59 protein-coding genes (2 of these 59 cut by a window edge) are annotated in these 56,525 nt (G+C 65.1%); 20 read left to right on the forward strand and 39 right to left on the reverse strand.

Annotated elements, in window-relative coordinates; translation table 11 throughout:
• From IEW81_RS03500 to IEW81_RS03510, 3 genes are all read right to left on the reverse strand, one after another.
• Nucleotides 1–1,146 carry the 5' portion of an ABC-F family ATP-binding cassette domain-containing protein gene (locus tag IEW81_RS03500; RefSeq protein WP_097060481.1) on the reverse strand. 441 nt of this gene lie to the left of the window's left edge, so only the first 1,146 of its 1,587 coding nucleotides appear in the window; it begins with the start codon at nt 1,144–1,146; its stop codon lies off the left edge, out of view.
• Between the two features lie 162 nt (nt 1,147–1,308).
• On the reverse strand, nt 1,309–1,818 hold the full coding sequence (locus tag IEW81_RS03505) for an SOUL family heme-binding protein (protein WP_097060480.1): 510 nt from the start codon (nt 1,816–1,818) through the stop codon (nt 1,309–1,311).
• A 32-nt stretch (nt 1,819–1,850) separates the two neighbouring features.
• Nucleotides 1,851–2,273: an Lrp/AsnC family transcriptional regulator gene (locus IEW81_RS03510; protein ID WP_229671220.1), complete on the reverse strand. Its 423-nt coding sequence runs from the start codon at nt 2,271–2,273 to the stop codon at nt 1,851–1,853.
• Nucleotides 2,274–2,408: 135 nt separating this feature from the next.
• Between IEW81_RS03510 and ocd the strand changes: the two genes are divergently transcribed.
• Nucleotides 2,409–3,440 (forward strand): ornithine cyclodeaminase, encoded by a 1,032-nt coding sequence (ocd, locus tag IEW81_RS03515; RefSeq protein WP_097060478.1) that lies wholly within the window; start codon nt 2,409–2,411, stop codon nt 3,438–3,440.
• A 6-nt stretch (nt 3,441–3,446) separates the two neighbouring features.
• The gene (ctlX, locus tag IEW81_RS03520; protein ID WP_097060477.1) at nt 3,447–4,376 is read left to right on the forward strand and encodes a citrulline utilization hydrolase CtlX; all 930 of its coding nucleotides are present in this window, start codon (nt 3,447–3,449) and stop codon (nt 4,374–4,376) included.
• A 29-nt stretch (nt 4,377–4,405) separates the two neighbouring features.
• Here the strand turns inward: ctlX and IEW81_RS03525 are convergent, their stop codons facing one another.
• The 7 genes from IEW81_RS03525 to IEW81_RS03555 form a co-directional block, all read right to left on the reverse strand.
• A complete protein-coding gene (locus IEW81_RS03525) occupies nt 4,406–5,353 on the reverse strand; it encodes a Ppx/GppA phosphatase family protein (RefSeq protein ID WP_097060476.1) in 948 nt (315 codons plus the stop codon).
• Between the two features lie 69 nt (nt 5,354–5,422).
• Nucleotides 5,423–6,097, reverse strand: coding sequence for an SDR family NAD(P)-dependent oxidoreductase (locus IEW81_RS03530; protein ID WP_097060475.1), 675 nt, complete (start codon nt 6,095–6,097; stop codon nt 5,423–5,425).
• Between the two features lie 149 nt (nt 6,098–6,246).
• A complete protein-coding gene (locus tag IEW81_RS03535; protein ID WP_179691823.1) occupies nt 6,247–6,402 on the reverse strand; it encodes a hypothetical protein in 156 nt (51 codons plus the stop codon).
• Between the two features lie 34 nt (nt 6,403–6,436).
• On the reverse strand, nt 6,437–6,982 hold the full coding sequence (locus tag IEW81_RS03540) for a uridine kinase family protein (protein WP_143544655.1): 546 nt from the start codon (nt 6,980–6,982) through the stop codon (nt 6,437–6,439).
• 80 nt (nt 6,983–7,062) lie between these two features.
• On the reverse strand, nt 7,063–7,320 hold the full coding sequence (locus IEW81_RS03545; RefSeq protein WP_097060473.1) for a DUF4190 domain-containing protein: 258 nt from the start codon (nt 7,318–7,320) through the stop codon (nt 7,063–7,065).
• A gap of 52 nt (nt 7,321–7,372) precedes the next feature.
• Nucleotides 7,373–8,446, reverse strand: a complete 1,074-nt coding sequence (gene ychF, locus IEW81_RS03550) for a redox-regulated ATPase YchF (RefSeq protein WP_097060472.1) — start codon at nt 8,444–8,446, stop codon at nt 7,373–7,375.
• A gap of 586 nt (nt 8,447–9,032) precedes the next feature.
• A complete protein-coding gene (locus IEW81_RS03555) occupies nt 9,033–10,031 on the reverse strand; it encodes a CPBP family intramembrane glutamic endopeptidase (RefSeq protein WP_097060471.1) in 999 nt (332 codons plus the stop codon).
• A 122-nt stretch (nt 10,032–10,153) separates the two neighbouring features.
• Here IEW81_RS03555 and IEW81_RS03560 point away from each other — a divergent pair, with 122 nt between their 5' ends.
• The gene (locus IEW81_RS03560; RefSeq protein WP_097060470.1) at nt 10,154–10,738 is read left to right on the forward strand and encodes an exonuclease domain-containing protein; all 585 of its coding nucleotides are present in this window, start codon (nt 10,154–10,156) and stop codon (nt 10,736–10,738) included.
• A gap of 96 nt (nt 10,739–10,834) precedes the next feature.
• Here IEW81_RS03560 and IEW81_RS03565 read toward each other — a convergent pair whose 3' ends face one another.
• Both IEW81_RS03565 and IEW81_RS03570 read right to left on the reverse strand, forming a co-directional pair.
• Entirely contained in the window at nt 10,835–12,322 is a 1,488-nt protein-coding gene (locus IEW81_RS03565; protein WP_097060469.1) for a CoA-acylating methylmalonate-semialdehyde dehydrogenase, read from the reverse strand.
• 62 nt (nt 12,323–12,384) lie between these two features.
• Nucleotides 12,385–13,308: a LysR family transcriptional regulator gene (locus IEW81_RS03570; protein WP_097060468.1), complete on the reverse strand. Its 924-nt coding sequence runs from the start codon at nt 13,306–13,308 to the stop codon at nt 12,385–12,387.
• Nucleotides 13,309–13,402: 94 nt separating this feature from the next.
• Here IEW81_RS03570 and IEW81_RS03575 point away from each other — a divergent pair, with 94 nt between their 5' ends.
• Complete coding sequence (locus IEW81_RS03575; protein WP_097060467.1) at nt 13,403–14,716, forward strand: DNA recombination protein RmuC; 1,314 nt, start codon at nt 13,403–13,405, stop codon at nt 14,714–14,716.
• A gap of 9 nt (nt 14,717–14,725) precedes the next feature.
• On the opposite strand, the gene glpX is transcribed toward IEW81_RS03575, so the two are convergent.
• Entirely contained in the window at nt 14,726–15,712 is a 987-nt protein-coding gene (glpX, locus tag IEW81_RS03580; RefSeq protein ID WP_097060466.1) for a class II fructose-bisphosphatase, read from the reverse strand.
• A 173-nt stretch (nt 15,713–15,885) separates the two neighbouring features.
• Here glpX and fbaA point away from each other — a divergent pair, with 173 nt between their 5' ends.
• Nucleotides 15,886–16,911, forward strand: a complete 1,026-nt coding sequence (fbaA, locus tag IEW81_RS03585; RefSeq protein ID WP_097060914.1) for a class II fructose-bisphosphate aldolase — start codon at nt 15,886–15,888, stop codon at nt 16,909–16,911.
• 145 nt (nt 16,912–17,056) lie between these two features.
• On the opposite strand, the gene IEW81_RS03590 is transcribed toward fbaA, so the two are convergent.
• Nucleotides 17,057–17,620, reverse strand: a complete 564-nt coding sequence (locus tag IEW81_RS03590; protein ID WP_097060465.1) for a DUF6264 family protein — start codon at nt 17,618–17,620, stop codon at nt 17,057–17,059.
• Entirely contained in the window at nt 17,613–18,716 is a 1,104-nt protein-coding gene (locus IEW81_RS03595; protein ID WP_097060913.1) for a 4-hydroxy-3-methylbut-2-enyl diphosphate reductase, read from the reverse strand. The genes IEW81_RS03590 and IEW81_RS03595 overlap by 8 nt, the downstream gene beginning before the upstream one ends.
• Before the next feature lie 107 nt (nt 18,717–18,823).
• Between IEW81_RS03595 and xseA the strand changes: the two genes are divergently transcribed.
• The 5 genes from xseA to IEW81_RS03620 all read left to right on the forward strand — a co-directional run bounded on the left by xseA (nt 18,824) and on the right by IEW81_RS03620 (nt 23,130).
• Complete coding sequence (gene xseA / locus IEW81_RS03600; protein ID WP_097060464.1) at nt 18,824–20,095, forward strand: exodeoxyribonuclease VII large subunit; 1,272 nt, start codon at nt 18,824–18,826, stop codon at nt 20,093–20,095.
• 9 nt (nt 20,096–20,104) lie between these two features.
• Nucleotides 20,105–20,329: an exodeoxyribonuclease VII small subunit gene (locus IEW81_RS03605; protein ID WP_097060463.1), complete on the forward strand. Its 225-nt coding sequence runs from the start codon at nt 20,105–20,107 to the stop codon at nt 20,327–20,329.
• 11 nt (nt 20,330–20,340) lie between these two features.
• Nucleotides 20,341–20,970 carry a DUF4245 domain-containing protein gene (locus tag IEW81_RS03610; protein ID WP_097060462.1) on the forward strand — a complete coding sequence of 210 codons (630 nt, stop codon included), beginning with the start codon at nt 20,341–20,343 and terminating at the stop codon, nt 20,968–20,970.
• On the forward strand, nt 20,967–21,620 hold the full coding sequence (locus tag IEW81_RS03615; RefSeq protein ID WP_373285367.1) for a carbonic anhydrase: 654 nt from the start codon (nt 20,967–20,969) through the stop codon (nt 21,618–21,620). The genes IEW81_RS03610 and IEW81_RS03615 overlap by 4 nt, the downstream gene beginning before the upstream one ends.
• A gap of 100 nt (nt 21,621–21,720) precedes the next feature.
• On the forward strand, nt 21,721–23,130 hold the full coding sequence (locus tag IEW81_RS03620; RefSeq protein WP_268236624.1) for a class II fumarate hydratase: 1,410 nt from the start codon (nt 21,721–21,723) through the stop codon (nt 23,128–23,130).
• Here the strand turns inward: IEW81_RS03620 and IEW81_RS03625 are convergent.
• The 5 genes from IEW81_RS03625 to IEW81_RS03645 form a co-directional block, all read right to left on the reverse strand.
• Nucleotides 23,127–23,669 carry a prepilin peptidase gene (locus IEW81_RS03625; RefSeq protein ID WP_097060461.1) on the reverse strand — a complete coding sequence of 181 codons (543 nt, stop codon included), beginning with the start codon at nt 23,667–23,669 and terminating at the stop codon, nt 23,127–23,129. The genes IEW81_RS03620 and IEW81_RS03625 overlap by 4 nt on opposite strands.
• Nucleotides 23,670–23,751: 82 nt before the next feature.
• Complete coding sequence (locus IEW81_RS03630) at nt 23,752–24,513, reverse strand: DUF6199 family natural product biosynthesis protein (protein ID WP_097060460.1); 762 nt, start codon at nt 24,511–24,513, stop codon at nt 23,752–23,754.
• A 70-nt stretch (nt 24,514–24,583) separates the two neighbouring features.
• Nucleotides 24,584–25,912 carry an RNA 5'-3' helicase PhoH2 gene (gene phoH2, locus IEW81_RS03635; RefSeq protein WP_229671276.1) on the reverse strand — a complete coding sequence of 443 codons (1,329 nt, stop codon included), beginning with the start codon at nt 25,910–25,912 and terminating at the stop codon, nt 24,584–24,586.
• Nucleotides 25,913–26,130: 218 nt separating this feature from the next.
• Nucleotides 26,131–27,252: an aminotransferase class V-fold PLP-dependent enzyme gene (locus IEW81_RS03640; RefSeq protein WP_097060458.1), complete on the reverse strand. Its 1,122-nt coding sequence runs from the start codon at nt 27,250–27,252 to the stop codon at nt 26,131–26,133.
• Entirely contained in the window at nt 27,249–28,034 is a 786-nt protein-coding gene (locus tag IEW81_RS03645; protein WP_229671221.1) for an isoprenyl transferase, read from the reverse strand. The genes IEW81_RS03640 and IEW81_RS03645 overlap by 4 nt, the downstream gene beginning before the upstream one ends.
• 64 nt (nt 28,035–28,098) lie before the next feature.
• Between IEW81_RS03645 and trhA the strand changes: the two genes are divergently transcribed.
• Nucleotides 28,099–28,848 (forward strand): PAQR family membrane homeostasis protein TrhA, encoded by a 750-nt coding sequence (gene trhA / locus IEW81_RS03650; protein ID WP_097060456.1) that lies wholly within the window; start codon nt 28,099–28,101, stop codon nt 28,846–28,848.
• On the opposite strand, the gene IEW81_RS03655 is transcribed toward trhA, so the two are convergent.
• On the reverse strand, nt 28,829–29,161 hold the full coding sequence (locus IEW81_RS03655; RefSeq protein ID WP_179691822.1) for a hypothetical protein: 333 nt from the start codon (nt 29,159–29,161) through the stop codon (nt 28,829–28,831). The genes trhA and IEW81_RS03655 overlap by 20 nt on opposite strands.
• Nucleotides 29,158–30,051: a mycothiol conjugate amidase Mca gene (mca, locus tag IEW81_RS03660; protein ID WP_229671222.1), complete on the reverse strand. Its 894-nt coding sequence runs from the start codon at nt 30,049–30,051 to the stop codon at nt 29,158–29,160. The genes IEW81_RS03655 and mca overlap by 4 nt, the downstream gene beginning before the upstream one ends.
• Before the next feature lie 55 nt (nt 30,052–30,106).
• Here mca and IEW81_RS03665 point away from each other — a divergent pair, with 55 nt between their 5' ends.
• Nucleotides 30,107–30,553, forward strand: a complete 447-nt coding sequence (locus tag IEW81_RS03665; protein ID WP_179691819.1) for a DUF4307 domain-containing protein — start codon at nt 30,107–30,109, stop codon at nt 30,551–30,553.
• A gap of 62 nt (nt 30,554–30,615) precedes the next feature.
• A complete protein-coding gene (greA, locus tag IEW81_RS03670; protein ID WP_229671223.1) occupies nt 30,616–31,104 on the forward strand; it encodes a transcription elongation factor GreA in 489 nt (162 codons plus the stop codon).
• Nucleotides 31,105–31,112: 8 nt separating this feature from the next.
• Here the strand turns inward: greA and ilvA are convergent, their stop codons facing one another.
• Together ilvA and IEW81_RS03680 are read right to left on the reverse strand one after the other, a co-directional pair.
• Entirely contained in the window at nt 31,113–32,348 is a 1,236-nt protein-coding gene (ilvA, locus tag IEW81_RS03675; protein WP_097060454.1) for a threonine ammonia-lyase, read from the reverse strand.
• Complete coding sequence (locus IEW81_RS03680; RefSeq protein WP_097060453.1) at nt 32,341–33,498, reverse strand: AI-2E family transporter; 1,158 nt, start codon at nt 33,496–33,498, stop codon at nt 32,341–32,343. The genes ilvA and IEW81_RS03680 overlap by 8 nt, the downstream gene beginning before the upstream one ends.
• A gap of 85 nt (nt 33,499–33,583) precedes the next feature.
• Between IEW81_RS03680 and IEW81_RS03685 the strand changes: the two genes are divergently transcribed.
• Nucleotides 33,584–33,826: a hypothetical protein gene (locus IEW81_RS03685; protein ID WP_097060452.1), complete on the forward strand. Its 243-nt coding sequence runs from the start codon at nt 33,584–33,586 to the stop codon at nt 33,824–33,826.
• 6 nt (nt 33,827–33,832) lie between these two features.
• Here IEW81_RS03685 and IEW81_RS03690 read toward each other — a convergent pair whose 3' ends face one another.
• Genes IEW81_RS03690 through IEW81_RS03705 form a run of 4 tightly spaced genes read right to left on the reverse strand, consistent with a single transcriptional unit; the run spans nt 33,833 to nt 37,775 of the window.
• A complete protein-coding gene (locus IEW81_RS03690) occupies nt 33,833–34,906 on the reverse strand; it encodes an ABC transporter ATP-binding protein (protein ID WP_179691821.1) in 1,074 nt (357 codons plus the stop codon).
• Nucleotides 34,903–35,715, reverse strand: coding sequence for an ABC transporter permease (locus tag IEW81_RS03695; RefSeq protein ID WP_097060451.1), 813 nt, complete (start codon nt 35,713–35,715; stop codon nt 34,903–34,905). Before IEW81_RS03695 ends, IEW81_RS03690 begins: the two co-directional genes overlap by 4 nt.
• Entirely contained in the window at nt 35,712–36,656 is a 945-nt protein-coding gene (locus tag IEW81_RS03700; protein ID WP_373285368.1) for an ABC transporter permease, read from the reverse strand. The genes IEW81_RS03695 and IEW81_RS03700 overlap by 4 nt, the downstream gene beginning before the upstream one ends.
• Nucleotides 36,657–36,671: 15 nt before the next feature.
• On the reverse strand, nt 36,672–37,775 hold the full coding sequence (locus tag IEW81_RS03705; RefSeq protein ID WP_179691848.1) for an ABC transporter substrate-binding protein: 1,104 nt from the start codon (nt 37,773–37,775) through the stop codon (nt 36,672–36,674).
• A 119-nt stretch (nt 37,776–37,894) separates the two neighbouring features.
• On the opposite strand from IEW81_RS03705, the gene IEW81_RS03710 reads away from it, so the two are divergent.
• The gene (locus IEW81_RS03710; RefSeq protein WP_229671224.1) at nt 37,895–39,193 is read left to right on the forward strand and encodes a winged helix-turn-helix domain-containing protein; all 1,299 of its coding nucleotides are present in this window, start codon (nt 37,895–37,897) and stop codon (nt 39,191–39,193) included.
• Nucleotides 39,194–39,217: 24 nt separating this feature from the next.
• Here the strand turns inward: IEW81_RS03710 and IEW81_RS03715 are convergent, their stop codons facing one another.
• Together IEW81_RS03715 and IEW81_RS03720 are read right to left on the reverse strand one after the other, a co-directional pair.
• Nucleotides 39,218–40,108 carry a M48 family metallopeptidase gene (locus IEW81_RS03715; protein WP_097060449.1) on the reverse strand — a complete coding sequence of 297 codons (891 nt, stop codon included), beginning with the start codon at nt 40,106–40,108 and terminating at the stop codon, nt 39,218–39,220.
• A gap of 37 nt (nt 40,109–40,145) precedes the next feature.
• Entirely contained in the window at nt 40,146–40,712 is a 567-nt protein-coding gene (locus tag IEW81_RS03720; protein ID WP_097060448.1) for a LemA family protein, read from the reverse strand.
• A gap of 76 nt (nt 40,713–40,788) precedes the next feature.
• Between IEW81_RS03720 and IEW81_RS03725 the strand changes: the two genes are divergently transcribed.
• Nucleotides 40,789–41,328, forward strand: a complete 540-nt coding sequence (locus tag IEW81_RS03725; protein ID WP_097060447.1) for an adenine phosphoribosyltransferase — start codon at nt 40,789–40,791, stop codon at nt 41,326–41,328.
• A gap of 10 nt (nt 41,329–41,338) precedes the next feature.
• On the opposite strand, the gene IEW81_RS03730 is transcribed toward IEW81_RS03725, so the two are convergent.
• The 4 genes from IEW81_RS03730 to IEW81_RS03745 form a co-directional block, all read right to left on the reverse strand.
• A complete protein-coding gene (locus IEW81_RS03730) occupies nt 41,339–42,703 on the reverse strand; it encodes a GH1 family beta-glucosidase (RefSeq protein WP_229671277.1) in 1,365 nt (454 codons plus the stop codon).
• Nucleotides 42,704–42,780: 77 nt separating this feature from the next.
• Nucleotides 42,781–44,106, reverse strand: coding sequence for a D-arabinono-1,4-lactone oxidase (locus IEW81_RS03735; protein ID WP_229671225.1), 1,326 nt, complete (start codon nt 44,104–44,106; stop codon nt 42,781–42,783).
• Nucleotides 44,103–45,323 (reverse strand): alanine racemase, encoded by a 1,221-nt coding sequence (locus tag IEW81_RS03740; RefSeq protein WP_097060445.1) that lies wholly within the window; start codon nt 45,321–45,323, stop codon nt 44,103–44,105. Before IEW81_RS03740 ends, IEW81_RS03735 begins: the two co-directional genes overlap by 4 nt.
• Complete coding sequence (locus IEW81_RS03745) at nt 45,320–45,982, reverse strand: TetR/AcrR family transcriptional regulator (protein WP_097060444.1); 663 nt, start codon at nt 45,980–45,982, stop codon at nt 45,320–45,322. Before IEW81_RS03745 ends, IEW81_RS03740 begins: the two co-directional genes overlap by 4 nt.
• Before the next feature lie 162 nt (nt 45,983–46,144).
• Between IEW81_RS03745 and IEW81_RS03750 the strand changes: the two genes are divergently transcribed.
• A complete protein-coding gene (locus IEW81_RS03750) occupies nt 46,145–48,568 on the forward strand; it encodes an Ig-like domain-containing protein (RefSeq protein ID WP_097060443.1) in 2,424 nt (807 codons plus the stop codon).
• Between the two features lie 376 nt (nt 48,569–48,944).
• On the opposite strand, the gene IEW81_RS03755 is transcribed toward IEW81_RS03750, so the two are convergent.
• On the reverse strand, nt 48,945–49,490 hold the full coding sequence (locus tag IEW81_RS03755) for a Dps family protein (RefSeq protein WP_097060442.1): 546 nt from the start codon (nt 49,488–49,490) through the stop codon (nt 48,945–48,947).
• Between the two features lie 88 nt (nt 49,491–49,578).
• Nucleotides 49,579–49,893: a DUF7882 family protein gene (locus IEW81_RS03760; protein WP_097060441.1), complete on the reverse strand. Its 315-nt coding sequence runs from the start codon at nt 49,891–49,893 to the stop codon at nt 49,579–49,581.
• Nucleotides 49,894–50,083: 190 nt separating this feature from the next.
• On the opposite strand from IEW81_RS03760, the gene IEW81_RS03765 reads away from it, so the two are divergent.
• Together IEW81_RS03765 and sufU are read left to right on the forward strand one after the other, a co-directional pair.
• Nucleotides 50,084–51,382: a SufS family cysteine desulfurase gene (locus IEW81_RS03765; RefSeq protein WP_097060440.1), complete on the forward strand. Its 1,299-nt coding sequence runs from the start codon at nt 50,084–50,086 to the stop codon at nt 51,380–51,382.
• Nucleotides 51,379–51,816 carry a Fe-S cluster assembly sulfur transfer protein SufU gene (sufU, locus tag IEW81_RS03770; protein WP_097060439.1) on the forward strand — a complete coding sequence of 146 codons (438 nt, stop codon included), beginning with the start codon at nt 51,379–51,381 and terminating at the stop codon, nt 51,814–51,816. The genes IEW81_RS03765 and sufU overlap by 4 nt, the downstream gene beginning before the upstream one ends.
• Before the next feature lie 15 nt (nt 51,817–51,831).
• On the opposite strand, the gene IEW81_RS03775 is transcribed toward sufU, so the two are convergent.
• Nucleotides 51,832–52,647 (reverse strand): COG4705 family protein, encoded by an 816-nt coding sequence (locus IEW81_RS03775; protein WP_097060438.1) that lies wholly within the window; start codon nt 52,645–52,647, stop codon nt 51,832–51,834.
• 159 nt (nt 52,648–52,806) lie between these two features.
• Here IEW81_RS03775 and IEW81_RS03780 point away from each other — a divergent pair, with 159 nt between their 5' ends.
• A complete protein-coding gene (locus IEW81_RS03780) occupies nt 52,807–53,553 on the forward strand; it encodes an ABC transporter permease (protein WP_097060437.1) in 747 nt (248 codons plus the stop codon).
• Nucleotides 53,554–53,629: 76 nt separating this feature from the next.
• On the opposite strand, the gene IEW81_RS03785 is transcribed toward IEW81_RS03780, so the two are convergent.
• Nucleotides 53,630–54,799 carry a GAF domain-containing protein gene (locus IEW81_RS03785; RefSeq protein ID WP_179691820.1) on the reverse strand — a complete coding sequence of 390 codons (1,170 nt, stop codon included), beginning with the start codon at nt 54,797–54,799 and terminating at the stop codon, nt 53,630–53,632.
• 584 nt (nt 54,800–55,383) lie between these two features.
• Nucleotides 55,384–56,525, reverse strand: partial view of an FAD-binding protein gene (locus IEW81_RS03790; protein WP_097060435.1) — the 3' portion only. 598 nt of this gene lie beyond the right edge of the window; the window shows 1,142 of its 1,740 coding nt (coding positions 599–1,740); its start codon lies beyond the right edge, outside the window; the stop codon is at nt 55,384–55,386.

Below are 56,525 nucleotides of genomic sequence, written 5' to 3' on the forward strand. Positions count from 1 at the left end.
CGTCCAGACGGTCTCCCCCGTGTCCGGCTTCTCGTCCGTGAGCACGCGCAACAGAGTGGACTTCCCGCTGCCGTTGGATCCGAGGATGACGATGCGGTCACGCCGACGGATCTCGAAACTGAGGTCGGAGAACAGCACACGGCCGTCGTATGACTTGCTGATGCGATCGACCCGGCAGAGCACATCCTTGATGTGCAGGCCTCCGTAGATCTCGGTGATGATCTGGTCGACCGGCCGAGGAGCCCGGCTCTTCTTGATGTTCGACAGCTGCTTGTCGAGCCCTCGGCTTGCTGCCTTCGCCGCCTCTCGACGGTCGGCGATGCCCTCGGCCTCGAAAGCGAGCAACTCCGACTCGTGCACGAATTGCTGTTCGAGGGTCTTCAGCCTGAATTGCTTCTGCACCACATACTCGCCGAAATTTCCGGGGTACTCGTGCAGGTGGAAGTTCTCGACCTCGATGATGCGGGTGACCACGGAATCAAGGAAGCGCCGGTCATGCGAGACGATGATGGCGGCGCCGTGGAAGCCGCGGAACCAGGCCTCCAACCACTCGACACCCGCGACATCGAGGAAGTTGGTCGGCTCATCAAGCAGCAGCACGTCGGGGTCTTCGAGCACGATCTTGGCGAGCGCCGCGCGGTTGCGCCAGCCACCCGACAGGTCGTCGATCGCGCTGGTGCGATGCGCCTCGGTGAAGCCGAGGGTGGTGAGCGCCTGGTCGATGCGACGCTTGTAGTCCCAGCCGTCGAGGCGATCCATGTCTTCGAAGAGGGCCGCCTGGCGATGGATGAGCGCGTCGAGGTTGGCGCTCGTGTCGGCCGCGATGGTCGCATCGATGCTCGCGAGCTGGGTCTCGATCGCCCTGATGTCGACGAACAGGTCGTCGAGAACCTCGAGGATGGTCGCGGAACCATTCAACTCTGAGAACTGGGAGAAATAGCCGAACTTCATGCCCGGTTCGATCGTGACGCTGCCACTCGTCGGAGCGAGCTGCTCGAGTACAAGCTTCAATAGCGACGACTTGCCCGAGCCGTTGCGACCGATCAGCCCGACACGGTCTTTCGGCTCCAGCCTGAAGAACGCCTCCCGCAGCACCTGCGTATTCTCGATCCGCAACTCGACATCGTTCAACCTGATCAGGCTCATGCTCCGGCTCTTTTCCTCAGTCGATCACTCCAGCCGTAGCCTCGATCTCCACCAATTGTCCCGGATACCCGAGCACCGTCACGCCAATGAGCGTGCTCGGCACCTCGTGCGCGCCGAATCGCCCTACCCTGCCGAGCCTGCATTCCCCGCACGGCCTCGCAGTCAGTCGGCGAGTCGCAGGAGAGCCTCGTTGCGTCGCAGGAATCCAGGCTTCCACGGAGCGTCGTATCGCGCGAAGTAGGGCACCCCGACGGGGCTGAAACCGGATGCCGCCACCGCCGCCGCGAGCCTCAGGGCGTTGTCCGCGAAGCGGGCCTCATCCGCACCACCGCTGAACCGGCGAGCCGCGACACGACCGGCAGGCGCCACCCTGGTGCGAACACCCGCTCCGGTCGGGATTGGGACCGACGCGGCATCCATGTCGTCAGGAAGCACGAAGCTCACGGTGTACCGCTCCCCGACGGGCGCCTGGATTACCGGGGCCGTCATCGCCACCTTCGTGTTGCCCGCGTTATCGCCACTGATGTAGCTGATGAGCGGCCTGAACCCCCGATTTCCGGCCTCGAAGAAGTCACCGCCCACATCGACCTCGACGAGCAGGTGCTCCGGATAGCTCCGCACCTCGAACCCGTCATGCTCGCTCTCGACGACGTACGGCTGGATCTCGGTCATGCGGCAGTGTACGTCCGCACGATGGGATGCGCCTAGATCATCACCGAGCTGAGCAGCAGGCTCGTCTCGCTGTTGACGACACCATCCAGCGACCGGATGCGCGCCAGCACTCCATCGAAATGCCCCAGTGTGTCGGTGCGAAGCTCTGCCACGAGATCCCACGCGCCGTTGGTCGTGTGCAGCGTGTGCACCTCCGGGAATCCGCGGAGCTGGCGGATCACGTCATCGGTCGTTCGACCCTCCACCTCGATGAGGGACACCGCGCGTATCGTGTCCGGGTCGTTCTCGACGCGCACCCTGGCCGAGAATCCGAGGATCGTGCCCGTGTCCAGCAGCCGGTCCAGCCGGCTGGTGACCGTGGTCCTGGTGACCCCCAGCTCCCTCGCGAGCACCGCCACCGGCTCGCGGGCGTTGGTTCTGAGTAGGCCGATGAGACGTCGATCCAGGTCATCCATGTGCATATTGTATGTTGACTATTGGCAGTTCGCGCATGGACTACTCCAGAAGATCACTCTCTGATCATTGTTGCTGCATACTGCTCATTCGTAGGCTGGCAATACGAGATTGTCGTACGAGATTAGGGAGAAATCATGGTGCGCTTCGTCGACGTAGGAAACATGAGCCGCTGGATCGCCGCCACCGGCATCGAGTCGATCATCACCGGCATGGTGGGCTACCTCGAAGAAGACTTCGCGCGCTGGCCCATCTTCGACAAGTCCGCTCGGGTCGCGAGCCACTCCCCGCTCGGCGTCATCGAGCTCATGCCCACCAGCGATGGCGAGACCTACGCGTTCAAGTACGTCAACGGGCACCCCTCCAACCCCTCGCGCGGCCACCAGACGGTGACGGCCTTCGGCGTGCTCGCCGACGTGAGCACCGGTTACCCGACCTTTTGGGCCGAGATGACCCTGCTCACAGCGCTCCGCACCGCCGCGACATCGGTCTTTGCCGCACAGCTTCTCGCCCGCCCGGAATCGACCGTCATGGCGATGATCGGCACCGGCACGCAGGCCGAATTCCAGGCCCTCGGCTTCCGCGCCGGCCTCGGCATCACGACCCTGCGCGTGTGGGACACCGACCCGGCGGCGCTCGACAAGTTCATCGAGAACGTCACCCCGCTCGGCTTCGAGATCATCAGGGCGACGGATGCCGCCGACGCCGTCCGCGGAGCCGACATCGTCACCACCTGCACGGCGGACAAGGCCAACGCGACCATCGTCACCGACGAGATGATCGAGCCCGGGATGCACCTCAACGCGATCGGCGGCGACTGCCCGGGCAAGACGGAACTGGATGCGGACATCCTGCGTCGATCGGACGTCTTCGTCGAATTCCCCGAGCAGACCCGCATCGAGGGCGAGATCCAGCAGGTCGAGGCAGACTTCCCGGTGACCGAACTCTGGCGCGTGCTGGTCGGCGAGGCCACCGGGCGCACCACCACCCAGCAGGTGACGGTCTTCGACTCCGTCGGATTCGCGATCGAAGACTTCTCCGCACTCCGGTACGCGCGCGACGCCGTCAATGGCACCGACTTCTTCACCGAGGTCGACCTGATCGCCGAGCCCGCCGACCCGAAGAACCTGTATTCGCTGGTCGCGGCAGCTGCCGCCGTCCCCGCCTGACCGCACGTGAGCGTCCAGAGCCCGTCGGCAGTCGTCCTGATCCGACCCCACCATTTCGGGCCGAACCCGGCGACCGCGCTCGACAATGCTTTCCAGTCGGTCGATCCGACACGGGATGCTGCGGCGATCGCCCGCGATGCGTACACCGAGAGCACCCTGCTGGCCGAGGCGCTGGAGCAGGCCGGCGTGCAGGTGCACCTCTTCGAAGACACGGAGAGCGTGCGGCCTGACAGCGTGTTTCCGAACAACTGGTTCTCCACGCACCCCGGAGGTCGCATCGCGGTGTATCCGATGTATTCGCCGAACCGCCGCACCGAGCGCCGAGCCGACATCATCGAGCTGCTGAAGGAGCGGTTCAGGGTGCAGGACATCATCGACTTCTCGGGGCTGGAACACGACGGCATCTTCCTCGAGGGAACCGGCGCGATGGTGCTCGATCACACGAACCGGGTCGCATACACGGCCTCGTCCCATCGCGCCGATTCGCTCGCACTCGAGCGATTCTGCGCCACCTTCGGCTACGAACCGATGATGTTCGTGGCCAGCGACCCACGCGGTACCCCGATCTATCACACCAACGTGATGATGTGCATTGCCACGGAGTTCGTGCTCGTCGGGCTATCGCTCATCGAAAATCCCCGGCGCCGCCAGGAGGTCGCCGACCGGCTGACCGAACCCGGTCGCCAGCTCATCGACCTCAGCGCAGACCAGGTAGCCGACTTCGCGGGAAACGCGATCGAACTGCGGTCGCCACAGGGCAGGATCCTGGTGATGTCGGCTCGCGCCGCCGCAACGCTCAGGGTGTCGCAGCGGAAAGTGATCGAACGCAGTTGCCGGATCGTGACTGTCGACATCCCCACGATCGAGCTCGCGGGGGGCTCCGTACGGTGCATGATTGCGGGCATCCACCTCGACCGGAGGCCTGTGCTGGTCTAGCTGGCGCGGGCCCAGGGGTGCAGCGCGAATTACGCACCAAGCGACAAGGCGACCCCATCGAGGATGTCGTGTTCACTCGTGGTGACGAACTCGAGCGGGCGCCCGGCCGCGGCGGTGGCATCCGCCACCCGCTGGAGCACCGTCGACCAGATCACTGCACCGGCACCGATGACGTCGACCCGGCCAGGGTGCATGAAGGGCAGTGCAGCACGCTCCGCACGCGGCATTCGACTGAGTAGGTCGCACGCGTCCATGACGGCGTGCAGCGGCAATCGACTGCCGCTGATGGCGATCGGGTCATAGGAGTCCAGGCCGAGGGCGAGCGCCGTGATGGTCGTGACCGTGCCCGCGACCCCGATCACCTCGGCAGCCTGCGACACATCGACGGTGCCGACGGCGATATCCAGTGCTGCGTCGACATCGCGACGGATGCTGGCGAGCTCGGACGGCAACGGCGGATCGTTGTGCACGTACCGCTCGGCGAGGCGCACGCATCCGATGTCCATCGAGTAGGCGGAGTCGGGCATGCTGCCGCCCAGCACCAGCTCAGTGGATCCGCCGCCGAGGTCGACAACGAGATGCTGCATCCCCGGCACGTTTTCGAGAGCCGTGAGTGCGCCGCGAAACGACAGCGCCGCCTCCTCTACGCCGGGGATGACCTCGGCCGGCACCCCCAGGATCGCGGCGACGGCATCGGTGAACTCGGCCCGGTTCGCGGCATCCCGGGTCGCCGAGGTCGCCACAAACCGGATGCGCTCAACGTGGTGCTCGCGGCACAGCTCGGCGTAGTCACGAACCGCCGAAAGGGTTCGCTCCAGCGCCTCCGCACCGAAGCGACCAGTGCGGTCGACACCCTCGCCCAATCGCACCAGGCGGAGCGTTCGCACGACGTCACGCAGACCGCCACGCCCGTCAGCATCGGCGATCAGCAGCCGGATCGAGTTCGTTCCGCAATCGACAGCGGCAACACGGGTCATGCGAGGCTCCCCCACTGGTTGGTGCAGCGGGACTCCACTACATCGCCGTTCAATCGTGCCGTGCGGCCGCTACTCCCGACCATCCTCGAGCGGGATGAGCATGGTGCGGAACGGGCCAGCAACGGCATGGAGCTGCCAGATGCGATCGGCGACGTCGTCGATACTGTTGGGAAGCTGAAGCTGCGGGATGCTCCCCGGGATCACGAGTTGACTCACGCGGATTCCCTCACCCTCGAGTGCGTCGTGAAGCATCTCTCCGTAGGCGCTCGCGGCCGGGAACGCGATCGATGTGCCTGCGTAACCGGCGCGTGCCTTAACCGAGCTGCCGCCATTGATCAGGATGACGCTGCCATGGCCCGCCTCGCGCATCGCCGGCAGCACCACGCGCACAGCGTGGATGAGTCCGAGAGCCGAGAACTGCAGTGCTTCCAACGCCAGCTCCGGAGTCATGTCGAGCACCGGCTTCAGGTAATCGCGCGACGGGAGCGGGCTGTACTGCAACGCGGTGACGGGCCCTAAGTGTGCCACGGCGCGCGCAAGCGCATCCTCAAGTTCCGCCGGCACCCGCACGTCCGCGGCGAAACCAACGGCGGTCACGCCGTCGGCCAAAAGCTCAGCGGCCATGGTGTCGAGCTTCGACTGGTCCCGCGAGATCAGGGCAACCGAAAATCCTTCACGCCCGAACCTGCGTGCAACTGCCGCTCCGAGTCCGGGTCCAGCTCCAATAATTGCGATGACCGACATAGCCGTCCCTTCGATCGATGATGGTGTGGTCTCTCCAGTCTGGACTGTTTCGCCGTCGGCTGAGGCACGCTCGTAGGTGCCGCGGGTCGGGAAACCCTCGCCGCCTGCACGGCCGGAAGCCTCAGTCGGCTTCAGGGTTCTGGCGGAAATTACTCGACTCGCAGAGCCTTGCCCCACTCGCCCCTGAAGTTGATCAGCCCACGGATGACGGCCCACAATGCGAAGAACGCCACCATGGCGGCGACGGCCGCAACAACGCTGAGAAATCGTGCGCCTTTCGCGACCGAATGCCCTTGCGATGGCAAGAACCAGGACGCAACCCAGCCTCGCAGCGGACCTTCATTCTTCACCCGACAGCACGAGGTCGGCTCCCTGCCGCGGCCGCTGAGCGGCCACCCAAGAGTCTTCCTGAGCCATCCACTCACGCCATTGAGCCAGAGCGTCTTCTCCGTCTCGATCGAGCCCACGTTTCAGGCGAACCTCCCGCCGGGTTTCGATCCATATGCTGACGTCGAGGTACGAACGAAACTCCTTGCGAGATGACGAGACGCCTTCGAGGATGATGGTTCCAGTCGGGCGGACCTCTTTCCACTCGCAAAGAATGCGGTGTCTCCAGTCATAGCGCTGAAACCTCGCCATTTCCCCCCTGCGAAGAGGTTTGAGCACCTCGTCGCGCAGGCGGGGCCACCACTCGAGAGGCTCATCCGCACTGGCGAAATCGTCGGTGTGAATTAGCTGAGCAGCGAGAGTCGGTGCGAGAAGCGCTGCGAATGTGGATTTGCCTGCCCCGCCGAGGCCATCGATGGCGACAATCCGCACCGGGCGCTCAGAGTTGAGTGCAATCTGCTGCACGAGTGTTACGGCCCGTGAAAGCTTCCCATCCATGCATCTCCCAAGATCTATTTTCCGGAGCGGAAGTCAGCCAGGTAGCAGCTACTCAACCGTGCTCGCGCAGGATCGACCTTCTAGCCCGACACACCGCTACGCGTCACCGCAGTCGCAAAAAGAGAGAGCCAGACGATGAGGAAGGCCAGTTGGAACAGCGTGCCCAGAATACCGATGACCACCGCAGCACGGGCGAGCCCTCGACCGGACTCTCCGCTTACCTCCATTTGTTTGCGCGCCAGCACGCCCAGCACAATGCCGACTACGGGGAGCATGAATGAGGCGATGAACCCGACGAGTGCGAGGGTGTTGGTGCGAGGCACCGGAGTCGTTGTCATACGCGATCTTGGCACCGTTGCGAGCCCGCCGGGTGCAACGCACTGAGGCGCGCTAGTTGTTGAAGCGGAACTCCACCACGTCGCCATCCTGCATGACGTAGTCCTTGCCCTCGATGCGGGCCTTGCCCTTGGCGCGGGCTTCGGCGATCGAACCGGTCTCGACGAGGTCGGCAAAACCGATGACCTCGGCCTTGATGAAGCCCTTTTCGAAGTCGGTGTGGATGACGCCCGCGGCCTGCGGAGCCTTCCAGCCCTTGCCGATCGTCCAGGCGCGCGACTCTTTCGGCCCCGCCGTCAGATACGTCTGCAGCCCGAGGGTGTCGAAGCCGATGCGCGCGAGCTGGTCGAGCCCGCTCTCCTCCTGGCCGGTCGAGGCGAGAAGTTCAGCCGCGTCCTCCGGTTCGAGGTCGATGAGCTCCGACTCGAGCTTCGCGTCGAGGAAGATGGCCTTGGCCGGAGCGACGAGGGCTGCCAGTGTGGCAAGAGCCGAGGCATCCTGCAGCACGGCCTCGTCGATGTTGAAGACGTAGATGAACGGCTTCGTGGTCAGCAGGCCGAGCTCGCGGATCGGCTCGGTGTCGATTCCGGATGACGACAGCGGATTGCCCTCGTTCAGCGCCTTTTGTGAGGCCAGGGCGGTCTCGAGAACGATCGGCTCGACGCGCTTGGTCTTCACCTCTTTCTCGTACCGGGTGACAGCCTTCTCGAGGGTCTGCAGGTCGGCGAGAATCAGCTCGGTGTTGATCGTCTCCATATCGGAGGCGGCGTCGACCTTGCCATCGACGTGGATGACGTCGGGGTCGGCGAAGCCGCGGATGACCTGCGCAATAGCGTCAGCCTCGCGGATGTTCGCCAGGAACTTGTTGCCGAGCCCCTCCCCGACGGATGCGCCCTTGACGATGCCGGCGATGTCGACGAACGAGACCGGGGCGGGCAGGATCCGCTCGCTGGAGAAGATCTCGGCGAGGACGTTGAGTCGCTTATCGGGCAGGTTCACCACGCCGACGTTCGGCTCGATGGTGGCGAACGGGTAGTTCGCCGCCAGCACCTGGTTCTTGGTGAGCGCGTTGAAGAGCGTCGACTTGCCGACGTTGGGAAGACCGACGATTGCAATAGTGAGAGCCACGAGGGTCAATGGTACCGGGCTGCGGGATGACACCCACACTGCCCAACATGCGGTCCGCCACCGATATGAGAGCCACGGAGGTGCCTGCGGAGTGTCGGCAGAGTTCAGCCTTTCGCATGAGGCTGCTGCTTGTGGCCCTGTTGCTCGCGGCTCATTCCGGGCGTGCGGTGAGCCCTTCTGCGCCGAGCCATCGTCAATGCCAACTCCCGGGCCATCGGCGAGGTTGTCCACGATTCTCTCGCGGCGCTTTCCTCCTCCCCTGCTTCCGATCATTACTCCCTCGAGTCGGATCCGGCGAACCAGCGCAGATTCCGGGCAGCAGGGGCGATGCAGACAGCGATCGGTCCATCATCACGATGATCATCACGCCGTCGGACGCGGGCACGCGGGCTGCGCGCTGCCGGCTGCTGCTGCCGCATCGATGCCGCAAACCGCTGAGTCGGTCATCCTGCGCAGTATCACCGAGGTGACGCAATGTGCGGTCACACCGGTTCGATGACCGCCGCTTGCGTCACCTCGGTGTGTGCTGCTTCGGTGCGGGCTGCCTCGGTGCGGGCTGCCTCGGTGCGGGCTGCCGCCTGCGGCGCTAGGCCTGTGGCGAGTTGGGCTGGGGATGCGCCAGCGGTGCGCGCATCCGCTGCTCGATCGCGGGGGCGGTGGTCTGCACCCGGTTGCGGCGAGCCCACAGGGTGCTGATGCCTGCCGCCGCGAGGCACAGGGCCATCGGGATGAGAATGAAGGGCCCGCCGGTGCCCGCGCTGCGGTCGATGCCCTGGTCGAGCTGGCCGAGCAGCACCGCGGGCAGGAAGAGGAGCACGTTGTTGGTAGCGTGGATCAGGATGGGCGCCTCGAGCCCGCCGGTGCCGCGAGCGGCGAGCGACATCGAGACTCCGAAAATGAAGTAGTACGCGATCAGCCAGGGGTCGCCGGCCAGGTGAGCGAGCGCGAACAGGGACGACGCGATGAGCGTAGACACGACGAACGCGGTGGCGGGATTTTGAAACCACGATCCTGCAGACCGCTGGATCAGCCCGCGAGCACCGAACTCCTCGCCTGCCGCCTGCAACGGCGTGGTGAGGATCACGATGGCGATCATGATGAGCACGGTTCCGTCGATGGCCACGAACTCGACCGGCCCGATCAGGACGCTGGCACCGATATAGAGGATCCAGACGGGGACGATGATGAGCGCGAGACGCCCCATCCACTTCCAGCGGAAACGACCGGCGACCGAAGCGAGCGTGCCCACGCGGGCCCCGAAAAAGAGTCTCTGCAGCCCCATCGCGAGCGGGATGGTCAGCGCGAGGGCGACGTTGGTCGAGAGCAGCACGCCCGGCGTGAACGGCACGAGTCCCGAATTGATCTGATGGAGGGTGATAGCGCCACGGGCGATCTCGATTCCGATGCCGAGACCACCGATGACGATCGACAGCAGCAGGAAGCCGATCACGAGAAGAAGGATCGCCACAATCCCGCGCCAGGCCCCGCGGATGCGGCTGAGGGCGTGATCGTAGGTGACGTTTTCGACGGTGGGCTGCGCCTGCGTCGGCGGTGGCATATCGATGAGATTCTGTGGATCGCTCATGCCTCTACGGTACGTGGTGGGCGCTGGGAGGGATCCCCCGCGTGCCGGAACTACCCCTCCCTCGCAGGAAAAAGCGGCGTGGGCACCACTCACGTGTCCGAGGCGCGTGCCACTATCGAGTCGTGCCCCTGGACTTCACTGCGATCGACTTCGAGACTGCAAACGGGTCGGCGGCGAGCGCCTGCTCGGTCGGCATGGCGAAGGTTCGCGACGGTCGCGTGGTCGACACGGCGTACTGGCTGATCCGGCCGCCGCTGGGCCATGACGATTTTCTCGAATGGAATGTGCGCATCCACGGCATCATGGCAGTGGATGTCGCAGACGCCCCGCTCTGGAGCGAACAGCTGCCCGGCCTGCTCGAGTTCGCCGCCGGCGACCACCTGGTCGCGCACAATGCCGGCTTCGACATGGGAGTGATCGCGGCAGCCTGCGCCGCGTCGTTCCAGCCCACCCCCACCCTCGACTACCTATGCAGCCTGCAGGTAGCCCGAAAGACCTATCACCTCGACTCATACCGGCTGCCCGCCGTGGCGATGGCCGCGGGCTTCGAAGATTTCGAGCATCACAATGCTCTGGCGGATGCGCTGGCCTGCGCCGCGATCATCGTGCACGCTGCACGGCGGCACGATGCATCCACCATCGCCGAGCTGAGCGAGTCGGCCGGTTCGCCGATCAAGCGGCTGGGCGCTGCAGCTGTCGCGCGTTGACACCGACTAACGCCGCGGGGGTTTGGCGACGCCGCGCACGTTCCAACCTGTGCGGCATTACCAAACCCCCGCGGCGTCGACCAAAATGGCCGCGCCTCAGTTCTGCGGGAATCCCAGGTTGATTCCGCCGTGGGAAGGGTCGAGCCAGCGGCTGGTGATCGCCTTCTCTCGGGTGTAGAAGTGCACGGCCTGGGAGCCGTACGCCTTGGTGTCGCCGAAGAGCGAATCCTTCCAGCCGCCGAAGGAGTAGTAGCCCACAGGTACCGGGATCGGCACGTTGATGCCGACCATGCCGACCTGCACCTCGCGCTGGAACCGGCGAGCGGCCCCTCCGTCGTTGGTGAAGATGGCGGTGCCGTTGCCGTACTGGCTCGCGTTGATGATCGCCACGCCCTCTTCGTAGGAGGCGACGCGCACGATCGACAGCACCGGGCCGAAGATCTCGTGCTTGTAGACATCGGAGTCGGTGGAGACGCCGTCGATGAGCGTCGGGCCGAGCCAGAATCCGCCATCGCCGCCATTCACCGAGACGCCGCGGCCGTCGACGACAACGGTCGCGCCATCCGCGATAGCGATGTCGATGTACGAGGCGACCTTGTCGCGGTGCTCCTTCGTGATGAGCGGGCCCATATCGCAGCCTCGCGTGCCATCACCGACCGTGAGTCCGGCGAGCCTGGAGGTGATCTTCTCGATGAGCTCATCGGCGACGGGCTCGACCGCGACGACGACCGAGATCGCCATGCAGCGCTCACCGGCCGAACCGAAGCCCGCATTGACGGCGGAATCTGCGACGAGGTCGAGGTCGGCATCCGGCAGCACGAGCATGTGGTTCTTCGCTCCACCGAGGGCCTGCACACGCTTGCCGTTCTTCGCGGCGGTCTCGTAGATGTACTTCGCGATGGGGGTCGAACCGACGAACGAGATGGCCGATACGTCCGGGTGCTCGAGCAGGGCATCCACCGACTCTTTGTCACCGTGCACGACGTTGAGCACACCATCGGGCAGGCCCGCCTCCTGCAGCAGTTTCGCCATCCAGATCGCGGCAGACGGGTCTTTCTCCGACGGCTTCAGGATGACGGCGTTGCCCGCGGCGATGGCCACGGGGAAGAACCACAGCGGCACCATCGCCGGAAAGTTGAACGGGCTGATGATTCCGACGACGCCGAGCGGCTGGCGCACCGAGTACACGTCGACTCCCGTGGAGACGTTCTCGCTGTGCTCGCCCTTCATCAGGTGAGGGATGGATGTCGCCCACTCGACGACTTCGAGACCGCGGGCGACCTCGCCGAGCGCGTCCGAGGTGACCTTGCCGTGCTCGTTGGTGAGGATTGCGGCGACCTCGCCTTTGCGGGCATTCAGCAGCTCGCGGAATGTGAACATGATCGACTGGCGCTTGGCCAGCGAGGTCTCGGCCCAGGCCGGGAACGCTGCCTTCGCGGATTGCACCGCCGTGTCGACGTCAGCGACTGTCGCGAGTCGCACTTCGCGGGAGACCGTGCCTTCTGCGGGGTTGTACACGGGCGCGGTTCGGGTCGAGACGCCGGCGAAAGGGGCGCCGCTCACCCAGTGATCGAGAATATCCATGAGCCCAGTGTGGACGGTCGGTCATCTGCATTCAAGCACTATTAGTGCACACCGGATGTGCGTTACTGCACAGGAGGAAGAAGTTCCTGTGCGCGCGAATGCACCTCATGCCTCAGCGCATCCCGAACCACCCGAACAGCGTCGACAGAAAGACTGTCCCTGCGCACCGACAGTGAGAACTGCAGCCGGAAATCGACTTCGAGTGGCAGCACGCCGACAAGGCGATCATCAGGCTCCCCCATGAACGCGTGTAACAGGCCGATGCCTGCTCCCTGCCGGGTCGCTTCCAGCTGGGCGAACACATTCGTCGAACCGAAGCCGACGCGCATGCCGCTGAGTACGGGTGCAAGGTCCAGGTCGCGCACCGTGAGCAGGGCATCCACATAAAAGATGAGCGGATGCCGTTCCAGGTCAGCCAGCGACTCGATCGGTGGGTGCGCCGCCAGGTAAGAGGGTGTCGCGTACAGCCGCAGTGCGTACGGCGCGAGAGGTTCGGCGGTCAGCCGGGAGCTCGCGGCGGAACCGATGGTCACGGCGATGTCATAACCCGAGCCGCGCAGGCTCAGAGGACTCGTGGATGTCACGAGTTCGATGGCGATTCCGGGGTGCTGCGCCTGCACGCGGGCCAGGCAGGGCGTGACGAAGGTGGTCGCGAAGCCCTCGGGTGCAACGATGCGCACGGTGCCACGCACGCCATCACTGCCGCCGGATGCCGCCCCCAGCACCTGTTCGACGACGTGCTCGAGCGGCGCGGCCCTGGCGGCTACATCCCGGCCGATCGCGGTCAGCTCCCAGCCGTCGGCTCCACGGTCGAGCAGTCTGACGCCGAGCGCCGCCTCCAGTCGGTCCAGCCTGCGGCGCACGGTGGTGTGATCCACGCCCAACAGGGTGGCCGCAGAAACCAGGCGGCCTGAGCGCGCCACCGCCAGCAGGTAGCGCAGATCGTCGGTGCTGACATCCAGCGGATCCGGCCCATGCGCGCTCATGCCTTCACCATAGTCTCGGCGGCGCAGGGGCGATTCGCGAGACTGTCGTGCCCACGGTGCCTGGATTGTCTGTGGGAACTGGCACACTGCGGGAATGGATCCCCTCCTCGCACTCATCGTCGGCATCGCCATCGGGATAGCCATCGGCCTCGCGATCGGAATAGCGATCGGCGTGCTGGTCGCGCGCGGTCGACAGGGCCAGCCCGACCCCTCTGTGCCCGACCCCGCGGTGATCGAAGCGCAGCACAGCGCCGCCCTGACCCAGCTACAGGCCGACGAGCGCGCAGTCCAATCGAGACTCATCGCCGATCACGCCGCCATGCAGGCCCGGGCAGATGCGCTCGGCGAACAGGTCGAGGCCCTACGGGTGCAGTATCGCGAGGTCGTCGAACGCCACAGGGCGGATGCCCAGGCCCAGGTCGACCGTGACCAGCGCGAGTCCCGCGTGCTGCAGGCCCTCACCCCCGTGCAGGAGTCGCTGCGCATCATGCAGCAGAAGGTGACCGAACTCGAGACCCAGCGCAGCCAGCAGCACGGTGAACTCGCCGAGCAGCTCAAACACACCCAGGCCGCTGGCGAGCAGATCAGGATGACCACGGAATCGCTCGCGTCGGCCCTGCGCAGCAACTCGACCCGAGGGGTCTGGGGTGAGACCCAGCTGCGCAACGTCGTGCAGGCCGCCGGGCTCATCGAACGCGTCGATTTCGACCTGCAGCACAGCGTGTCGAGCGACTCAGGCGCCGGTCGCCCCGACATGGTTGTGCATCTGCCCGGAGGCAAGAACATCGCCGTCGACGCGAAGGTGCCGTTCACCGCCTATCTGGAAGCCAGCCAGATCCCGGTCACCGCAACCGGCGAAGAGGGCGCCAGGCGGGATGTTCTTCTCAAGCAGCACGTGAAGGCGCTCCGGGCCCACATCGACGCCCTCGCGAGCAAGGCGTACTGGGCTGGGCTCGACGCCTCCCCCGAACTCGTGATCGCGTTCATCCCGAGCGAATCGCTCGTCTCCTCCGCCCTCGACGCCGACCCCGGCATCATGGACTATGCCTTCAGCAAGCGGGTAGCACTGGCCTCGCCCGTCACACTGTGGTCCGTGCTGAAGACGATCGCGTTCTCCTGGCAACAGGACGTGCTGACCGACCAGGCAAAGACCCTGTTCGACCTCAGTAAGGAGTTGTACCAGCGACTCGCGACCCTCTCAGAGCACGCAGACAAGCTCCGCCGCTCTATCGACTCGACGGTCACGAGCTACAACCAGTTCGCGAACTCCCTCGAGTCCCGAGTGCTCGTCACTGCGCGCAAGCTCAACGCGCTCGACGAATCCAAGGTCATCGGTGCGGCGGCGACCATCGAACAGTCGGCACGGCAACTGACCGCCGCAGAATTCGAGCGGGCCGACACAGCGTAGCTGGGTGGCTCAGCCGAGCCACTTCTCAGCGAGGTGGTCGGCCGTCACACGGCGAATGGTGCCCGAGTGTGAACGAAGCACGATGCTCTCTGTCCGGATGATCGGACCGAGGCGCTTCACACCATTCACGAGCCCACCGTCTGTCACACCCGTCGCGACGAAGAACGTGTTGTCGCTTCGCACGAGGGTGTCTGCGTCGTAGACCTCGTCGAACCTGAGCCCGGCATCCAGCCCCTTCTGCTTCTCGAGATCGGTCTTCGGGTACAGGATCGTCTGGATGAGGCCACCGATCGCCTTGATAGCGCACGCAGTTGCGACGCCCTCGGGGCTACCCCCGATGCCGACGCACATGTCGATACGCGTGCCATAGAGGGCGGCGTTGATACCGCCGGCGACGTCACCGTCGAGCATGAGCCTGGTGCCGGCACCCGTCGCACGAATGTCGGCGATGAGCTGCTCGTGCCGGGGACGGTCGAGCACGGCCACCACGATCTCCTCGACCAGTTTGCCCTTGGCCTTTGCCAGCGCCCTGATGTTCTCGCCGACGGGCTGGCGGATGTCGACGACACCGATCCCCTCGGCTCCCGTGACGATCTTCTGCATGTAGAACACCGTCGACGCGTCGAGCATCGTTCCGCGGTCTGAGACGGCGATCATCGATATCGCGTTCTGGCGGCCAGCCGCGGTGAGGGAGGTTCCGTCGATCGGGTCGACAGCGATGTCACAGGCCGGCCCACGACCGGTTCCCACGAACTCGCCGTTGAACAGCATGGGGGCGTTGTCTTTCTCGCCCTCACCGATCACGACCAGGCCGTCGAAATCGACGGTGCCGAGGAACTTGCGCATCGCATCCACCGCGGCACCATCCGCGCCGAGCTTGTCCCCCTTGCCGATGAATGGCACCGCACGGATGGCGGCGGCCTCGGTGGCGCGAACCAGCTCGAGAGCGAGGTTACGGTCGGGGTGGAGAAAGAGCGTGCCGGTTTCTGAATTCACCTGAGCATCCTTAGTGCAGATATATCGACTGGGACACGCCGGTGGTGGTCGGCTCGGCCCCAGCCTACCCAAGGCGACGCGGTCCGTACATTCGCTCCCGCGCGAAGGGGATAGATAGAATCGTCCCGAACCGGACCAGAGCGGTGATCGGTGTCGTACGAGAAGAGACCACAATGCCTGTCGCAACCCCAGACCAGTACGCCGACATGCTCGACAAGGCGAAGGCGCACGGGTTCGCATACCCGGCGATCAACGTCTCATCATCATCCACGATCAACGCCGTGTTGCAGGGTCTGAGCGAGGCCGGCTCCGACGGCATCATCCAGGTCACCACGGGTGGCGCTGACTACTTTGCCGGCCAGACGGTCAAGGCACGCGCCTCGGGCGCCCTCGCCTTCGCCGCGTTCGTCACAGAGGTCGCCAAGAACTACCCGGTGACGGTCGCCCTGCACACCGATCACTGCCCGAAAGATGCACTCGATGGCTTCGTGATGCCGCTCATCGCAGCATCCGAAGCAGAGGTCAGGGCTGGTCGCAATCCGATCTTCCAGTCACACATGTGGGACGGATCGGCTGTTCCTCTCGAAGAGAACCTCCGGATTGCCACAACACTGCTGCCGCGCATGAAGGCGATCAACGCCATCCTCGAGGTCGAGATCGGCGTGGTCGGCGGCGAAGAAGACGGCGTGAGCCACGACATCAACGACAGCCTTTACACGACACTGGATGATGTCATCGCCACGGTCGAAGCGCTTGGCATGGGCGAGCAGGGCCGCTACATTGCCGCGCTCACCTTCGGTAACGTGCACGGCGTGTACAAGCCGGGCAACGTGCAGCTGCGTCCGGAGCTGCTGGGCGAGATCCAGGCCGGCATCGCCGCGAAGTACGGCACCGCCGCCACGCCCCTCGACCTGGTGTTTCACGGTGGCTCGGGTTCGACCGACGAGGAGATCGCGACGGCTGTCGCCAACGGTGTCATCAAGATGAACATCGATACCGACACCCAATACGCATTCAGCCGATCGATCGCAGACACCGTGCTGAAGAACTATGACGGATTCCTGAAGGTCGACGGCGAGGTCGGCAACAAGAAGGTCTACGACCCCCGCGCCTGGGGCAAGACCGCCGAATCGGCTATGGCCCTGCGCGTGATCGAGGCCACGAAGCAGCTCGGATCAGCCGGGCACTCGGGCAACTAGCAACGCACGCACCCGGGCCGCATGGCTCGGGTGCGATCGTTCGACTACCGCGGCCAGCAGCCAGCAGCCAACGGTTAGCAATCAGCGAGGGTCGTCGCGGGATGGCAGGCGCGGCGGTCTTCGTGTGTCGAGCGTCAGGTTCGGCTCAGGGCTTGGTCGACTGCTGCATGGCGTAATCCGCGAGCGCCGGATCGGTGATGACGACAACCAGCAGACAGACGCCGACCACGATGAAGGCGAGCGCTCCGGCCGAGAGCGGAACCCAGAAGGCGATCCTGCGACGACCGAGACGCCATAGGCCGAACCCGATGCCAGCTATCAGAAGCACCACTCTCGTTACGTTGATCGCGAGCCCCATGTCGTCGGCGAGCTGGTCACTGGTGAACGCCCCGATGCCCTGCTGTTCGTAGATCTCCCGCAGGGAGGCGGCAAGGTCACCGAAGCGCGCGAACGAGCCCACCACGTCGAGCACGCCGACGAGGATCAGCGCCGTCGTGAGGGCGACATCCCAGGTGCGACGTTTTCCGGTTGGTTTGGCCGCCGCTTCCGGGGCCGCCTCCATCGGAGGGGTGAGCGCAGCGGTGTCACCAGTGCTCAGCGCGGCGGTGTCTCCAGTGGTGTCGGCAGTGCTGTCTGGTGTGGTGGCGATCGGGGCACTCCCGGCCGGAGCGTACTCGCCGTATTTGGGCCTGGGTCGATCGTCAGTCATCGATGATCACGCTATCCGATGCGATCACGTTGTCCGATGCGATCGCGGTCTTCTGCCAGTCGAGCTGCCGGATGCGGCCACCGAGCGCGCGCTCATCCGGATTGCCCGCGGCATCCTTGCGCAGCTCCTTCGGCAGGGAGAACATCAGGTCTTCCTCTGCCGTCACGACCTGGCTGACATCGCCGTAACCTGCGTCCGCGAGGTCGTCGAGCACCTGCTGCACGAGCACTTCGGGCACGGATGCCCCACTCGTCACCCCCACGGTGTTGACGCCGTCGAGCCACTCCTGCCTGATCTCGCTGGCGTAGTCGACGCGGTAGGCGGCGGCGGCACCGTACTCGAGCGCGACATCCACCAGCCTGACCGTGTTCGAGCTGTTCGCGCTCCCGACGACGATCACGAGGTCCGCATCCTGTGCCACCTTCTTGATCGCCACCTGGCGGTTTTGGGTGGCGTAGCAGATGTCGTCACTCGGAGGATTCTGCAGGGTCGGGAACCTCTCGCGCAGCAGTCGGACCGTCTCCATCGTCTCGTCGACACTGAGTGTCGTCTGCGACAGCCAGACCAGGTTGTCGGGATTCTTCACGACGATATTGGCAACGTCGGCCGGGCTGTTGACGAGGGTGGTGCGCTCCGGGGCATGCCCCATCGTGCCCTCGACCTCTTCGTGGCCAGCGTGGCCGATGAGCAGGATCTCGAAGTCGTCCCTCGCGAACCGCATCGCTTCCCTGTGCACCTTCGTCACAAGCGGGCAGGTCGCATCGATGGTCTGCAGCTGCCGATCGGCAGCGCCCCTGACCACGGCGGGTGACACACCGTGGGCGCTGAAGACGACGCGTGCGCCGACCGGCACCTCGCCGACGTCATCGACGAAGATGGCTCCTTTTTGCTCAAGGGTCGACACGACGTGGATGTTGTGAACGATCTGCTTGCGGACGTACACGGGAGCGCCGAAATTCTCGAGGGCCTTCTCGACGGCGATCACCGCACGGTCGACGCCGGCGCAGTATCCCCGAGGTGCGGCCAGTAGCACCCGCTTGCCTCCGGCGACCGGGCGATTCTCCAGCCGATTGCGCAGCGCGGGAATGCGCGGGATCTCGAGATCCGAGACACTGCCGTTCGAGATGGAAGTCACACAGTCGATTCTACGGGTGACCGGCTGGGAGCGCTCGGGCGTCAGCGCCGCCAGCTACCCTTGGCTCCATGTCGATCGAGCTCCCTCCGCCCACGGCCGATGCCCCGTGGGGAGTCGCCGTATTCGCCGGCAAGATCCGCGGATGGATCGAGCGGCTCGGCACCGCCTGGGTCGAGGGCGAGATCGCCCAGTGGGGTGCGTCAGGCGGAAACGTCTACGGCAAACTCAAAGACGTCGACGAAGACGCCACCATCTCGTTCACCATCTGGTCGACGGTCAAGTCCAGGCTGCCAGCCGACCTGAAGCAGGGCGACAGGGTTGTCGCACTCGTCAAGCCGAACTACTGGGTCAAGGGCGGAACACTCTCGATGCAGGTGTTCGAGATGAAGCATGTCGGGCTCGGCGATCTTCTGGAACGACTGGAACGACTGCGCCAGAAACTCAGCGCCGAAGGGCTGTTCGATCGTCGTCGCCCGCTTCCGTTCCTGCCGGGCTGCATCGGACTTGTTACCGGAAAAGACAGCGATGCCGAGAAAGACGTGCTCCGCAACGCGCAACTGCGGTGGCCAGCGGTCAGGTTCAGGGTCGTCCATGCGGCGGTACAGGGTGACAGGGCCGTCGGCGAGGTGATCTCGGCGATGCGCACTCTCGACGCCGATCCTGATGTCGACGTCATCATCGTGGCGCGAGGCGGCGGGGACTTCCAGAACCTGCTCGTGTTCAGCGACGAGTCGTTGCTGCGTGCGGCGGCATCGTTGTCGACTCCGCTGGTGAGCGCGATAGGGCATGAGGCAGATCGGCCGATGCTCGACGATGTAGCCGACCTACGGGCATCCACCCCCACCGATGCGGCCAAGCGCGTAGTGCCCGATGTCAGCGACGAACTCTCGCGGGTGCAGCAGGCGCGCAGCGGGATGAGACTTCGCGTCACCCAGCGCATCTCGACGGAGGTCGACAGGCTCGAAGCGCTCAGGTCGCGACCGGTGCTGGCCAACCCGGTCTCGATGATCGACTCGAGGTCGGAAGAGCTCACAAGGCACGTTGCGAGGAGCCATGAACTCATCGAACGACGACTCGAGCGGGCGCACACCGGCGTCGCCGAACTCACGGGCCAGTTGCGGGCCCTTTCTCCACAGCGCACGCTCGAAAGGGGTTATGCCATCGCGCAGCTCCCTGATGGAGCCGCAGTTCGGAACGCTGCCGATGCACCGGCAGGCACACGGCTCGTGCTCACGGTCGCGGTCGGCAAGCTCGCCGCCACTGTTGCTGAATCACCCGCCCCTGCCCCATCCCGCGCACAGCAGCCGGGCGACGGCGCCGGTGACTCCGGTCACGGATAGACTGAAATTGTGGCTGCCGAACCGAAGAACGACGTGAGCGCGCTCAGCTATGAGGCGGCACGTGACGAGCTGATACGCGTTGTCAACGAACTCGAGCAGGGATCATCCAGCCTCGAGCAATCGCTGGCCCTGTGGGAACGCGGCGAGGCACTCGCCACCCGTTGCGAAGAGTGGCTCATCGGTGCGAGAGCCCGATTGGATGCCGCCCGCGGCTCGACCCCGACCGCCGAATAGGGCTGCGCATCATGGCTCGAAAAGAACCCGCAATCGTCGCCGAACTCGGCAGGCCGGAAACCCCGGACGAGACCGCACAGCGCAAGGCCGAGAATTCCCGCAAGCATCGAGCGAACCAGACGGCCCTGAACCTTGTCGGTGCCACGATAGCGTCGCTCGCCATCGTCGCGTTCCTGGTTATCGTCGTCGTGCGACCGGCACCGGCACCGGCTGAGTCGATCGACTATGTGACGGTCGCCAGCCAGGCGCAGGTCAACACCGAGGAGCCACTATTGGCACCGGTGCTTCCCGGCAGCTGGACGGCCAATGTGGCCCGATTCGAGTCACGGGAGCAGGTTCCCACCTGGTACATCGGATTCGTCACCCCCAAGACGCAGTTCATCGCGCTCAACCAGGGGATCGACGCGAACCCCACGTGGAAGGCCGCGGTTCTGAACAACTTCGAGGAAACCGGCTCGATCGACATCGCTGGCGTTACCTGGACCGAGTACGATCATCGCGAATCCAGCTCGCCGGGCAACTTCGCATACTCCCTGGCCACGACATCGGGAGGTAGCACCATCGTGCTCCATGGAACTGCGGAACAATCCGAATTCGAGGCTCTCGCCACGGCACTCGCAGTTGAGTTGACGGAGCAGTGACCGACTCAGCCGCGCGTGAACTGCGCCGCACCCCGGCGAAAGTCTGGCAAGAGATGGTGCGCGGCAACGAGCGTTTCGTTCGAGGAGAGCCGCTTCATCCACGCCAGGACGTCGAGAGGCGAGAAGCCCTCGTCGGGCAGCAGGCGCCCCACGCGGCGCTCTTCGGCTGCAGCGACTCGCGCCTTGCCGCCGAGATCATCTTCGACAAGGGCATCGGCGACCTGTTCGTCGTCAGAAACGCCGGACAGATCATCTCAGACTCGGTCGTAGGCTCACTCGAATATGCGGTGAGTGTGCTTGACGTGCCGCTGATCGTCGTGCTCGGGCATGACAGCTGCGGCGCCGTGCTGGCTGCGATCGAATCACAGGGGGCAGACGCGCCCCAGCTGCCACCACACATCAGCACCCTCATTTCGAAGATCATCCCGGCCGTGCGCAGGGTCGGCGGAATCACGGGCACTCTCGACCTCGACACCGTCGACTCGCAGGATGTCGGCCGCGAGCACCTGCGTGACACGATCGCCGAGCTGCTGGAGAGTTCAGAACTCATCAGCGACGCCGTCGCCGCGGGTACCCTTGCACTCGTGGGCGCGAACTATCGCCTGCTCGAAGGCATGGCGGTTCCGGACATCATCGTCGGCATGGTCTGACCTTCATCCTGGCGCCACCTACCAGGCACTCTCGCACCACCTACCAGGCACGATCGGCCACCGAAACAAGGAGGCCCACAGAGAAGGACGACACAGCGCCGTGAGCAGCCCCACAACCCCAGACGGACAGTTCAGGATCGAGCACGACACCATGGGTGACGTGCTCGTGCCGATCGATGCACTCTACGGCCCGCAAACCCAGCGCGCCGTCGAGAACTTCCCGATCTCGGGTTCGGGCCTCGAGCCAGCACAGATTGTCGCGCTGGCCAGGATCAAGCGGGCAGCGGCCATCGCCAATACAGAGTTGGGCATCCTCGACGCCGGCATCTCGGAGGCGATCGTGTCGGCCGCCGACACCCTCATCGCGGGCTCACACCACGACCAGTTCCCCGTCGACACCTACCAAACCGGCAGCGGCACCTCCTCGAACATGAACATGAACGAGGTGCTCGCGAATCTCGCGACGACATCGCTCGGGTCGAACGTGCACCCCAACGACCACGTCAACATGTCCCAGTCGTCGAACGACGTATTCCCGACCTCGGTTCACCTCGCCGTGACCGGTGCACTGCTCCACGACCTTATTCCGGCCCTCGAACATCTCGCTGCTTCGCTCGACGTCAAGGCCGAACTCTGGAAAGACGCCGTCAAGGCGGGCCGCACCCATCTCATGGATGCGACACCAGTCACCCTCGGACAGGAATTCTCGGGATACGCGCGCCAGATCCGCCTCGGTATCGAGCGCGTCAACGCCACGATCGTGCGCGTCGCCGAAGTACCCCTCGGCGGCACCGCCACCGGCACCGGAATCAACACCCCGCTCGGGTTCCCGCAGCGTGTGATCGCCGTCCTTGCCGGCGATTCCGGGCTGCCCATCACCGAAGCGCTCGATCATTTCGAAGCGCAGGGCGCTCGCGACGGGCTCGTCGAGGCATCCGGTGCGCTGCGCGTGCTGGCTGTCTCGCTCACCAAGATCTGCAACGACCTGCGCTGGATGGGGTCGGGGCCGAACACCGGTCTCGGCGAGCTGAGCATCCCCGACCTGCAGCCCGGATCATCCATCATGCCGGGCAAGGTCAATCCGGTGATCCCCGAGGCCGTGCTGATGGTCTGCGCCCGTGTCATCGGCAACGACGCGACGATCGCCTGGGCCGGGGCATCCGGAGCATTCGAACTGAACGTCGCCATCCCGGTCATGGGAACGGCGCTACTGGAGTCGATCCGCCTGCTGGCGAACTCCTCTGTTGCCCTCGCCGACAAGACGATCGACGGCCTCGAAGCGAATCTCGCCCGTGCCCGCGCGCTGGCCGAATCATCACCGTCCATCGTCACTCCGCTCAACAAGATCATCGGATACGAGGCTGCGGCGAAGATCGCCAAGCATTCCGTCGCCGAAGGCCTGACGGTGCGTGAGGCGGTGATCGACCTCGGTTTCGTCGAGCGTGGTGAGGTGACGCTCGAGCAGTTGGATGTGGCCCTCGACGTCATGTCGATGACCCACCCCGGCTAGCGCGGGAGCAACGCTGCGACCCAGAAGCCCGCGAGCATGAAAGGGCCGAAGGGAATGCGTACGCCGCGTCGACGGCGCGCGGCGACGAGGATGACCACGGAAGCCGCTCCCCCGGCGAAGAACGCCAGCAGCGGCGACGCGATCGCCGCGTCGAGACCGAACATCCCCGCAGACAGCCCGAGTGCTCCAGCGAGCTTCACGTCTCCCATGCCCATGCCGCCTGCGACGCTCAGAACCAGCATGAATGCGAGATACGTCATACCCGAGAGCACGGCCACGAGCGGAAACTGCACTAGCTGCACGGCCTGAATGCCCAGCGCGACCACCAGTACCCCGTATGCGGGCAGCACGAGGCGGTTCGGCAGCCGGTGGTGACGCAGGCCTGAATCGCACAGCGCGGGTGTGACTGCCGCGAGATACAGCAGCGGCAGGGAGGGCGGACCTGCACCCGCCATGAGCACGGCCACGATAGCGAGCGCGACCGCAGCCGGCAACTGCCACCGAGCAGGGCGTGCGGGTGCTGACGAAGCCGTGGTCACCCTGGACGGTAGCGCGAATGCCGATGCTTTCCTGCGCGAATTCCACAGGCATCCTGCGCGAACCACACAGGCCCCGGATGCCTTATTCGACGATGTCGACCTCGGGAATCGCCTCGCCTGCGAGGTTCTGCACGACGCGCTCCCCGATGGGCCCGGACAGTTCAAGCGGAACCAGCACCGAACTGGTCACGACACCCTCCAGCGGACAACCGACCACATGGTCGGGTGCTGCACCGGTGAGCGGATCGCGGAGCCCGTAGTAGATCGCGATCTGGATCGCCGTCTCGCTCTCGATCACGACGACCTGCCTCGGGATGCACAGCAGCGGTCCCCTGACGTTGACCACGAGGCTCGAGGCGCCAATCGGGCTCACACTGCGATCGCCCGGTGAACCGACGTATCCGGGCATATTCGCATCCCCGAGGACAGTGAAGACGGGAAGCGCGCGCAGGTATTCGGGATGACCGTCATCGAAGCCCTGAAAACCCAGGAGAGGTTCTTCGACGAACTCAGCGGGAACAGCGGTGAGCGGGGTGATGGCCCGATCGACGAGACTCGGGGTCGGCGAGCCCCACATCTGCTCCACTGCCGTCTCGGGCAGGCCTGGCCGCGGTTGGCGAGCCAGGTCGGCCGAGTACGCAGAACCCGCGACGATCAGCAGGCCGATTACGCCCACGCCCGACAGTAAACGGCGCCACCCGTAGGCTGCGCCACCGGGCTCATGAGCGCCGGGGTTCGACACCAGCCAGGCGGAAAGGGTTCGCCACTGGGACCGCGGTGCGAAAAGTCCCCACAGGAACACGATCCCCAAAGTCACCGCAAGGGCCTCAATTACCCAGCTCACAGATAGACCCTATGCGGTCTTCTGTGAAAGGGATAATGCGACCCCCGCGGCGCCCGGAGTAAGGCTCGACTCAGGCCAGTTCGTTCGACTCGAGCAGGTCGGTGACGAGGGCAGCGATCGCTGATCGCTCGGATCGGGTGAGGGTGATGTGCCCGAAGAGCGAGTGGCCTTTGAGCGTTTCGATCACCGAGGCGACCCCGTCGTGGCGGCCGACCCGCAGGTTGTCGCGCTGTGCGACGTCGTGGGTGAGCACGACCCGGGAGTTCTGACCGATGCGACTGAGCACCGTGAGCAGCACGTTGCGCTCGAGGGATTGGGCTTCATCCACGATCACGAATGCATCATGCAGCGACCGGCCGCGAATATGGGTCAACGGCAGCACCTCGAGGATGCCGCGATCCAGCACCTCGTCGAGCACATTCTGCGACACGACCGAACCCAGGGTGTCGAACACCGCCTGGGCCCAGGGGTTCATCTTCTCCGAGGCATCGCCCGGGAGGAAGCCGAGCTCCTGGCCACCTACCGCGTAGAGCGGCCTGAAGACCATGATCTTGCGGTGCTGCTGCTTCTCCAGCACGGCCTCGAGTCCGGCGCAGAGGGCGAGTGCCGACTTTCCCGTGCCGGCGCGACCGCCGAGCGAAACGATCCCGATGTTGGGGTCGAGCAGCATGTCGATGGCGAGCCGCTGCTCGGCCGAACGACCATGCAGCCCGAAGATGTCGCGGTCGCCCCGCACGAGGTTCATCTCACCCCTGCCCGAGACCCGACCCAGTGCGGAACCGCGATCCGAATGGATGATCAGACCGGTGTTCACCGGAAGATCCTCGATCGCACGCGAATGCAGTGTCTCGTTCTCATACAGCTGAGCCATCTGGCCAGATGACAGGTCGATGTCCTGCTGGCCCGTCCAGCCCGAGTCCACGGCGAGTTCTGCCCGGTACTCCTCGGCGGCCAATCCGATGGATGCCGCCTTCACACGCAGCGGTAGATCCTTCGAGACGACCGTCACCGCGAGCCCGTCGTTGGCCAGGTTCAACGCGACGGCGAGAATACGCGAATCGTTGTCACCGAGCTGGAGCCCGGACGGCAGCACAGACATGTTCGAGTGGTTGAGCTCGACCCGCAGCGATCCGCCCTCGCCGACGGCGATCGGGAAGTCGAGCCGTTCGTGCTTCACGCGCAGCTCATCGAGGTTGCGCAACGCCTGCCTCGCGAAATACCCGATCTCCGGATCGTTCCGTTTCGATTCGAGCTCGGTGATCACGATCACCGGGAGCACAACATGATGCTCGGCGAAGCGGAACATCGATTTCGGATCCGAGAGGAGAACCGAGGTGTCGAGAACGTACGTGCGCTCGAGCTGCGAAGTGCCAGAGCCTCCCGTTCGCGATCCGTTCAGCTTCGACGTCGGGTTGGTTAGCTCGGCCACGTGCACTCCATCCCCGAGCGCTGTGCGCCCGGATCCAGTCTGCGAAGACGGCCATGGAGTTACGAAGCGAACTTACATGGCCGCCTCGACCAGGCGCCGTGCCTGATAGGTCTGACGCTAGGCGCTCATGACCGCGGGCCGCGAATCGACACGCCACGTGAATGTGTCCACGGGGTAAAACTTCGACGTCACCCGGAATACGCCACGAGGCTCGCCCTGAGCATGTCGAACGTCTCGTCGTCCGTTGTGACATGGGGGCTCAGCCGCACGGACCCCTGCCTGGTGGTGACCGAGACACCGTGATTGTGAAGGGCGGCGGTGAGTGCGGTCATCCGCTCGACCGGGGGCCGGACCACGACGATGCCCGCGCGTTCCGGGTCGTCACGAGGCGACACGATATCGAGCGCGAACTCGTCAGCAAGAGCGGTAAGCCTCGCCGTCTTCTGCGCCAGCACTGCATTGATCGCGGGAACACCTACCTCGGCGATCTCCTCCAGCGCGCTGGCGAACCTCGCCTGCGCGATCGGATCGGGGTTACTCACCTCGAACGCGCCGGCTCCCCTGGTCGGCGGCAGCACGTCGTCGAGCGGTGTGCCCTCGGCGTCGGTTGCGGAGAATCCGGAGAAGGCGGGGGCGAGTCGCTCGGCGGCGCGATCGCTCAGCGCAAGGAAACCGGTGCCCCAGCCAGCACGTGCCCACTTCTGGCCACCGGAGACCACGACGTCTGCAACCTCCCACGGGGCATCCACCACGGTGAATCCCTGGATCGCATCGACGATGAGCAGGCGATCACCGATGACTTCGCGGATGCCCTCGAGGTCGGCGAAGTAGCCGGTCCTGAAGTCCACGACGCTGATCGCCACTGCGACAGTGTCGTCGGTGAGCTGGTCGCGCAGGTTGCCCGGAGTCACGCGACCGTGGTCGGCCTCGAGCCACAGCGGGGACGCGACACCGAGAGCGGCGTCAGCCCTGGTGACGGCGAACGGACTGCTCGGAAAATCAGAGGGGCTGACGGCAACCCTGCCTGCGAGACCGACTATGACGTGCATGAGCCCCTGGCTGGTGTTGGGCTGGAACACGATCTGGTCGGCGTTGAAGCCGGTCAGCACCGAGACAGCATCGCGAACACGCAGATCCTGTTCCTCCAGGATCGAGAGGGAGCCGAACCGCGATCGAGCGAGCATGCTCATCAGCGCCTGTTCCTCGGCACGAGGCGTCGCGCCGACAGGTGCCATCCGGGCGAAATCGAGATAACCGGGCTCTTCTTCGAACCGCATCCTGAAGTCGTCCATCGACAACCCCGTGGTCACTGGCCGAACCTTCGGTGGCGTCGCGAGTAGTCGCGAAGGGCTCGCAGGAAGTCGACCTCCCGCAGATCCGGACCCAGCGCTTCCACGAAGTAAAACTCGCTGTGGGCGCTCTGCCAGATCATGAAATCGCTGATCCGCTGCTCACCCGACGTGCGGATGACCAGATCGGGGTCGGGCTGGCCACCGGTGTAGAGGTGCTCACCGATCAGCTCCGGCGTGAGGATCTCGGCGAGGGCGTCGAGGGTTCCACCCTCACTCTCGTGGGTCTGGACGATGCTACGCATGGCATCGGAGATCTCGCGACGCCCGCCGTAGCCGATCGCGAGGTTCACGTGGAGTCCCGTGTTCGCCTTGGTGCGCTCCACTGCCGCCGTGAGTTGCGCGACGAGACCGGCGGGCAGGCCCTCGGTGCATCCGACGTGCTGGATTCGCCAGTCCCGGAAGTGCGAAAGGTCTTCGGCAAGGTCGCCGATGATTTCGAACAGCCCGTCGAGTTCGACTGTCGTGCGATTCGTCAGATTGTCGGTCGAGAGCAGGTACAGGGTGGCAACCGAGATGCCGAGGTCGTCGCACCACTCCAGGAACTCGCGGTACTTGGCGGCCCCCGCACGATGGCCGTGCGCGACTGTCTCCATCTCGCGCAGTTTCGCCCAGCGGCGATTGCCGTCGATGATCATCGCGACGTGGTTGGGCAGCGTGCCGCCCTCGAGGAAGCGACGCAGGCGGTTCTGATAGAGGCCGTAGAGAAAGCCTCGACCGAGTGTGCTCTGACGGTCTTTCACATGCATACGCTAGCCCAAAGTTGGCGTGCAGCCTGAGGAACTGCCCCTCACGTACACTGGCGCAATGACCGCCAACCGCCCAGAATCCGCACCAGCAAGCCCCTCCGAGGGCGAACTGGCGGCGGATTTGCCGAATCTTCCGCTCCTCGATGACGCCATCACCTATGACGCCGTCGAGAAGAAGCCGACCTGGCGCGGATGGATTCACGCCGGCACGTTTCCGCTGGCAATCGTGCTGGGCATCATCCTCGTCGTCGCCGCAGACGGACCGGCGGCCAAAGCCAGCACCTCGGTGTTCTTCGCCTGTTCACTGCTGCTTTTTGGGACGAGCGCTCTCTATCACCGCATCAACTGGAGCCCGAAGGTCAAAGCGATCTTCAAGCGACTGGATCACGCCAACATCTTCCTGTTGATCGCCGGGTCGTACACGCCCATCACCGTGCTGGCCCTTCCGCCGGAGAAGTCGGCGGTGCTGCTCTGGCTGGTCTGGATCGGCGCCGGCCTGGGCATCCTGTTCCGGATCTTCTGGATCGGCGCACCTCGGTGGCTCTATGTGCCGCTCTACCTGCTGCTGAGCTATGCCGCGTTCGCGTTCATCCTCGACTTCTACTCGTCAGCACCCGTGATGATGACGCTGATCCTTGTCGGCGGAGTGTTCTACACGGTCGGCGCTGTCATCTACGGCCTGAAGAAGCCGAACCCTCTGCCCGGCGTGTTCGGATTCCACGAGATCTTCCACACCCTGACGCTGCTGGCGTTCCTGTCGCACTGGACAGGGATCTTCATCGTCGCGACTAACCCCCCGGTGTTCTAGCGGGATCGTCACCCTCGGTTGACGGTCGTGCGGGGCGTGACCCCGGTTCTGCATCGGCTGCCGCGAGTGCTTCCTCGGCCTGCTCGATCGCAAGTTGCTCGCGCACCTCGCCGCGATAGCGCACTTTGCGCACCCGGCGGGTCATGTCGAGGAGCAACAGCACCGTGGCGATGGCGATCAGAAACGTAACGGCAAATCCGATCACGCCTGGCGTGATCAGGTTGACGTCGCCCTCGTACGCGGGAAGCGGCGTCGGCGTCGGCGTCGGCGTGGCGTCTGCCCAGATCGTCGCGAGCGAATCGAAGATGGTCATGGTGAATCCTCATCAGTCAGGTCGATACCGGCAAAGAAGTCACTCTCGGGCAGCGGTGACGCCACCGAGGAGTGCACCAGCTGGAAGTCTTCGAACGGCCATGCCTCGCGCTGCACGTCGTTCGGCCAGAAGAAGAAGGGGCTGTCCGGTGCGACCTGGCTGGCGTGGCAGCGAAGCGCGGCATCCCTCACGTCGAGGAAGTCGCCGACGAGAATGTGGCTCGTCGCGAGGGAAGGTCGCTCACCCATCCAGCCCTGGAGCTCCTGCATCCCTTCGAGCCCGGGATGCGCCCTGGCCTCCATGACCTCGATCATCTTCGAGACCCTGTTCGAATTGAAGATGCGGTCGTAATAGACCTTCGGGATGCGCCACGCGGGGCCCTGCTCCGGATACCGAGCGGGGTCTGCAGCAGCGTCCCATGCGTACATCGAAACCTCATGCGAACGGATGTGGTCCGGATGCGGGTATCCACCGGTCTCGTCGTACGTCACGAGCACCTGCGGCTTCAGCTCGCGAATGATGCGCACGAGAGGCTCGGCTGAGATCTCGAGCGGCACGAGGGCGAAACAGTTCGCTGGCAGCGGCTCGGTGGGTTCGTCCTCGACAAGCGTGCCCTCGGGGAGCCCGGAATCCCGGTATCCCAGCCAGCGATGCTCGACCCCCATCAACACCTGGGCGCCAGCCATCTCGATCCGGCGGAGGCCGGCGATGTCCCGCTCGGCCATGGCCATGAGTTCAAGCGCGGGATTCTGCACGTCACCCAACTCACCACCGGTACAGCTGACGACCACCACCCGGGCGCCGCTGGCCACGTAGGCGGCATAGGTTGCCGCACCCTTGCTCGACTCGTCGTCGGGGTGAGCGTGTACTGCGAGCAGTCGACGTATCACCGAACTCCTAGGTTTTGCCTCTAGCCTTGAGGAACCAATTCTAATGGAGTCGTGCGTGTCGAAACCTGAGTCACCTGTCGTCACCGCCGGTGATGCCGCGACCACTGCGAGTTCGCTCGACGCACGATACGGGCGCTCGTCATCATCGTCGAAACGCAATCGCTTCATCGGAATCATCACTGCAGCGGCGTTCACCATCGTCTTCGTCGCCTGGGCCATCTGGGGCGGGCTCGTCGGCGCGCCCGATGCGCAATTCAGTGCCGTCGACGCGAGGCACACGATCGTCAGCGACAGCGCCGTGGATGTCACGTGGGAGTTCACGGCCCCGCCGGGTTCCGCTGCCCGATGCGCGGTGCAGGCCCTGAACTCGACCTTCGCCATTGTGGGATGGAAAGAGGTGGATGTCCCGGCATCCACTCAGATCACCCGCGTCTTCACCGAGCGGGTACTCACCACGGAACTGGCCGTCACCGGGTTGATCTACCGCTGCTGGCTCACCTAGTCTGGGTAGATTCAGTACGGAACCGGCCGCGGACGGCCGGTTCCTTTTTTCAGGAGAACACCTTGGCCCAAGCACATTCGGAAACCTGGTTGACCCGGGAAGCCTTCGACCGCCGCACCGCGGAACTGGAACAGCTGTCGGGTGAGGGCCGCCTGGAGATCGCGAAGAAGATCGAATCCGCCCGTGAAGAGGGTGACCTCAAAGAGAACGGGGGATACCACGCCGCCAAGGAGGAGCAGGGCAAGATCGAAGCGCGCATCCGCGTGCTCACCGAGCTGCTCAGGCACGCGACGGTCGGCGAGGCGCCGGCGTCAAACGGTATCGTCGAGCCGGGAACCGTCATCAAGGCCACGATCATGGGCGATGAGTCGACGTTCCTCATCGGCAGCCGCGAGATCGTCGGAGACAGCGATCTCGACGTCTACAGCGAAGGCAGCCCCCTCGGCACTGCGATCATCGGCCTGAAGATCGGCGACGAGACGAGCTACACAGCCCCGAACGGTAAAACCATCGCCGTGAAGATCATCAGCGTCGAGACCTACCTCCCGTAGGTAGCCGGCTAGAAGTCGATGCGGGGCTCGTAGCCCTCGTCGCGGAGCCTCGCGAGCACCTCTTCGGCGTGCTCGGGGCCGCGTGTCTCGATGTGCAGCTCGAGCTCGACCTGGCTGATCTGCATCCCGTTGCTGTGCCTCGTGTGCAGCACCTCGACCACGTTCGCGTTCGCCTCGGCCACGATAGCGGCCGTGCGTGCGAGCTGGCCAGGGCGGTCCGGCAGCGGGATGCGCAACCGCAGGTAGCGCTCCGACGTGGATAGTCCGTGGCTGATGACACGCTCCATCATCAATGGGTCGATGTTGCCCCCACTGAGGATCGCGACGGTCGTGCCACTGGCCCTGACCTTGCCCGCGAGGATCGCGGCGACTCCGGCCGCACCCGCCGGTTCGACGACGAGCTTGGCTCGCTCCAGCAGCACGAGCAGCGCCTGGGCCATGTCGTCTTCAGTGACCGTCACGACCTCATCCACCATCGCCTGCACGATCTCGAAGTTCAGTTCGCCCGGTCGCGCGACGGCAATGCCATCAGCGATCGTCGGCGTCATCGGCACCTCGGTGGGCGTGCCGTTACGCAACGACAGCGGATACGGCGATGCATTCACGGCCTGCACCCCGATGATGCGCACGATTCTGCCATCGAGAGCCGCACGCTGCTTCACCGCACTGGCGACGCCCGAAATAAGCCCGCCGCCACCGATGGGCACCACGATCGTGTCGACATCGGGTCGCTGATCGAGGATCTCGAGCCCCACGGTCCCCTGGCCCGCGACAACATCAGGGTGATCGAACGGATGGATGAATACCGCCCCTGTCGCGCGCGCGAATTCTGCTGCGGCCCTCAGCGGCTCTGTGATCGAATGGCCTCGAAGCACGACTTCGGCGCCGTAGGCTCTCGTCGCCTGCAGTTTCGGCAGGGCGACGCCGAGCGGCATGAAGATCGTGGACGCGATGCCGAGCTCGCGCGCCGCGAACGCGACACCCTGGGCATGGTTGCCGGCCGACGCTGCGACGACTCCCCGCGACTTCTCCTCGTCGCTCAGGCGCGAGATGCGGTTGTATGCGCCGCGGATCTTGTACGACCCGGTGCGCTGGAGATTCTCGCACTTGAGAAAGACTGGCGAGCCAAGTACCTCAGCGAGGTAACGTGAGCTCTCCATGGGGGTCACTTCTGACACGCCGGAGACGCGATCCCGCGCCTCCTGGAACTCGGCCAGGGTCGGGCCAATGATGGTGTTACGCATTAGGAAGACGTTCCTCCGCTGTGGGGCGCGGGTTGGCTTTCCAATCACCGCCTGCAATGTATTTCACCATGACATTCAGGGTTGCGATGACCGGAACGGCAAACAGTGCCCCGGGGATCCCCGCAAGGAATGATCCTGCCGCCACCGCGAACACGACGGCGAGTGGATGGACCTTCACGGCGGAACCCATCACGAGCGGCTGAAGGATGTGCCCCTCGACCTGCTGTACGAGCAGAACGATGCCGAGCATGAGCACAGCGGGCAACGGCCCGAGGTAGACGAGGGCAACGAAAACGGCGATCGTCCCGGTAAGCAGGGCACCCACCACGGGGATGAAGGAACCCAGGAACACCGCGATCGCGATCGGGATCACAAGCGGGAATCCACCGAACACGAGGCCCAGGATCCATGCGCCGAGGCCGATGCCCGTGGCATCCACCGCCGCGACGAAGATCTGCACCTTCACGAAGGTCGTCAGTGTGAGCCACCCGGCGTGGCCCGAACCGTTGACAGCCGGACGGGCCACGCGAGGAAACAGTCGTACAAGCCAGGCCCAGATCCTCCTGCCATCGATCAGGATGAACAGGGTCGCGAAGATGGCGAGGAGCAGCCCGGCGAGCACATGGCCCGCGGTCGAACCGAGCGAGAGCGCGCCACTCAGGAGCACCCGGCTGTCTCGCTGGATCGCGGTCACCGCCTGGCCGATGAATCCGTTGAGCTGGGCGTCGTCGATCTCGAAGGGCGGCCCCGCGAGGTATTGCTTGAAATCGCCGTATGCGGCGACCGACCGTCGTTGCAGGTCAGGGTAACCGCTGCGGACCTCGGCAACGACCACGAAGATGAGCCCCGTGACGATCGCCATGGTGCCCAGCATCGCGACGGCCACCGCGAGCGGTTTGGGCCAGCGATGCCGGATCAACCATTGCACGAGAGGCACCAGGAGGGCCGCAACCAGCACCGCGATCATGAACGGCACGACGATGTCGCGCAGCTGGATGATCAGGAAGATGAACGCCGCGATCACGCCAGCTACCAGCAGGATGCGCCACGAATACGCCCCCGCGATCCTGAGCCCGGGCGGCACTGTCGCGTCGCCGCCCGCCAGGGGACGTGCGGGCGCTATGAAGCGGTTCTTCCTGCCGAAGCTCATGCACCAATTCTAGGCAGCGGTACCCCGGCAGCCGCCCAGCATGACCCAGGAACGACGGTAAAGTTGGAGGGCGGGGAGGAGGCCCATGACAGCGGAAACCGATGGAACATCGAGCGAACCTGCCTCGAAGCCCACAAGCCGTCGCCGCCTGGTGCTCGCCATCGGTGCGGGCCTGATCGCGATGGTGGTCGCCCTCGGCGCCGTGGTCGTCGACATGTCGGCGTCGCGAGCACAACTGCAGTCGCAGCTCGAGGAGAACAGGCGCTCCATCAACGCCCTCACCAAGCAGCTCTACTGGGCGCAGCAGCAGCTCGACGAGGCTCGCTGATCCTTCTCAGGATGTGCGGCGGACAGCGCTGACCGCGGCACCCTTGAGCTTCAGGAACACCACGTCGCCGAGTTGCGGCCTGACGTCAGCGTCATGCTGGATCGAGACCCGTGAATCGTCGCCGAGCACCACCTGGGTGCGGCGAAGGCTGCCGAGGAAGCTCGATGCGACAACCGTGGCGCGGATTCCGGCGTTGGCGAGAGCGACGTCCTCCGGGCGGATGTATGCGGTGATGGGTCCGTCATCCATCGGTTCACCGAGCAGCCGCATGCTGATGCCGTGAGCCACGACCTTCCCGTCGACGAGATCGGCGGGGATCCTGTTGCTGAGACCGACGAAGTCTGCAACGAACGGAGTGAGCGGCGTTGCGTAGAGTTCCTCGGGAGTGCCGATCTGCTCGATGGCGCCGTCGCGCATGACGGCGACCCGGTCCGCCACGGCGAGCGCCTCCTCCTGGTCGTGGGTGACGAAGACCGTCGTGATGCCGAGCTCGGTCTGGATTCGACGGATCTCGTCGCGCAGCTGCACCCGCACCTTCGCGTCGAGCGCGCTGAGTGGCTCATCGAGCAGCAGCACCCGGGGTCGGGTCACCAGCGCGCGCGCGAGGGCGACACGCTGCTGCTGCCCTCCGGAGAGCTGGTGCGCGAATCGTTCCGCGAAGGCGGCGAGCCCCACCATGTCGAGCGCTTCTTCGGCCCGCGTGCGACGTTCGCTCGCCGCAACCCTGCGCATCCTGAGCCCGAATTCCACGTTCTCGATCGCCGTCATGTGCGGGAAGAGCGAATACGACTGGAAGACCATGCCGATATCGCGCTTATTGGTCGGGACTGCCGCGACATCCACTCCATCGATGACGATGCGGCCGGAGTCGACGAGTTCCAGCCCGGACAGGGCACGGAGCGCTGTCGTCTTTCCGCACCCGGACGGCCCGAGCAGTGCGACGAACTCCCCGGGTTTGATCGTGAGATCGATCGCGTTGAGAGCCCGGTGCGTACCGAAAGTCTTGACGACCGCCTCGAGCTCGACAGCCGCGCCGCGGTCGGTACCGAGGGATGTGGGGACGCTTGCGATGCTGGTCATTCTGTTCTCCGATTGCGTGGGGCGCCGAACCTGCCGATGAGCAGCAGGAGCCCGAAGACGACGGTGAGCGCCAGGAGCGCGAAGATCACAGCCGCATACGGGTCTGACTGGGAGACCTGCAGCAGCGCGGTCTGGAGGTTGTTGCGGTTGAGCAGGCTCGCGATGGTGAACTCACCCAGCACCACGGCGACCGAGATGAAGGATGCCGCCAGCACACCCCTGCGCAGGTTCGGAAGCAGCACGAGCCGCAGAACCGTCGGCCAGTCTGCCCCGAGTGAGCGGGCGGCCTCGCTGAGCGTCACCACGGGCACGGCGTCGAGGTTGGACTGGATCGCCCGATAGGCATACGGCAGCACGGTGATGCCGTAGGCGAACGCGAGGGTCCACGCTCCGCTTCCGAAGATCCTGACCACGACTCCGTAGACGGGCGCCAACCCGACGACGAGCACGATGGCGGGAACGGTGATCGGGATGATGCAGATGAACTCGAGCACGCGCCTGAGTTTCGGGAACTGGAGATGCACCAGGATCATCGTCGGAAGCAGCAGCACGAGCACGATGCCCACCGTCACAATGGCGAGCACCACCGAGTTGCCGACAGCCTGCAGCAGCCCGCGATACGTGCGAGCGGCATCCTCACCAACGAGACCGGTCCAGTGGTCGAGGGTGTAGTCGCCAGCGAGTCCATCGCGGAAAGTGAACTGGATCATCGCGATGATCGGGATCGCGAACACCGCACCGATGAGGCCCAGGATCACTCCTCGAGTGAATTTTCCCGGTTCCGCTCCCAGTCGCGTCGCGGCGCTCATCTCTGCCACCTCGACGTGCGCGACTGCAGCACCGAATAGCCCCACATCACGATGACCATCACGACGATCATCCCGAGCGCGAGCGCACCGGCCATATTCTCCCTGCCGAGTACGGTCTCGCTGATGAGGGCACCACGGATCTGGAGCGGCACGATCGGGGAGCCCTGGCTGACGAGCGCTGCAGCTGTGGCATAGGAGGAGAAGGCGTTGGCGAACAGCAGCAGGAGGCTGCCGATGAAGGACGGTGCGAGCACCGGGATCGCGATGCGGGTCCAGTACGTGAAGGGCGTACCGCCGAGTGTCGCGTTGGCCTCGGCCCAGGTGATCTTGAGGCCCTCCAGCGCCGGCATGAACGTGATGACCATGAGCGGCACCTGAAAGTACAGGTAGACCACAAGCAGGCCCGGCACCTGGTAGAGCCACGGTCCGCTGGCAAAGAGGTCGATACCGAACACTTCGGCGAGCAGCCGGGTGACGAGCCCCTGCGTTCCGATGGTTGCGATAAACGCGAAGGCGAGCATGACGCCACCGAACTGTGCGAGCACGCTGGAGATGGAGTCGATGGTCGTGCGCAGCGCGCCCTCGGCCCGGGTGCCGAGCAGTGCGTAACAGACGAGCGCTCCGACGACAGCACCGACCACGGCCGTGACAGCAGACACGAGGAAGGAGTTGCCGAACGTCGCGAGCACGTTGGGGGCGAGGAGACCCGCCACGTTATCGATCGTGAGCGTGCCGTCCTCGGTGAAGAAACCGGTGGTCACCGCGAGAATAGTTGGGATCGCGAGGAACAGGATCACGTAGAGCGCGAAGGGGGTGAGCCCGACGAATCTGCCGACGCCGCGACGAGCGGGCCGACCTGTAGCCGGCCCTGACAGCGGGTGACGCCGGGGCCCAGCCCCGGCGTCACCGCTTGTCAGTGCTGGCGCCTGAGCGACAGTCACAGTGGATATCTGCCGCTAGCTGATCGCGGCGGCCCACTTCTCTGCGAGGATGGCGGCGTTCGCCTCGGCCTGCTTGGGAGTGGGGGTGACGAGGTCACCCTTCAGCTCGCCGAGCTGCTTGAGTGCTGCCGTGTCGACGGTGCCGGAATCCTGCAGCGACTGGATGGTGACCGGGTAGGCCCCACCGACGATGAAGAGGTTCTGCGCCTCTGCGCTGTAGATGAATTCCTGCCAGAGTCGGGCTGCCGCCGGGTTCGCGGCATCCTTGTTGATGGCCTGGTTGTAAAAGCTGGTGTAGACCGCGCCCGGAAGCGTGGTCACCTCCCAGCCGTCGACCGTCGCCGCAGCAGCGAGGTTGTTGTAGCTCCAGTCGAAGACGACCCTCGTCTCTCCCGAGGCGATGGTTGCGGCGGTGGCGTCGACGGGAAGGAAGTTGCCTGCCTTGTTCAGCTTCTGGAAGAACTCGATGCCGGGGGTGAAGTCGTCGAGCGTTCCACCTTCCTGCACGGTGGCGAGTCCCAGCGCCGCGAACGCAGCGCCAGCCTGTGTCGGGTCGCCGTTGAGCGCGACAGCACCCTTGAAGTCCGACCCGAGCAGGTCGTCGAGGCTGGTCGGCTTCGGCACCGAGTTGGAGTCGTAACCGATCGACATGCTGCCGGTGTAGTCGTTGACGTAGAGGCCCGTCTGCTCCTTGTTGTCGCCCGGGATCTCGTCCCAGTTGGCGACCTTGTATGGCGCGAAGTAGTCGAGGCTGTCGAGAGTGACAGCGGTTCCGAGGTCGAACACGTCGGGGGCCGTGTCCTGGCCCTTGAGGTTGTCGGCGGCGGCGATCTCTTCGGCGCTCGAGATGTCGGGGTCGGCCGAGTTGACGGTGATCCCGTACTTCTCCTCGAACAGCGCCTTGATCTCACCGTAGTTCGCCCAATTGTCGGGCAGCGCGATGACGTTGAGCTGGCCTTCGGCCTGGGCTGCGGCGACGAGGGCATCCATTCCACCGAAGTCATCTGCACTGGTGGCCGCTGACGCATCAACATTAGATGCGGCGGGGGTGCTGGTCGCGCAGGCGCTGAGGGTAATCGCAGCAGCGGTGATGACCGCAACGCCGGCGAGGTGACGCATTGTGAACAAGGGTTCCTCGTTTCATGCCTCCGGCCGCCCGCGCTGTGAAGCGGGCAGTAGGGAACCGGATGGCCTGTGAGCACGCTAAGGAACGTGAGGGGCACGGAAGGGTCCGAACAATGAATGGGAAGCGAACAGCGGCTGTCCACGGGGCGCTCCGGCTGCTCGAGGCCCGACTGCTCCACGCACGACTGTCGGGCCGGCTGGGTATCGTCGTGCACGTGGTCGATTCCGTATCAGCAGCGCAGGCGAGGCGCATAGCGCTGGCCGCCCAGGGGTTCGGCAGGCAGGAGTCGGGCAGGCAGGGGCGACAGGTCGGCACTCGCCAGCTCAACCAGCTCATCCGGCGGCTCGGAGTGCTGCAACTCGACTCGGTGAACGTGTTCGAACGCAGCCACTACCTTCCGGTCTTCGCTCGGCTCGGCGCCTACGACAGGTCGATTCTCGACACCCTGACCTTCGGTGCGCGATCGAGATACACCGAGGCCTGGGCTCACCAGGCGGCGATCATCCCCATCGAATCGTGGCCTCTGTGGCGTTGGGCGATGGATGAACGGCGCGAGCCCACGAACACGTGGGGTCGCTGGGCCGAGGCCCATGCGCCCATGCTCGACTTCCTGCGGACCGAGCTGGCCGAAAAAGGCCCGGTGCCCGCCGGGAAGATCGAACACGAGGCGAACGCCCGAACCGGTCCGTGGTGGGGCTGGTCGGATGTGAAGACCGGGCTCGAGTGCCTGTTCATGTTCGGCGAGGTGGTCGCTGCCGGACGCACCCGGTTCGAGCGCACCTACGCGCTGGCCGAGCAGTGCCTGCCGTCCGAGATCGTCGGCCGCATCATCCCGAAGCGGGATGCCACTCGTGAACTGGTGAGGTCGGGCGCCGAGGCTCTGGGCATCGGGACCGTGCGTGACATCGCCGACTACTGGCGGCTCTCCCAGGCGGTGACGAAGACCGCGCTCGGCGAGCTGGTCGACTCCGGTGACGTACTTCCGGTGCGCGTGGAGGGCTGGCAACAGGCCTACCTGCACCGCGATGCGCGCATTCCCCGCCGCATCGATCACCTGGCGCTGCTGTCCCCCTTCGACCCGATCGTCTGGGAGCGCGCCCGCGCGCTACGCATGTTCGACTTCCATTACAGGATCGAGATATACACGCCGGCCGCGAAGCGGATCTTCGGCTACTACACACTTCCCCTGCTGCAGGATGATGCGATCGTGGGCCGCATCGACCTCAAGACCGACCGGCAGAACTCTGTGCTGCTCGTGCAATCGGCGTGGCGTGAGACCGGGGCATCCATCGACCTGGATCGGGTCGCGGTGCTGCTGCGCGACACGGCCGCCTGGCAGGGCATGGACGGCATATCGGTTGTCGGGCGGGGTGACCTGAGCGCCGATCTTGCCGGGGTGCTCGGGGCCTAGCTCCCGCAGGTCGTGCTCCAGCGGCTAGAAACTGCCGCCGATCTTGCCGAGACGCGCGATGCGGTCGGCGAGCGGCGGGTGCGTGCTGAAGAGTCGGTCCATGATTCCGGGCTTCGTGGGGTCGGAGATCCACATGTGCGCCATGGTCGAGTTCTGCTTGATCATCGGGCGACTGTGATCCGCAAGCTTCTGCAGGGCGCTGGCGAGAGCGTCAGGATGCCGCGTGGTGAGCGCCCCGGTGGCATCCGCGAGGTATTCGCGCTGGCGTGAGATCGACGCCTGCACCGCCGCAGCAACGAGCGGGGAGATCACCAGCGCGGCCAGGCCGACGACGATCATGATCGGGTTGCCGCCGTTGTTGTTGTTATTGCCGCGACCACCGAAGAGGGTGAAGCGCAGCGCGATATCTGAAATGAAACCGACAGCCACAACCAGCCCGAACACGATCATCGAGACCCTGATGTCGTAGTTCTGCACGTGGCCCATTTCGTGAGCCATCACACCTTCGAGCTCGTCGTCGTCGAGCAGCTCGAGGATGCCCGTGGTCGCCGCGACGACCGCATGCTGGGGGTCTCGACCCGTCGCAAACGCATTCGGCGCCGGGTCGTTCACGATGTAGACCTTCGGCATCGGCGTTCCCGTGGTGATCGACAGGTTCTCGACGATCCTGTACAGCCGCGGGTTATCGGACTTCTGGATCTCTTGGGCACCGCTGATCGACAGTGCCTGGCTCGATGCCGCAAAGTACTGGATGACGGTGAAGATCCCCGCGCCGATGATCGTGCCGATCGTGATCGTCAGTGGGTCGCCGCCCATCAGGGAACTCAGCGCGAAACCGAGGAACCCGATGATGATGACGAACAGAATGATGATGAAGATCGTGTTGCGCTTGTTCTTCGCTATGGCGCGATACATCTAAACGTCCAGGCCGGGCTCTCGGGATTCGGGGAGATCAGAACTGCACGCGGGGCGGTTCTGCGATAGCTGCGGCATCCGTCACCTCGAAGAATTCGCGCTCGGTGAAACCGAGGTTGCGCACGAACAATGTGTTCGGGAACACCTTGATCTTCGTGTTGAGTTCGCGCACGCCACCGTTGTAAAAGCGACGGCTGGCCTGGATCTTGTCTTCAGTGTCGACCAGTTCGCCCTGCAGCTGCAGGAAGTTTTGGCTGGCCTGCAGCTGGGGGTAGGCCTCGGCGACGGCGAAGATGCTCTTCAGCGCACTCTGCATGTGGTTCTCGGCTGCGGCGGCGTCGACCGGGCCCTGCGCGCCGAGCGTCTCCGCACGAGCCTTGGTCACCGCCTCGAAGACGCCCTTCTCGTGGGCAGCGTAACCCTTGACCGCCTCGATGAGGTTGGGCAGCAGGTCGGCACGACGCTTGAGCTGCACCGTGATGTCGCTCCATGCCTCGTCGACGCGCACATTCAGCGTGACCAGTGAGTTGTAGGTCGACCACAGGTAGATGCCCACGATCACGACGAGCAGAACGATGACGCCGATGACGATCAGGAACTCCATGGCGTCATACTATCCGAGCACCCCTCCGTTTTCCCGGACGGGCCGTGCTCTCACAGCTTCGCCCTAGGCTCGACCTATGCCATCGACACTCGAGAAATCCGCAGCCGACGCCATCGAAGCGCTGACAGCTCTCGTACCGGATTTTCCGAAACCGGGCATCGTCTTCCGCGATCTCACCCCGGTGTTCGCCGACGGTTCGGCGCTGAGGCTGGTCACCGATGCCCTGGTCGAGCCATTCAGGGGACGGGTGGATGTGGTCGCCGGCGTCGAAGCCCGCGGATTCGTGCTGGCGGCGGCGGCCGCCTACGCCCTCGGGGTGGGAGTCGCCGTCATCCGCAAGGCCGGCAAGCTGCCGCCAGACGTGATCTCGGAGAGCTACTCGCTCGAATACGGTGAGGCCACGCTCGAGGTGCAGCCCCACAACCTGCCATCGGGATGCCGCGTGCTGGTGCTCGACGACATCCTCGCCACGGGCGGCACACTGGCCGCAGCGACGACACTCGTGGAGCGAGCCGGCTGGACCGTGACCGGCGTGAGCGTCGTACTCGAGCTCGATGGGCTGGGTGGACGCGAGGCGCTGCCGGGTCGCGACATCCGTTCTCTCGTCGTGGCGTAACAGCCACCCGTCAGGTTCTGGCCCGCAGCACCTTCTGCAGCCAGTGGTACGAACGCTTCGGTGTGCGTTCCTGGGTTTGGTCGTTGACATGGATCAGGCCGAAGCGCTGCTCGAAGCCGGCCGCCCACTCCCAGTTATCGAGCAGGGTCCACACGTAGTACCCGCGCACATCGACGCCCTCGACACCGGCGAACGCCGCCGAGACATGATCGGCGAGATAGCTGGCCCGGTTCGCGTCGTCGACGGACCCGTCGTCGGCGACGACATCATCGAAACTCGCCCCGCCCTCGGTGATGTACACCGGAGGCAGCACGCCCTCATAGCGCGTGGCGTAGTCGTTGAGCGTCTCAGTGAGAAACTCCGGGGCGATCGGCCAGCCGAACCCGGTGGTCGGGAATTCGGGCCACGGCCTGAGGTGGAACGGCAGTTCACGCACACTCTCAGCAGAGCCGTCCGGGGTGGCATCGTCGTTGGGGGCGCCAGAACCGATGCGCGAGGGCATGTAATAGTTCAGACCGTAGAAGTCCAGCGGCTGCGCGATGGTCCTGAGGTCGGCGGCATCCACTTCAATCAGCGGCTTGAAGAGTTTTCGCGACAGCAACGGGAACTTCGGGTAGTGGCCGAGTAGCACCGGGTCGGCGAAGATGCGATTGTGAATGATGTCGAAGAGCTCGGCGTATGCCCGGGTCTTCATGTTGTCTTTGGCCGGATGCACCGGCGAATGTACGTTCGATATGCCGATGCCTCCCTTCACACCGACCGACCGCAGCGCCTGTACGGCGAGACCGTGGCCGAGCAGTTGGTGGTGCGCGGAGATGAGGGAGTCGAACATGAGCGTGGCACCGGGCGCATGGATTCCGAGGGCGTATCCGTTGAGCGTGACCGTGGTGGGCTCGTTGATGGTGACCCACTTGTCGACCCTGTCACCGAATGCCTCACCCGCGATGATGGCGAAGTCGGCGAAACGACTGGCGGTGTCGCGCAGCATCCATCCGCCCCTGTGCTGTAGCGGCTCAGGCATGTCCCAATGGAACAGGGTGGCCATGGGCTTGATCCCCGCCGCGAGCAACTCATCGATCAGGCGGTCGTAGAACTGGATTCCTGCACGGTTGGGGCCGCCCACTCCCCCGGGCTGGATGCGTGGCCAAGCGAGCGAGAACCGGTAGGAGTCGACGCCCAACTCTTTCATGAGCGCCACGTCTTCGCGATACCGGTGGTAGTGGTCGGTGGCTACCGATGCGTTGGACCCGTCGGCGATGCGGCCAGGCTGTCCCATGAATTCGTCCCACGTCGACGGTCCGCGTCCGTCGTCACGCACCGCTCCCTCGATCTGGAACGCTGCTGTCGAGACGCCGATCTCGAAGCCTCTCGGCATGGTCGCCGAGAATCCGTCCGGATCGTGCAGCCATTCGCTCGGCGTGTGCTGTCGGGATATCCCTCGCGTGCTGTCGCTCATTCGCCCAAAACTTTCCGCAGATAATCATTCGCGAACAACCGCCCAGGGTCGAGCCTGTCACGGATCGCGAGGAAGTCGTCGAATCGCGGATATGCCGGGCGCAGGCTCGCGGTGTCACGACCGTGCATCTTGCCCCAGTGCGGGCGCCCCCCGAAGCCCATCATGATCGATTCCACGGCGGCGAAATACTCGGTCGGATCTTCGCGGTAGTACCGGTGAACGGCGATATAGCCCGTGTCACGGCCGTGCGCGGTGGACAGCCAGTTGTCGTCGCTGGCGGTGGCTCGCACCTCCACGGGAAACGTGATGCGCCAGCCGTTGCGCTCGATGGTCGCGCGGATCTCGCGGAGGGCATCCGGAACATGCTCCCGGGCAATCGCGTACTCCATCTCTCGAAAACGCACTCGCCTCGGGGAGGTGAACACGGGATGCCAGCTGTCGGTGATCTCACGCGTGGCGACGAGCCGCTCGGAAAGCCGGTTGAGGGGCGGGATGGTCGACGGCATCCTGACCCCGAGCTCGCACAGGGCTGCATACAGCCGATTGGGCAGCAATTCGTCGTCGACCCAGGCAGCGAACCGGCCCTGTACCCGGCGTGGGGTGTCTGCGGGAAGCCGCGTGTTGGACCTGGTCAGGGCGGAGGTGGTGTGCGCGAACCAGTAGAACTCGAAATGATCGACGGATGACGCGCGGTGCGCCCAATCGTCGAGAACCTCGTCGAGCGGCTCGGCCTTCTCGACGGCGTGCATCATGAAATCAGGAACGCACCTGAGCGTCACGTCGACCACGACTCCCAGCGCACCGAGGCCGAGCCGCGCCGCGGGGAGCAGCTCGGCATTCTGGTTCGCGCTGATGGTTAGCAGGGTGCCATCGGCAGATACCAGGGTGATCGCCTCGAGCTGGGTGGCCAGGCCACCGAACGATGCTCCGGTGCCGTGGGTTCCGGTCGAGGTCGCACCGGCGATGGTCTGCGTGTCGATGTCGCCCATGTTCTCGAGGGCGAGGCCCAGTGGAGCCAGCAGTCCGGGCAGCTGGTGGAGGTAGGTGCCGGCGCCGACCCTGACCAGGTTGCCGTCGGACGAGATAATGCCGCCGATCCCGGCGACGTCGAGCTGCACGCCGTCCGTCGCCCCAATGGAGGTGAAGCTGTGGCCGGCGCCGATGGGCTTGAGGTTCAGCCCCCGGTCACGGGCGAACTCCACGGCAGCACACACGTCATCGACCGACGACGCCGTGGCGACGTAGGCGGGATGCGCGCTCACCGAGCGTCCCCAGTTCTGCCAGGGCCGGCCAGTGATGATCGTCGAAGTGGTGATCGTCACAGGAATGCCTTTCCTTCGCCGCGGTAGGTCGGCATCATCTCGGTGACCTGTTCGTCGACGACGATCGCGAACTCGTTCACGTGCTCGCTCAACTCACCGGCCTTGGTGTGTCGCATCCATACCCGGTCTCCGACGGAGAGTGCGCCCGCGCCCGTGAGTGGGGTCTGCACCTCTCCCGCCATTTCGCGGGCGACGAATCCGAGACCCATGGGCCACACCGGCTGCGGGAGTCGGTCGAGGGCTGGCGGCCCCGAGGCGATCCAGCCGCCGCCGAGAAGGGTCGCCATCTCCGGAGTCGGCTTGCGCACCACAGACAGCGCGAAGGCCGCGGCGGGCGCGGGCTGGAAGTGGCTATAGCCATCGAACAGGTGGGGGCCGAAGAGCCCACTTCCGGCCGCGACTTCGGTGACGGAGGAATCGGATGCCGTGAGCTCGAGCGACCCGGTGCCACCACCGTTCACGAACTCGAGTTCGGCGAGTTCCCGAACGGCGACGACGACCTCGCCGCGGCGGCGGATCAGCTCTTCTCCCGAGTTCTTCTGCACCCAGTCGACGATGCGCCCCCGCGCGGGTTTCCCAGCCGGACGGTTGACTACACCGGCGATCTGGGATTCGTACGCCATCAGCCCGACGAGGATGAATCCCGGTCGGGCGATCACGGCTCGCGCGAGCGCCACGGCCTGGTCGACGGTGAAGACCGGTGAGCGGAAGACGCCGAGGTAGCCGAGCATCCGGGACTTCCAGGAGGCGTTGAGCTCGATACACACCCGGATGTTCTCCCGCCGAGCCGGCGGCAGCACGGCATCCACGATGTCGAGCTGCTCGATCGAGTCGACCATGATCGTGACCCGGCCAGCGAGCAGCGGCGAGCTTCCGAGCGCGGCGATGGAGGACCGGTCGACCGAGGGGTAGCCGACCACGACATCGTCGATAGTTTCGGCGAGCCAGAGCGCCTCGGCGAGGGTGTACGCGAGCACTCCCCGGTAGCCGGGCAGCTCCAGCACCGCATCGATCACGCCCCTGACGCGCACCGATTTGCTCGCGATCCGGATCGGTATGCCCTGGGCCCGGCGCAGCATGTCGTGGGCATTGAATGCGAGCGCTGCAGCGTCGATGGTGCCGAACGGGGTGCCAAGCGCGGCTGTCGCCCCGGTCAGGGCCGGCCAGTAGAGCTCGGGCGCGAGCCAGGGCTCTGTGGTGGGCCTGGTGAGTCTCACGCGCAGCCGCTCCTGTCCTGTGATGACGCAGGCGAAGAATCGGGCGCCGGGCCTGCGAGCACAGGTTCGGCAGGCACAGGATCGGCGAGCCGGGCGATCGCCGTTGCTGCGAGTTCGATCGTGCGTTGTGCCGCGGCGGTGTCTCCATCGGCGAGCCAGGCCAGTGTGATCCCGTCCGTCATCGTCACGACGAATCGGGCTGCATCGGCGAGGGGATCCCTCCACGTCACCCCGGCAGCGAGCGCGGCGCTGGCCAGCAACTTGGTCGCTGCCCGGTGGTAGCTCTCGTACTGTGCCCTGGCGAGATGGTGGAGACCGGGCGTGACCAGGGCATGCTGCAGCAACTCCTGGAGAGCACGTTCGTGCGCTGGATCAGCCCGCACATAGTCGAAGAAGGCGTGCATTCCGTCCAGCACCGAGTTCCGGATGTCGCTCCCCGGCTTGAGCGACAGGCTCGCGGCTGACATCTCGCCGTCGACGACCCGCTGCATCACCTCGGTGAGAAGTTCGTCCCGGGAGCGGTATGCGTAGTGGAAGCTCGCGAGCGACATCCCGGCCTCGGCCACGATTGCGCGCGTCGTCGCCTGGGAAAGCCCATGGTTGCCGATGACGCGGAGGGCCGCGGCGGCAAGCAGCTCGCGGCGCTCGGCGCCAGACATTCGAACCACGTCGCCCTCCCAGGCCGGATTGGGTCAAGTGTCCCAGACGCTTGCTCCAGTACGCAATGAAAGAATCCGACATAACGATTCAACCTGAGTATTTCGCAACACTGGAGCGTTGGGATTGACTTGTCTGTCTATCTCTTGCTCAATTGACTCACGGTGAGGTTTCGCGACACGCAAGACCAGGGATGGTCGGTCCGCCACCGCGGGGCGGCGCTCGTCGTGCTGTCCGCAGGAATTTTGCTCGCCCTTCTCGGAACCGTTCCCCTGTCGGCCATGGCGGCGGTCGAACCGACACCCGGATCCACCGCCCCGCCCGGCGGGACTCGCGCGCTCACCGCGCCTCTCGTCATCGATTCGCCGTCGAACGATGCCCTGTTCGCGAGTTCGAGCGTCACGATATCCGGCACCAAAGACCCGGCAGGCATCGTTGAAGTGCAATCCCTGACGGGTGGCGCGCCCTCCTGTGCCATCCAGGCTGGCGGTTCGACATGGGAGTGCACATTCAGTGCGCCCACGGGGCGCAACACCGTTACCGTTTTCCAGCGTTTCGACGGCGACCCCACTCCGGAGCAGGCCCGAGTCACCGTGAGGGCGCTGCCAGCGCCGACGATCACCGGCCGTTCACCCATCCTGACCACCGGTCTCGTGACGGGCACCGGCTACCCCGGTTCGGGGATCGTGCTCTCCGGTTCCGCTGTCGGCAACTGCCCCGGCATCGTGCAGCCGAGTGGATACTGGTCCTGCCCACTGGTCGTCAGCGCGTCGGGCGACTATTCCGTGTCTGCGACGCAGACATGGGCAGACGATGACAACCAACCAGGTGGCACGAGTGGCGCCGTGGTCATCAGGGTCGACCGGGATCCACCGGCCTACCCGGTATTCACCCAGCCGGTCTCCGGCGCCCAGCCGGGAAGCCAGCCGACGGTCTTCGCCGGAACCGGAGAGAACGGCGCCAGGGTCGATGTCTTCGTGGATGGCACCCTCGTCTGCTCGAGCAGCGTCGGCGCCGGGAACTGGTCCTGTTCCTCCGCCCTCGGTGAAGGGCCGCACAGCGTGCAGGGTATCCAGTGGGATCTCGCCGGCAATCCCAGTGGCGCAACTCCGGGCATCGCGATCTCCATCACCGGCGCGACCGCTCCGGTCGCCCCCCAGCCGGAGCGACAGAAGCCGAGCTTCGTCGAGCCTCCCGCGACCGACCAGGCCACGCCGGTCCCCGTCCCCCCTCCCGCTGCCGCACAGGACACCGCCGAAGCTCCCGCCGCGGTTCCTACCCTCCCGTTCTTCCCTCCGCCGGTGGGCGGCATCTCGGGGCTTCCTCCACTCGACACCTGGGGCACTCCGACCCAGTACGGCGGCGCCATCCCCTCCGTCGAATCGACAGCCACCGGCAGCGCATGGCTGTGGGGCCTCGGCCTGGGGGTCGTCTTCGTGCTACTGATTGCCATGCCACTGCGTTTGGCGCTCACCGCCCTGCGCAGCCGTTTCCCGCGTCACTACTTCGCGCGGGATCACAGCAGGTTGACGGCATCCGAGGTTCCCCAGCTGCGCCCCAGGATGACCCTGCTGGGCGCGATCGGTGCCGCCGCCGCACTCGCCGCGCTTGCCGGCGGCATCCAGGGTGAAGTGCGCTACCTCAGGCTCGCCATCGCCGTCGCGATCGCACTGCTCGTGCTGAACGGTATCTCCGTGGCGCTGACGACGCGGATGGCCACGAAAGCGCTGGGCGGTGAATCACGACTCAGGCTGGTGCCGATATTCCTGACGATCGCCGCGCTCGCCGCCCTCGTGTCGCGCGCTGGCGGCATCCAGCCCCCCGTCATCGTGGGAGTCGTGATCGCGGCATCCTTCCTGGCCGAGGTTCCCGCCCGGTCACGGGGACTCGTCGCCACGCTCCAGCTCGCCGTGACGCTTGCTCTCGGGCTCGCAGCGTGGCTCGCCCACAGCGCGATCGGCGCGGTGACCGGATTTCTCCCGTTGCTGGCAACCGAAACCCTGTCGAGCCTCTGCATCGCGGCGATAGGTTCCGCGGTCGTCCTGGCCCTGCCGGTGAGCCGGATGCCCGGCCGCCTCATCTTCGAATGGTCACCGGTCACATGGGTCGCTGTCGCTCTCGCCGCGGGCACCATCGCCGGCGTCGTGATCGCGGGCGGATCCACCTTCCCCGTCCCGTCGCTCGTCGGCCTCTCGCTCGCGTTCGCGGCGCTCTGCCTCGCTCTCTGGGCGTGGATCCGCCTCATCGAGCCGCCGCTCAACTCGCGCGCGCCAGCAACGACGGGCGGAAGCACGGGCGGAAGCGCAGGCGCAGGCGCAGGCACGATGAGCGCAGCACGCACCCGGCCCTGGTCCGAATCAGGCTACGACGTCACGCCTGAGGCACGATATGAGGTCGGCCGTCTCGCTGTCGCGGTCACTCCAGTCGGACTCCCCCAGCGGGAGGGTGCGACTGAACTGGGGATAGTTCACGGTGATGCGCACGTCTCCGAGCCCGTCGCCGGTGGGCTCAGCACCGTCCGCGAAAGACTCCAGCGCGAAGCTGCTGAGCCCCTTCCGGGCAGTGACCGTCACCTCGAGAGGAGTTGACACCGCGCCGGGATCGCCATCGAAGTTCGCATAGGCGACGATGTCGTCGGTGAATGCCACGACCGAGACCGACGCATGGCTCTCGCCGCGCGGCGCAACATACTTCGCCGAAAAATACCGGATCTCGCCCTCGCCGGTCGCCAGGATCAGGTCGGTCAGCAATTGCGAGTACCACGAGGGAACACCGTCGACAGTGCCGTCGCGCCAACTGAGCTCTGACTTGAATCGGATCTCAAAACGCTTCCGCTGGTCGCCCATGCCGGGTATTGTCACCATCGCCTCCAAGTGTGTACCAAAAGTGAGCACTGTCCCACGCTACATACCTCAGCGCCTTCGTCACAGTCCGCCCTTGGGGGGCACGGCTGTGCAGGTTCCGCTACTTCTTCGTGGCTGGGGTGCGGTTTTCTGCCGAGACCATCCAGGCGAACTGCTCGAGCTTTTCGATGATGCCATGCAGGATGTCGGCACTCGTCGGATCTTCGTTGTCCACCTCATCGTGAACCCCACGCATCGTGGCGACGGTTGCTTCCAGGCGGATGGTGACCAGGTCGACGGTCTCGGTGGTGTCGATCTCCCCCGCGGGATACTCGGGGAGGCTCGTGGTGCCAGCGATCGTGTCACTGCGCCCATCCGGAATTCCGTGGAGCGCCCGCATGCGCTCGGCAATAGCGTCACTGAACTCGCGAGTCTCGTCGATAATTTCATCGAGAATGCGATGGGTGTCACGGAAGTTGCGGCCGACCACGTTCCAGTGCGCCTGCTTGCCCTGGATCTGCAGCTCGAGAAGGTCGACCAGCACCTTCTGCATGTCGTCAGTGAGGGTCTTCGAGGCGGTGAAACCGTGCTCAGCATTCTGGCGCCGTGTGACCCTTGCGCCTGAGCCGGTTGGAGCCTTCGTGTCACGTGCATTCGAAGTAGTCATAACGACAGGCTAGAACTCGGGGCCGTTCGTGTCAGGGGGGTCGATTATTTGCTGTTCGAGTGATACGGCTGGAGCCCGATGCGGAGGGTCATGATGCCGACGGTGGCTCCGGTTCCGGGCTGAATGACAGCCCAGCCGGGTTGTTGGATGACGCCGCGAGCACCTCGATCCAATCCCGGTTAATGACAGGCGGTCGACTGCCGAAGTAGCGGAAGAACAGTGTGCTGCTCGGGTCCAGCCAGATCGCGCTCCGGCCGCTTCCCGCACCGGGGGCGTTGGTCCATGAGAACACGAATCCTTCCCGGCGACGAAGCTTGGCCGTGATGACGATCTGGAGGTGCGCGAGGGCGCGATCATCGAACGGGATCTCAGTCCCGGACGCGCCATACAACAGAATTCCCACAGAACAGCCTTCCGTTCTCCCGCAATCTCGGGGAAAGTTCAGGCCCTTATCGTACAGTCCAATAGCAGAATGTTCGGTCTACGGCCTTGTAGTTTTTGGGCGAGGGAATTGTCCCGCCACGCGAGGGTTGACACTGGTAACGCACGCGCATCTGGTCGCTGGCACTGAAATCGAAAGGCGGACGACACCGATGACAACGACACCATCGACCCAGGCGATGCTGTCGCCCGCCGATGTCGAGCGCATCCGCGGCGACTTCCCCATCCTGCAGACCGAAGTGAACGGGCATCCACTCGCCTACCTCGACTCGGGCGCCACCTCACAGAAGCCACTCGCTGTGCTTGACGCTGAGCGCGACTTCTACCTCCGTCGCAACTCCGCGGTGCATCGTGGCGCCCACATGCTCGCGGCCGAAGCGACAGAAGAGTTCGAGAATGCCAGGGCCACCGTCGCTGGATTCGTGGGCGTGACGGCCGACGAGATCGTGTGGACCTCCGGCGCGACCGAGGGTCTGAACCTTCTCGCCTATGCCCTCTCGAACGCGACCTTCTCTCCCGAGCACGCAGCACTTCGCCTGTCACCCGGAGACGAGATCGTCGTCACCGAACAGGAGCATCACGCGAATCTCATCCCGTGGCAGCAGTTGGCACTGCGCACCGGCGCCACCCTGCGCTTCATTCCCGTTGACGATGACGGGGTGCTTCGCGTCGACCTGATCGACGAGATCATCACGGAGCGAGCCAGGCTGGTCACATTCAGTCATGTCTCGAACGTGCTCGGCACGATCAACCCCGTCAGCGAAATCATTGCGAGGGCGCGACAGGTCGGTGCGATCGTCGTGCTCGATGCGTGCCAGTCCGTTCCGCACCTGCCGGTCGACTTACGGGCACTCGACGTCGACTTCGCCGTGTTCTCGGGCCACAAGATGCTCGGCCCGACCGGCGTCGGTGTGCTCTACGGCCGCGGCCCCATGCTGGATGCCCTTCCGCCGTTCCTCACCGGGGGCTCCATGATCACCACCGTCACGATGGAGGGGGCCGAATTCCTGCCCGCTCCACAACGGTTCGAGGCCGGCACCCAGCGAGTGTCGCAGGCGATCGCGCTGGCCGCGGCCGCCCGCTACCTCGACGCGATCGGCATGGATCGGATCGCGGCCCATGGCGCGCACGTCGGCCGTCGGCTGCTCGACGGTCTCGACGCGATCGACGGCGTACGCGTGATCGGCACGGCGGGTCACCAGTACGACGAGCGGGTGGGACTTGCGAGTATCGATGTGGCGGGCATCCACGCGCATGATCTCGGGCAGTTCCTGGATGACCGCGGCATCGCCGTGCGCGTCGGCCACCACTGCACCCAGCCGTTGCACCGGAGACTCGGGCTGACCGCGACGACGCGCGCAAGCGGATCGCTCTACACGACAGACGATGACATCGACCGCTTCCTGCAGGGCGTCAGCGACGCAAGAACCTACTTCGGGGTGACCTCATGAGTTCGGACGAGCTGAACGGGCTGTACCAGCAGTTGATCCTCGACCATTCGAAGAGCCCGCACGGGCAGGTGACACTCGATAATCCGACGGCCAGCTCCCACCAGCTGAACCCGACCTGTGGCGACGAGATCACCCTCTCTATTGAGGTGGATTCCGGCACCATCGCCCACGTCGGCTGGAAGGGCCACGGCTGCACCATCTCGCAGTCGAGCGCGTCCCTGCTGTCGACCCTGGTCGAGGGCCGCGAGGTGGACGACACGAAACTGCTGCTCGAAGAATTCCGCGAGGCCATGCGTTCTCGAGGCACGATCGAGCTGGACGAGGAGCGATTCGAGGATGCGATCGCGCTCAACGGGGTCTCTCGTTACGTCGCGAGAGTGAAGTGCGCGATGCTCGCCTGGGTTGCGCTCGAGCACACGCTTGAGGGTCGCTGAGCCCACGCTTCCCGGCTATGCCGAAACAGGCTCGAGCGTTGCGTTATCGAGGCTTACCGCACGACGCTGGCGAGAAACCTTCACTGCGAGATACGTCGCCACACCGACGATGATGGCGAGGAAGACAACGCTGGTTGCGGTGGCGCCGACGCCCAGGCCACCGTCGGCCGGTGCCTGTGAGAGCAGGTCGCCGATCGATGCACCGAGCGGGCGTGTGAGAATGTACGCCGCCCAGAAGCAGAACACCACGTTGGCGCGAAACACGAACCGTACGATCGCGATGACAGCGATCAATGATGCGAACAGGATGGTGCCGAACACGTATCCGAGCCCGAAGCCCTCGGTGATGAGGTCGCCAGCCGCGGTGCCGAGCGCGAAGGTGAAGAGCACAGCAACCCAGTAAAACGCCTCACGGCGGCGGCTGAAGATGGTATGGATCGACAGGGTGCGCTCGCGGTAGAACCAGATGCCGAACGTGATCACCAATACCCCGCTGAAGATGACGGTACTCACCCAGAGCGGGAGACCCACGACATCGGTGAGGTTGTCGGTGATGAGCGTTCCCACGACGCTGATCAGCACGACGACAGTCCAGTAGACGCCGGAGGTGTATCGCTTTGTTGCGAACTGAGCCACCAGGGCGACGATGAGCAGGCCACCCATGATCCAGGTGGTGATCGACAGCCCGAGGGCGAGGTCGACGTTGATGTAGTCCGCAAATGTTTCGCCGGTGGTGGTGGCAAGGATTTTGATAACCCAGAACGCGAGCGTTATCTCGGGCACCCTGTTGAACAGGATCGTGCGGACATGCTCGGGCATCGTGGAGGTCATGAGGTAAGGCTGGCGAGCTCGACTGGGGGTTGGGCCTGAACCAGGGGTAATTCACATGTGTGTTCTCTCACGAAGCCCCGACGGAGCCGTCAGCGCAAGCGCAATATCCGCGATCCGCGCGCGTCGGCGGTTACACCGATCCTGACCTAGGGTCGAATCATGACGGATGCGAGCCCCTGGATCGCCACGGCCGTCGCCGTACTTCTCCTGGCTACGATCGCGACCGTGGGGCTGGGTGCAGCGGGCGTCCGCCAGCCTCGTGCGGTCGTGTTCGCGCTCGTGCGGGCGACCATCCAACTCACCGCGCTCAGCCTCGTTCTCACCGGGATCCTCCGGGATCCGCTGTGGGTGGGCATCGGGCTCACGGTGATGTTCGTGGCAGCCGTCGGCACCGCCGTCATGCGCAGTCCGCGAGGCACCCGGCGTATCGTCCCGCTGGCCATCGCCATGCTCGTGGGCCCGATCACCGTCATGCTCATCGTGTTTGTCGCGGGCGCCATTGAGTTCTCGCCGCGCTACGTGCTCGCGATCGGCGGCATCGTCATCGGGAACACGATGACCATCGCGATCCTTACCCAGCGCGTCTTCCGTTCGACCGTGCACGATCACTGGGATGAGGTCGAGGGGTGGCTCGCGCTGGGCGCGACTCCCCGCCGCTCCACCCTCGATCTGGCGCGCTCCGCCATCCACACCGCGTTGCTGCCCTCGATCGACCAGACTCGCACCACGGGCATCGTCGTGTTGCCAGGCACCTTCGTCGGCGCGATCTTCGCGGGCGCGTCGCCCGTGGAAGCGGGCCGGTTCCAGATCGTGGTGCTCGCCAGCGTCCTCGCGGCCGGAGTGCTGACCGCGGTCATCCTGACCCGACTGACGGGCGCGATCGCCGTGAAACCCGTAGCGCCCTAGACGGTGCAGCGGAACGATCACCGGTCCTTCGAGCAGGCTCACGTGCGCTGATGAGCCACCGGCACGATACCGAAAGCTAGGCGATTTCTCGCTGGATGCTGAAAGCAAGTTCACGCAGGAAGCTGAGCTGGGCGGTGGTAACACTTGACCGTGGTCTGCTGTCGAACACGCAAATCGCGCCGATGCGGGTTCCGTCAGGTGCTTCGACCGGATATCCGGCGTAGAAACGAACGTCTGTAGCCGGTAACGGCCGCTCATCGTGCCGGGCGTCGAGGACCACGAAGGGTGTGGGAGATTGGATGGTCAGGGCGCAGAAGGAGTGCTCGAGAGGGATCTCCCGTTGGCTCGTGCCGAGGACAGCTTTGCTCCATTGCCGATCCGCGTCGATCAGTGTGAACGCGGCGCTTTCGGTGCCGAACATCGTGCGCACCATCCGGACGATGTAGTCGAAGCGAACCTCCGTCGGTGTGTCGAGGATCTCTAATCGCCCCAGCGCGGCCATGCGGGCCTCGTTGCTCTGCGCCGATCCCGAAGCACTATCGATGTGATGGGCCAGTGCGGTCGCTGTCTCGAGGAGAGGCAAAAGGGCATCCATGATGGTCGCGGTTGCCGAACGGTACTCCTCGGGACTCCGATACCGATCGGTACGGCCGTCGATATCATCCCTCGCCGCCGACACAGCCCAGACCGGAGCTACATAGCTGATCGTGCGGTGAGCGTCGCACAGCTTCCGGGTGATGCTGTTGAGGTGTTTCGCCCACCTGTCGATGATTCCCCCCGGATGCGCACGGAAGAACGGGATGCTGCTGATGGGGGGAATACCGACGATCAGAATCGGGGCAGCCCCGGCGCTCTGCTCGAGGGCACGGAAGAGCACCGCCATGTGGTGCGCCCAACGCCGTGGAGAAATCAGCTGGAAGGCGTCGCTGGCGCCGATCACCACCACGACTGCATCGTACGATGCCAGATCCGACGCAGACAGTGCTCTTTGCGCGGTGGCGATCGTGATGTCCGGATCGATGTGCGCACGAACCTCAGACCCACGACCGGTTGCCGCACTCAGCGCGCGCGAGAGAAATCCGGGGAGGGCGAGATCGTGGATGAGCACCCCCCAGCCGACAGCGAGCCCATTGCCGATGATCAGCACCCTGTCCGGGTCCAGACCCGGCGCATGCGATACGGGTTCGTCGACGGGTCGCACTGGCAAGGAGGCGACCAGGCTGCGCCACCGATAAATACTTGTCATCCACGGCCCGATAGCAGCCGACACGATACTTCGCAGGGTGCTCCCGTCGCTGGAGAATTGGTCGTTCCTTAACATCAACGACTGCATCTCGGGAGTTGAGACGTCACTCGAAGCTGTACTCAACGTATACTCCGTCGAGCCTGTGCCGTAGCTGCCGCTCCGGGGACCGCCGAGGGTCAAGACCAATCACCGATCCTCCGGCCGAAAAGTCGCGCACGCAGCCTGCTCTACGCGCGCAGGCACCGGACGCTCGCGGGTTCGCGCCCCGCAACTGCGACCTCGACATGGGCCTGTTCCCCAGCATGGGCTTGGACTTTAGCGACCCGCCATCGACGAGCTGGTCGGTCCCTCTCGAACGTCCCTATGGGGACCGGGCCTGCTGCAGGGGCTGAGGGGACTGCTGACGATGTGGTTGACGCGTCTTGTTCGGGGTTTTCAGTCCGCGCGAGCGGCTTGTGAAGTGGGCAGTCGAACACCTCCCCTTCGCAACCGGTGCCTCCTGCATGGCCGAAGATCGCAGCGTGTCACCTCACAAACCCGACCAACCTTCCTCGGCAGTACACCCAGTCGCGCTGGCCCTGCCGTTATTCGAGCAACTTGCCGGCCTGGCCGACGTCTTCCATCAGTGCAGCGATCTCGGCGGGAACCGGCGGGATCTGCTCATGGGCGATCGAGCCATCGGCCGACCACACCAGGTTCACCTGCAGGGCGGGGTCCATGTCCGGGTAATCGCTTCTGTTGTGAGCTCCGCGGCTCTCCCGGCGCTCCAGAGCGCAGGCCAGGGTTGCTCGGGCGGCCATGAGGGAGGCGCGCAGGTCGAAGGCATGCGCGAGGCCGGAGAAGCCGGCGACATCCGGATGCACGCCGATTCGTGTCTGGCGATCGTCGAGGTCGTCCAGCTGGCGTAGGCCCTCAAGCAGCCCCGCCTCGTCGCGTACGACTCCACCGAAGTCGGTCATGGTGTTACGGATGTCTCGCTGCAGGGCTCGCACATTCTCTTCTCCGTCTGAGGCAAGAGTGTCGGTCACCTCGCGTTCCGCAGCGTCGATTGCTTCCTGTGATCGGTTCTGGGAGGTGAGGCCTGCGCTGTATTCCGCTGCAGCCTGACCGACGATCCGGCCGAAAACGAGGAGTTCGATGAGCGAGTTTCCGCCCAGCCGATTGGCTCCGTGCAGCCCGCTGGAGGCCTCGCCGATCGCGTACATCCCCGCGACCTCGGTCGAGTGGTCGTCCGGTCGCACCCACACGCCGCCCATGGAGTAGTGCGCGGTCGGGGCGATCTCGATGGCAGTGGTGGTGACATCCAGCACCTGAAGTTCCAGCATGGTCTGGTAAACGCGGGGCAGGCGCGTCATGATCGTCTCGCGGGGCAGGTGGGAGATGTCGAGCAGCACGCCGCCCTTCGCGGTGCCGCGCCCCTCCTTGATCTCGGTGTATGCGGCCAGCGCGACCCTGTCGCGGGTCGACAGCTCCATGCGCTCAGGGTCGTAGTTGGCCATGAACCGCTCGCCAAGTGCGTTTCGCAGCACACCGCCCTCACCCCTGGCGGCCTCGCTGATCAGGGTGCCCGCGGCATTCTCCGGCTCGAGGATGCCGCTCGGGTGGAACTGCACCAGCTCCGCGTCGCGCAGTCGGCCGCCGGCATCCACCGCCAGCTTGAAGGAGTCGCCAGTGTTCTCGTCCCGCCGGCTGGAGGTGCGACGCCAGATGCGGTTATGTCCACCAG

Origin of the sequence: Salinibacterium xinjiangense (assembly GCF_014645015.1) — a bacterium.
In the GTDB taxonomy this organism is placed as follows: Bacteria; Actinomycetota; Actinomycetes; order Actinomycetales; family Microbacteriaceae; genus Rhodoglobus; species Rhodoglobus xinjiangensis.

Coding starts and splice junctions, on each gene's coding strand:
- IEW81_RS03720 (WP_097060448.1), bottom strand. CDS start 40,712: ATGGAGTTCCTGATCGTCATCGGCGTCATCGTTCTGCTCGTCGTGATC.
- ilvA (WP_097060454.1), bottom strand. CDS start 32,348: ATGCGTAACACCATCATTGGCCCGACCCTGGCCGAGTTCCAGGAGGCG.
- IEW81_RS03590 (WP_097060465.1), bottom strand. CDS start 17,620: ATGACTGACGATCGACCCAGGCCCAAATACGGCGAGTACGCTCCGGCC.
- fbaA (WP_097060914.1), top strand. CDS start 15,886: ATGCCTGTCGCAACCCCAGACCAGTACGCCGACATGCTCGACAAGGCG.
- IEW81_RS03680 (WP_097060453.1), bottom strand. CDS start 33,498: ATGAGCTTCGGCAGGAAGAACCGCTTCATAGCGCCCGCACGTCCCCTG.
- xseA (WP_097060464.1), top strand. CDS start 18,824: ATGTCGATCGAGCTCCCTCCGCCCACGGCCGATGCCCCGTGGGGAGTC.
- IEW81_RS03540 (WP_143544655.1), bottom strand. CDS start 6,982: ATGGATGGGAAGCTTTCACGGGCCGTAACACTCGTGCAGCAGATTGCA.
- IEW81_RS03775 (WP_097060438.1), bottom strand. CDS start 52,647: ATGACCTCCACGATGCCCGAGCATGTCCGCACGATCCTGTTCAACAGG.
- IEW81_RS03505 (WP_097060480.1), bottom strand. CDS start 1,818: ATGACCGAGATCCAGCCGTACGTCGTCGAGAGCGAGCATGACGGGTTC.
- IEW81_RS03525 (WP_097060476.1), bottom strand. CDS start 5,353: ATGACCCGTGTTGCCGCTGTCGATTGCGGAACGAACTCGATCCGGCTG.
- IEW81_RS03510 (WP_229671220.1), bottom strand. CDS start 2,273: ATGGATGACCTGGATCGACGTCTCATCGGCCTACTCAGAACCAACGCC.
- IEW81_RS03725 (WP_097060447.1), top strand. CDS start 40,789: ATGCCATCGACACTCGAGAAATCCGCAGCCGACGCCATCGAAGCGCTG.
- IEW81_RS03555 (WP_097060471.1), bottom strand. CDS start 10,031: ATGAGCGATCCACAGAATCTCATCGATATGCCACCGCCGACGCAGGCG.
- IEW81_RS03565 (WP_097060469.1), bottom strand. CDS start 12,322: ATGGATATTCTCGATCACTGGGTGAGCGGCGCCCCTTTCGCCGGCGTC.
- IEW81_RS03730 (WP_229671277.1), bottom strand. CDS start 42,703: ATGCCGAGAGGCTTCGAGATCGGCGTCTCGACAGCAGCGTTCCAGATC.
- IEW81_RS03745 (WP_097060444.1), bottom strand. CDS start 45,982: ATGTCTGGCGCCGAGCGCCGCGAGCTGCTTGCCGCCGCGGCCCTCCGC.
- IEW81_RS03570 (WP_097060468.1), bottom strand. CDS start 13,308: ATGAGCGCGCATGGGCCGGATCCGCTGGATGTCAGCACCGACGATCTG.
- IEW81_RS03610 (WP_097060462.1), top strand. CDS start 20,341: ATGGCTCGAAAAGAACCCGCAATCGTCGCCGAACTCGGCAGGCCGGAA.
- IEW81_RS03655 (WP_179691822.1), bottom strand. CDS start 29,161: ATGACCATCTTCGATTCGCTCGCGACGATCTGGGCAGACGCCACGCCG.
- IEW81_RS03575 (WP_097060467.1), top strand. CDS start 13,403: ATGGATCCCCTCCTCGCACTCATCGTCGGCATCGCCATCGGGATAGCC.
- trhA (WP_097060456.1), top strand. CDS start 28,099: ATGACCGCCAACCGCCCAGAATCCGCACCAGCAAGCCCCTCCGAGGGC.
- IEW81_RS03695 (WP_097060451.1), bottom strand. CDS start 35,715: ATGAGCGCCGCGACGCGACTGGGAGCGGAACCGGGAAAATTCACTCGA.
- IEW81_RS03755 (WP_097060442.1), bottom strand. CDS start 49,490: ATGACTACTTCGAATGCACGTGACACGAAGGCTCCAACCGGCTCAGGC.
- IEW81_RS03545 (WP_097060473.1), bottom strand. CDS start 7,320: ATGACAACGACTCCGGTGCCTCGCACCAACACCCTCGCACTCGTCGGG.
- IEW81_RS03780 (WP_097060437.1), top strand. CDS start 52,807: ATGACGGATGCGAGCCCCTGGATCGCCACGGCCGTCGCCGTACTTCTC.
- IEW81_RS03690 (WP_179691821.1), bottom strand. CDS start 34,906: ATGACCAGCATCGCAAGCGTCCCCACATCCCTCGGTACCGACCGCGGC.
- IEW81_RS03715 (WP_097060449.1), bottom strand. CDS start 40,108: ATGTATCGCGCCATAGCGAAGAACAAGCGCAACACGATCTTCATCATC.
- IEW81_RS03530 (WP_097060475.1), bottom strand. CDS start 6,097: ATGTCGGTCATCGCAATTATTGGAGCTGGACCCGGACTCGGAGCGGCA.
- IEW81_RS03765 (WP_097060440.1), top strand. CDS start 50,084: ATGACAACGACACCATCGACCCAGGCGATGCTGTCGCCCGCCGATGTC.
- ocd (WP_097060478.1), top strand. CDS start 2,409: ATGGTGCGCTTCGTCGACGTAGGAAACATGAGCCGCTGGATCGCCGCC.
- sufU (WP_097060439.1), top strand. CDS start 51,379: ATGAGTTCGGACGAGCTGAACGGGCTGTACCAGCAGTTGATCCTCGAC.
- IEW81_RS03785 (WP_179691820.1), bottom strand. CDS start 54,799: ATGACAAGTATTTATCGGTGGCGCAGCCTGGTCGCCTCCTTGCCAGTG.
- IEW81_RS03685 (WP_097060452.1), top strand. CDS start 33,584: ATGACAGCGGAAACCGATGGAACATCGAGCGAACCTGCCTCGAAGCCC.
- IEW81_RS03710 (WP_229671224.1), top strand. CDS start 37,895: ATGAATGGGAAGCGAACAGCGGCTGTCCACGGGGCGCTCCGGCTGCTC.
- IEW81_RS03705 (WP_179691848.1), bottom strand. CDS start 37,775: ATGCGTCACCTCGCCGGCGTTGCGGTCATCACCGCTGCTGCGATTACC.